Origin of the sequence: Massilia timonae, from assembly GCF_001866515.1 — a bacterium.
Classification (GTDB): Bacteria; Pseudomonadota; Gammaproteobacteria; order Burkholderiales; family Burkholderiaceae_D; genus Telluria; species Telluria timonae.
Map to the genome: position 1 here is coordinate 1139093 of NZ_JRYB01000001.1, position 57671 is coordinate 1196763.

41 protein-coding genes and 1 tRNA gene (2 of these 42 running past the window's edge) are annotated in these 57671 nt (G+C 66.5%); 9 read left to right on the forward strand and 33 right to left on the reverse strand.

What is annotated here, in order from left to right:
* The 9 genes from LO55_RS05020 to LO55_RS05060 form a co-directional block, all read right to left on the reverse strand.
* Positions 1-387, reverse strand: partial view of a DUF5694 domain-containing protein gene (locus LO55_RS05020; RefSeq protein ID WP_071360681.1) — the 5' portion only. 684 nt of this gene lie to the left of the window's left edge; 387 of the gene's 1071 nt are visible here — the first part of the coding sequence; the start codon lies at positions 385-387; its stop codon lies beyond the left edge, outside the window.
* An 84-nt stretch (positions 388-471) separates the two neighbouring features.
* Entirely contained in the window at positions 472-1557 is a 1086-nt protein-coding gene (locus LO55_RS05025) for an enoyl-CoA hydratase/isomerase family protein (RefSeq protein ID WP_071360682.1), read from the reverse strand.
* 123 nt (positions 1558-1680) lie between these two features.
* A complete protein-coding gene (hpf, locus tag LO55_RS05030; RefSeq protein WP_005663316.1) occupies positions 1681-2040 on the reverse strand; it encodes a ribosome hibernation-promoting factor, HPF/YfiA family in 360 nt (119 codons plus the stop codon).
* Positions 2041-2115: 75 nt separating this feature from the next.
* Positions 2116-3591 (reverse strand): RNA polymerase factor sigma-54, encoded by a 1476-nt coding sequence (locus LO55_RS05035; protein WP_071360683.1) that lies wholly within the window; start codon positions 3589-3591, stop codon positions 2116-2118.
* 11 nt (positions 3592-3602) lie between these two features.
* A complete protein-coding gene (gene lptB / locus LO55_RS05040; protein WP_040775454.1) occupies positions 3603-4355 on the reverse strand; it encodes an LPS export ABC transporter ATP-binding protein in 753 nt (250 codons plus the stop codon).
* A gap of 11 nt (positions 4356-4366) precedes the next feature.
* Positions 4367-4915: a lipopolysaccharide transport periplasmic protein LptA gene (lptA, locus tag LO55_RS05045; protein WP_071360684.1), complete on the reverse strand. Its 549-nt coding sequence runs from the start codon at positions 4913-4915 to the stop codon at positions 4367-4369.
* Positions 4916-4962: 47 nt separating this feature from the next.
* On the reverse strand, positions 4963-5568 hold the full coding sequence (gene lptC / locus LO55_RS05050; protein ID WP_071360685.1) for an LPS export ABC transporter periplasmic protein LptC: 606 nt from the start codon (positions 5566-5568) through the stop codon (positions 4963-4965).
* A gap of 10 nt (positions 5569-5578) precedes the next feature.
* The gene (locus tag LO55_RS05055; RefSeq protein ID WP_005663324.1) at positions 5579-6133 is read right to left on the reverse strand and encodes a KdsC family phosphatase; all 555 of its coding nucleotides are present in this window, start codon (positions 6131-6133) and stop codon (positions 5579-5581) included.
* On the reverse strand, positions 6133-7131 hold the full coding sequence (locus tag LO55_RS05060) for a KpsF/GutQ family sugar-phosphate isomerase (protein WP_177185503.1): 999 nt from the start codon (positions 7129-7131) through the stop codon (positions 6133-6135). Before LO55_RS05060 ends, LO55_RS05055 begins: the two co-directional genes overlap by 1 nt.
* Before the next feature lie 156 nt (positions 7132-7287).
* On the opposite strand from LO55_RS05060, the gene LO55_RS05065 reads away from it, so the two are divergent.
* Positions 7288-9267 carry a monovalent cation:proton antiporter family protein gene (locus LO55_RS05065; protein WP_071360687.1) on the forward strand — a complete coding sequence of 660 codons (1980 nt, stop codon included), beginning with the start codon at positions 7288-7290 and terminating at the stop codon, positions 9265-9267.
* A gap of 4 nt (positions 9268-9271) precedes the next feature.
* Here LO55_RS05065 and LO55_RS05070 read toward each other — a convergent pair whose 3' ends face one another.
* From LO55_RS05070 to LO55_RS05090, 5 genes are all read right to left on the reverse strand, one after another.
* Complete coding sequence (locus tag LO55_RS05070) at positions 9272-10402, reverse strand: GGDEF domain-containing protein (protein WP_071360688.1); 1131 nt, start codon at positions 10400-10402, stop codon at positions 9272-9274.
* 149 nt (positions 10403-10551) lie between these two features.
* The gene (locus tag LO55_RS05075) at positions 10552-11397 is read right to left on the reverse strand and encodes an MOSC domain-containing protein (protein WP_071360689.1); all 846 of its coding nucleotides are present in this window, start codon (positions 11395-11397) and stop codon (positions 10552-10554) included.
* Positions 11398-11493: 96 nt separating this feature from the next.
* Positions 11494-14601: a DEAD/DEAH box helicase gene (locus LO55_RS05080; RefSeq protein ID WP_071360690.1), complete on the reverse strand. Its 3108-nt coding sequence runs from the start codon at positions 14599-14601 to the stop codon at positions 11494-11496.
* A gap of 123 nt (positions 14602-14724) precedes the next feature.
* Positions 14725-15816 (reverse strand): redox-regulated ATPase YchF, encoded by a 1092-nt coding sequence (gene ychF / locus LO55_RS05085; RefSeq protein WP_005663337.1) that lies wholly within the window; start codon positions 15814-15816, stop codon positions 14725-14727.
* Positions 15817-15956: 140 nt separating this feature from the next.
* Positions 15957-17006, reverse strand: a complete 1050-nt coding sequence (locus tag LO55_RS05090) for a patatin-like phospholipase domain-containing protein (protein ID WP_083415176.1) — start codon at positions 17004-17006, stop codon at positions 15957-15959.
* Positions 17007-17137: 131 nt separating this feature from the next.
* Here LO55_RS05090 and LO55_RS05095 point away from each other — a divergent pair, with 131 nt between their 5' ends.
* The gene (locus LO55_RS05095) at positions 17138-19018 is read left to right on the forward strand and encodes a DUF3857 domain-containing transglutaminase family protein (RefSeq protein ID WP_083415178.1); all 1881 of its coding nucleotides are present in this window, start codon (positions 17138-17140) and stop codon (positions 19016-19018) included.
* A 42-nt stretch (positions 19019-19060) separates the two neighbouring features.
* Here the strand turns inward: LO55_RS05095 and pth are convergent, their stop codons facing one another.
* From pth to LO55_RS05130, 7 genes are all read right to left on the reverse strand, one after another.
* Complete coding sequence (gene pth / locus LO55_RS05100; RefSeq protein WP_071360692.1) at positions 19061-19645, reverse strand: aminoacyl-tRNA hydrolase; 585 nt, start codon at positions 19643-19645, stop codon at positions 19061-19063.
* Positions 19646-19811: 166 nt separating this feature from the next.
* Positions 19812-20399, reverse strand: coding sequence for a 50S ribosomal protein L25/general stress protein Ctc (locus LO55_RS05105; protein WP_071360693.1), 588 nt, complete (start codon positions 20397-20399; stop codon positions 19812-19814).
* 197 nt (positions 20400-20596) lie between these two features.
* Complete coding sequence (locus LO55_RS05110; RefSeq protein WP_005663342.1) at positions 20597-21547, reverse strand: ribose-phosphate pyrophosphokinase; 951 nt, start codon at positions 21545-21547, stop codon at positions 20597-20599.
* Positions 21548-21693: 146 nt separating this feature from the next.
* Positions 21694-21770 (reverse strand) — tRNA-Gln (locus LO55_RS05115).
* 65 nt (positions 21771-21835) lie between these two features.
* The gene (ispE, locus tag LO55_RS05120; protein ID WP_071360694.1) at positions 21836-22735 is read right to left on the reverse strand and encodes a 4-(cytidine 5'-diphospho)-2-C-methyl-D-erythritol kinase; all 900 of its coding nucleotides are present in this window, start codon (positions 22733-22735) and stop codon (positions 21836-21838) included.
* A gap of 3 nt (positions 22736-22738) precedes the next feature.
* On the reverse strand, positions 22739-23344 hold the full coding sequence (locus LO55_RS05125; RefSeq protein WP_071360695.1) for an outer membrane lipoprotein LolB: 606 nt from the start codon (positions 23342-23344) through the stop codon (positions 22739-22741).
* Between the two features lie 68 nt (positions 23345-23412).
* Positions 23413-25284, reverse strand: coding sequence for a tetratricopeptide repeat protein (locus tag LO55_RS05130; protein ID WP_083415575.1), 1872 nt, complete (start codon positions 25282-25284; stop codon positions 23413-23415).
* A gap of 108 nt (positions 25285-25392) precedes the next feature.
* Between LO55_RS05130 and mutM the strand changes: the two genes are divergently transcribed.
* From mutM to mutY, 3 genes are read left to right on the forward strand one after another with little or no spacing between them, the layout of a single operon-like run.
* On the forward strand, positions 25393-26226 hold the full coding sequence (mutM, locus tag LO55_RS05135) for a bifunctional DNA-formamidopyrimidine glycosylase/DNA-(apurinic or apyrimidinic site) lyase (protein WP_071360696.1): 834 nt from the start codon (positions 25393-25395) through the stop codon (positions 26224-26226).
* A 19-nt stretch (positions 26227-26245) separates the two neighbouring features.
* The gene (locus tag LO55_RS05140; RefSeq protein WP_071360697.1) at positions 26246-28144 is read left to right on the forward strand and encodes a dynamin family protein; all 1899 of its coding nucleotides are present in this window, start codon (positions 26246-26248) and stop codon (positions 28142-28144) included.
* 19 nt (positions 28145-28163) lie between these two features.
* Complete coding sequence (gene mutY / locus LO55_RS05145; protein ID WP_071360698.1) at positions 28164-29288, forward strand: A/G-specific adenine glycosylase; 1125 nt, start codon at positions 28164-28166, stop codon at positions 29286-29288.
* A 61-nt stretch (positions 29289-29349) separates the two neighbouring features.
* Here mutY and LO55_RS05150 read toward each other — a convergent pair whose 3' ends face one another.
* The 10 genes from LO55_RS05150 to LO55_RS05195 all read right to left on the reverse strand — a co-directional run bounded on the left by LO55_RS05150 (position 29350) and on the right by LO55_RS05195 (position 50647).
* A complete protein-coding gene (locus tag LO55_RS05150; RefSeq protein ID WP_071360699.1) occupies positions 29350-38670 on the reverse strand; it encodes a hemagglutinin repeat-containing protein in 9321 nt (3106 codons plus the stop codon).
* Between the two features lie 26 nt (positions 38671-38696).
* On the reverse strand, positions 38697-40421 hold the full coding sequence (locus LO55_RS05155; protein WP_083415179.1) for a ShlB/FhaC/HecB family hemolysin secretion/activation protein: 1725 nt from the start codon (positions 40419-40421) through the stop codon (positions 38697-38699).
* Positions 40422-40762: 341 nt separating this feature from the next.
* Positions 40763-41896 carry a deoxyguanosinetriphosphate triphosphohydrolase gene (locus tag LO55_RS05160; protein WP_071360700.1) on the reverse strand — a complete coding sequence of 378 codons (1134 nt, stop codon included), beginning with the start codon at positions 41894-41896 and terminating at the stop codon, positions 40763-40765.
* Between the two features lie 10 nt (positions 41897-41906).
* Positions 41907-43517, reverse strand: coding sequence for a bifunctional shikimate kinase/3-dehydroquinate synthase AroKB (gene aroKB / locus LO55_RS05165; RefSeq protein WP_071360701.1), 1611 nt, complete (start codon positions 43515-43517; stop codon positions 41907-41909).
* A 105-nt stretch (positions 43518-43622) separates the two neighbouring features.
* A complete protein-coding gene (locus LO55_RS05170) occupies positions 43623-45509 on the reverse strand; it encodes an Ig-like domain-containing protein (protein ID WP_071360702.1) in 1887 nt (628 codons plus the stop codon).
* A gap of 35 nt (positions 45510-45544) precedes the next feature.
* Complete coding sequence (locus tag LO55_RS05175) at positions 45545-47743, reverse strand: type IV pilus secretin PilQ (RefSeq protein ID WP_071360703.1); 2199 nt, start codon at positions 47741-47743, stop codon at positions 45545-45547.
* Positions 47744-47755: 12 nt separating this feature from the next.
* On the reverse strand, positions 47756-48304 hold the full coding sequence (locus LO55_RS05180; protein ID WP_071360704.1) for a pilus assembly protein PilP: 549 nt from the start codon (positions 48302-48304) through the stop codon (positions 47756-47758).
* Positions 48301-48996 carry a type IV pilus inner membrane component PilO gene (locus tag LO55_RS05185; RefSeq protein ID WP_005663365.1) on the reverse strand — a complete coding sequence of 232 codons (696 nt, stop codon included), beginning with the start codon at positions 48994-48996 and terminating at the stop codon, positions 48301-48303. Before LO55_RS05185 ends, LO55_RS05180 begins: the two co-directional genes overlap by 4 nt.
* Positions 48993-49625 (reverse strand): PilN domain-containing protein, encoded by a 633-nt coding sequence (locus LO55_RS05190; protein ID WP_071360705.1) that lies wholly within the window; start codon positions 49623-49625, stop codon positions 48993-48995. Before LO55_RS05190 ends, LO55_RS05185 begins: the two co-directional genes overlap by 4 nt.
* Positions 49625-50647, reverse strand: a complete 1023-nt coding sequence (locus LO55_RS05195) for a pilus assembly protein PilM (RefSeq protein ID WP_143054454.1) — start codon at positions 50645-50647, stop codon at positions 49625-49627. Before LO55_RS05195 ends, LO55_RS05190 begins: the two co-directional genes overlap by 1 nt.
* A 363-nt stretch (positions 50648-51010) precedes the next feature.
* On the opposite strand from LO55_RS05195, the gene LO55_RS05200 reads away from it, so the two are divergent.
* Positions 51011-53344: a penicillin-binding protein 1A gene (locus LO55_RS05200; RefSeq protein WP_071360706.1), complete on the forward strand. Its 2334-nt coding sequence runs from the start codon at positions 51011-51013 to the stop codon at positions 53342-53344.
* Positions 53345-53407: 63 nt separating this feature from the next.
* On the opposite strand, the gene cyaY is transcribed toward LO55_RS05200, so the two are convergent.
* The gene (gene cyaY / locus LO55_RS05205; protein ID WP_071360707.1) at positions 53408-53737 is read right to left on the reverse strand and encodes an iron donor protein CyaY; all 330 of its coding nucleotides are present in this window, start codon (positions 53735-53737) and stop codon (positions 53408-53410) included.
* Positions 53738-53778: 41 nt separating this feature from the next.
* Here cyaY and lptM point away from each other — a divergent pair, with 41 nt between their 5' ends.
* From lptM to LO55_RS05215, 3 genes are all read left to right on the forward strand, one after another.
* The gene (lptM, locus tag LO55_RS25685; RefSeq protein WP_143054455.1) at positions 53779-53970 is read left to right on the forward strand and encodes an LPS translocon maturation chaperone LptM; all 192 of its coding nucleotides are present in this window, start codon (positions 53779-53781) and stop codon (positions 53968-53970) included.
* Positions 53970-55253, forward strand: a complete 1284-nt coding sequence (gene lysA / locus LO55_RS05210; RefSeq protein ID WP_071360708.1) for a diaminopimelate decarboxylase — start codon at positions 53970-53972, stop codon at positions 55251-55253. Before lptM ends, lysA begins: the two co-directional genes overlap by 1 nt.
* Positions 55254-55595: 342 nt before the next feature.
* Positions 55596-57608: an acyltransferase family protein gene (locus LO55_RS05215; RefSeq protein ID WP_071360709.1), complete on the forward strand. Its 2013-nt coding sequence runs from the start codon at positions 55596-55598 to the stop codon at positions 57606-57608.
* A gap of 12 nt (positions 57609-57620) precedes the next feature.
* On the opposite strand, the gene msrQ is transcribed toward LO55_RS05215, so the two are convergent.
* Positions 57621-57671, reverse strand: the 3' portion of a protein-coding gene (msrQ, locus tag LO55_RS05220; protein ID WP_071360710.1) for a protein-methionine-sulfoxide reductase heme-binding subunit MsrQ. The gene runs 573 nt beyond the window's last position; 51 of the gene's 624 nt are visible here — the last part of the coding sequence; its start codon lies off the right edge, out of view — the gene reads right to left on this strand; its stop codon occupies positions 57621-57623.

Consider the following 57671-nt stretch of genomic DNA (forward strand, 5'->3'; position numbering starts at 1 on the left):
CAGCAGCCGTTCGGCCTCGGCGGTGGCCTGCGGCACGTCGAGCCCGGTCGCCGCCCTGGCCGGCGCGGTATCCCAGCAATAGCCGTCGACCGCCTCCTGGTAGCGCGCCGCGTAGCGGCGCATGAAATCGCACTGCGGCCCGGAGCGGTCCTCGACCGCGATCGCCTGCGGCTTCCAGGCGGCGAGCCGGTCGTTCAGCGGGGCCAGGCTCGACGTCTGGAAGGTCTTGGGCAGGTGCGCCAGGTGGGGCGAGCCGAGCACCATGATCTCGTTGACCGGCCCCGTCGCGGGGCCCTTGAGCCGGCTCGGATCGAAGGCCGGCTGGTAATCCTGCGCGGCGGCGGCGCAGGACAAGGTCATCGAGATCAGCAAGGCACGCAGGCGCATCGGGTTTCCTTTCAGGTCATGAAGACCCGATGTTCACACCTCACCGATATGGTGTCACGCAAAAATGGATATGCACGCAGCGGATTATGCGAGATGCCTGAGCGGATGCGCATGCTCCGGCCACACCGGGTCGAAGAAGCGCGCCACCATGTCGGGCGTCACCTGATCGAGCGAAGGCGGATTCCAGCGCGGCGCATTGTCCTTGTCGATGACGAGCGCGCGCACGCCTTCCAGCACTTCGCCATGCGCGAAGTTGTGACGCACCAGCGAACGTTCCATGCGCAGGCAGTCGGCCACGGACAGCTGCGCGCCGCGCGCCAGCAGTTCGTGGGTCACGCACATCAATAGGGGCGAGCGCTGGCGCATCGCCGCCAGGGCGCGCTGCGCGAACGGCGTCTCGTCGCCTTCGAGCGAAGCCATGATCGCGGCGACCGACGCGGCGCCGAAATGCGCATCGATCAGCTGGCGCTGGGCCTGCAGTTCGCCGTTGCCCGCCTGCGGCGCGAACGGCGCCGCGAAAGCGCGGATCGCCGCCGGCAGGTCAGCGCCGGGCGTGGACGCGATCAGGGCATGCAGGGCCGGCAGCTCGGCGCCCGGCACGAAGACATCGGCCAGGCCGATATGGAGCGCGTCGGCGGCGCCGATCGTCAGCCCGGTCAGGCCCAGGTAGTTGCCGAGCTGTCCCGGCGCATGCGACAGGAAGTGGCTGCCGCCGACGTCCGGAAACAGGCCGATGTTCACCTCGGGCATGGCCATCTTCGTGCGCTCGGTCACGATGCGCAGGCCGCAATCCGGGCCGCCCTGGGCGATGCCCATGCCGCCGCCCATCACGACGCCATCCATGATGGCGATGTAGGGCTTTGGGTAGAAATGGATCAGGTGGTTGAGCGCGTATTCTTCGGTGAAGAAATCCTCGAGCAGCGCGCTGCCGCCCATCGGCGTCGCATGGCCGACCTCATGGAAGAAGCGGATGTCGCCGCCCGCGCACAAGGCCTTCTCGCTGCTGCTGGTCAGTACGACCGCGTCGACCTGCCCGTCATGCCGCCAGGCGTGCAGCACAGTGGTGAGCGCGCGCACCATCTCGAGCGACAGCGAATTGAGCGCCTTCGGGCGGTCCAGGGTGATGATGCCGGTGCGGTTGGCGACGCGGGTCAGGACGTGGTCGGTCATGGCGTAATCCGTAATGGAGAGACATGCATTTTACCGAACACACGAAACGCGTCATATCGGGGAGCTGGATGCAAAAAGGGCGTCCCCTCAGACGCCCTTAGCTAGTGTGAGCCCTGCGCCTGATCAGGCGACAGCAGCGTCTTCGCCGCCGTTTTCCGGCAGGCGTTTGATCGAGGTACGGCTATGGTCCTTCAGCATTTGCTTGTGTTTCAGGATCTGTCTGTCCAGCTTATCCATCAGCGTGTCGATCGCGGCGTACAGGTCTTGCGCGACGCTTGCCACGTGCAGGGTCTTGCCCGACACCTGGACGTTGATCTCTGCTTTCTGCCTTTTTTCTTTTTCAGTGAGGTTGTCGACGGCCAGGAAGACGTGGGTGTCGATCACCTGGTCGAAATGGCGAATGATGCGCTCGAGCTTATTCTGAACGTATTCACGGATGGCGGGGGTTACTTCGAGATGATGGCCACTGATTGTGAGGTTCATACACACTCCTTTGAAAAGGTTGCACCGTGTGGACCACACCAACGCGACAAGGCACGACGGGTGTGGACGGCGCAGTTACAAGGACTTGCGGAGGCTTACAGGGGGTATCTTGAGGGCTTCACGGTATTTTGCAACCGTCCGGCGCGCGATGACCATGCCTTGTTCCCCGAGCATCTCCGCGATCTTGCTGTCGGACAATGGGTTCCTAGGGTCTTCTGCTCCTGTCAATTGTGCGATGAGCGCACGGATTGCCGTCGAGGATGCTTCGCCTCCCGCCTCGGTGGCAACGTGGCTGCCGAAGAAATACTTCAACTCAAACATGCCGTGCGGGGTCAGCATGTATTTCTGCGTTGTGACACGAGAAATTGTGCTCTCGTGTAGGCCTAGTGTATCAGCTATCTCACGTAAAACAAGGGGCCGCATGGCAACCGCGCCATGGGAGAAAAAGTTGCGCTGGCGCTCGACGATCGCCTCCGCCACGCGCAGGATGGTGTCGAATCGCTGGCGCATATTCTTGATGAGCCACTTCGCTTCCTGCAGCTGCGCGCCCATCTGCGCTTCGCTCTTGCCCTGCTTGAGGAGGCTCGCGTACAGGCTGTTCACGCGCAGGCGCGGCATCACGTCCGGGTTCAGGGTGACCGCCCAGCCGCTCTTGGAACGGCGCACGATCACGTCCGGCACCACGTAGTCCGACACGTTCGAAGCGAACGCCGCGCCCGGATGCGGATTGCATTGGCGCACCACGGCCTGCACCTCGCGCAAGTCTTCGTCGTCGCAGTCGAGCGCTTTTTTCAGCTTGCTGTACTCGCGCTGGGCGAACCAGCTCAGGTAACCCTCGACGATGGTCAGGGCCATGCGCCGCGTCACCAGCGGCACGCCCGGCATGCGCCGGATCTGCAGCGCCAGGCACTCGGCCGCGCTGCGCGCGCCGACGCCCACCGGGTCCATGCTCTGCACCAGCGCCAGCGCGCAGCGTAATTCGTCGATCTCGATCTCGAGTTCTTGGGGCAGCCTGGCGTGAATCTCGTCGAGCGGCTCTTCCAGGTAGCCGTTGTCGTCCAGCGCATCGATCACCAGCTCGGCCAGCGCACGGTCGCGCGCCGACAGGATGGCTTCGCGCACCTGTTCCATCAGGTGTTCGCGCAGCGTGATGGCGCAGGCTTCCAGTTGCGGGCGGCCGTCCTCGTCCTCGCCGCCGCCGGACGATGGCGCGCCGCCGTCGCTCCAGTCGGCATCGACGCGATCGTTGTCGGCGCCGCCCTCGAACCCCTCGCCCTCCTGCGCCGGCGCACCCTCGCCCTCGGCCTGCTGGCCGGGCGCCGGCGGCGCTTCGCCATTGGCGGGCGCATTGTTGATGGCGCCATCGGCCAGCAGGCGCACCGATCGGTCGAGCGGATCGTCGAGCCGCTCGAGCAAGGGGTTATCGCCCAGTATCTGCTCGATCTCCTGGTGCAGCTCTAGCGTCGACAGTTGCAGCAACCGGATCGACTGCTGCAGTTGCGGCGTAAGCGCGAGGTGCTGCGAAGTGCGAAGTTGCAGGGACTGTTTCATCTAGGCGTCGCTCACATGCGGAAGTGTTCACCCAGGTACACGCGGCGCACCGACTCGTCGGCGATGATGTCGTCAGGACGGCCGGAGGCAAGCACCGCGCCCTGGTTGATGATGTAGGCGCGGTCGCAGATGCCGAGCGTCTCGCGCACGTTGTGGTCGGTGATCAAAACACCGATCCGGCGCTCCTTCAGGAAGCGCACGATGCGCTGGATCTCGATCACGGCGATCGGGTCGACGCCGGCGAACGGTTCGTCGAGCAGCACGAAGCGCGGATTGGTCGCCAGCGCGCGCGCGATTTCCACGCGGCGACGCTCGCCGCCCGACAGCGACAGCGCCGGATTCTCGCGCAGCTTCTCGATCTGCAGGTCGGCCAGCAGGGTGTCGAGGCGCTCGTTGATCTGGTCTTTCGACAGCGGCTTGCCGTTGTCCTTCTGCAGCTCGAGCACGGCGCGGATGTTCTCTTCCACCGTCAGCTTGCGGAACACCGAAGCCTCTTGCGGCAGGTAGGACAGGCCCAGTACGGCGCGGCGGTGGATCGGCAGGCTGGTGATGTCGGTGCCGTTGATGTCGATCGAGCCGGCGTCCGACGGCACCAGGCCGACGATCATGTAGAACGACGTCGTCTTGCCGGCGCCGTTCGGGCCCAGCAAGCCGACCACTTCACCGCATTCGACCTGCAGCGACACGTCGCGCACCACCAGGCGCTTGCCATAGCTTTTCTGCAGGCCCTTGACGACCAGGGTGCTGCGATCGCCCAGCTCCATCGGAATCGCCGTCATTGGACGCCTCCGGCGGGTGCGCGCTTGGGCGCCAGGATCAGGGTGCCGCGCCCGCCGCCGGCGACGCTCTTGCCGCTTTCGTCGTTGCGCACCGTGGCCACTTCCTTGCGGTTGTCGTAGGAAATGAAGGGGCCGGTGATCTGGTTGGTCATGCGCGCGCCTTCCAGTTCGCGCACGACGGCGTTGGAATACAGGCGCACCAGTTCCGACCGCTCGTCGTACTCGATGCGCTCGGCCTGGCCGTCGACCCACAGGTCGGGACCGCCGTCACGCTTCTGGCGGAAAGTGGCGACCTTGCCGCCGGCAGCGGTGAGGGTCACGCTCATATAGCCTTCCGGGCTTTCCTTGACCAGGGCGCGGTCGGACTTGAGCACCAGGGTGCCGCGGGTCAGCACCACGTTGCCGGTCAGGATGCGGGTGCCGGTCACCTCGTCGATGTCGAGCGAATCGAAGTTGATGACCGCTTCCTTGAGCGAATCGGCGCGTTCGGCGGCCGCGGTCAGCGACAGCAGGGAAAGGAAGGCGGCGACAAGTAGTTTTTTCATGGTTGGTGGATACGGGTCTCTGGTTGGCACGCGGCGTTTCTGGAGGATCAGCGCTGGCGTGGCGGATAGACGATCTGGCCGCGGCTGGACAGGTGCAGCTGCATGGTCGCATTGTTGGCGACCATGCCGGTGCCCTTGACGCTGGACGCGCCGAGCTGCATGTCGATCGGCAGATCGGTCTTCAGTATTTCTTCGTCCGGCAGCACGGTGAGCGCCTGGGTGCGCACGTGCAGCGATTCACTCTGCGCGGTCTTGGGGCGCTGCAGGTCGACGTCGCCGATCAGCTCGACCCGGTGCTCCTGGTGATGGATCTGCGCGTTCTTCGCGACCACCGTCATCGGCGGGCGGCCCGGCTCGACGCCGCGCAGCACCGGCGCCTCGACGTGCGACACGTCGCCGCGCGGAATATGCTCCAGGCGCTTGCCCGACACCAGGTAGCTCGGCTGGCCGTTCTCGGTCATGCGCACGAAGGAGAAGTTCTCGACGATGTAGTCCGGTTCGTCCGGCGGTCCGCCCAGCTGGGCGTCGATGTCGGACCCCTGCATCAGTTGCAGCAGCCAGAAGCTGCCGAAGGCGAAGAAGGTGCCGATGACGATCATCGCCAGGAGATTCCAGCGGTGGGCGGTGCGCTTGTTGATGACGACGGTAGCCATTTTTAAAGCCTCAGGCGAAGTACGGCGCGAGCGCCTGGTCGTAGGTGCCCTGGGCGCGCATCACGAGGTCGCACACCTCGCGCACCGCGCCGCGCCCGCCGGCGTTTTTCGTGACGTAGTGCGCGCGGTGCTGCACCTCCGGGTGGCCGGACGGCACCGCGACGGCGAAGCCGACGCGCGCGAACAGCGGCAGGTCGATCACGTCGTCGCCGATGTAGCCGCACTGCTCCGCCGTGAAGCCGGTGGCTTCCAACAGCTTGGCGAAACCGATGCGCTTGTCGTGGATGCCCTGGTGGACGTGCGAGATGCCGAGATCGGCCGCGCGCTTGACGACGATCGGCGACAGGCGCGCGCTGATGATCGCGGTCTGGACGCCGGTCTTGTTCAGCAGCTGGATGCCCAGGCCGTCGAGCACGTTGAAGGTCTTGGTGACTTCGCCTTCCGGGCCGTAGGTCAGGCTGCCGTCGGTCAGCACGCCGTCGACGTCGAAGATCATGACCTTGACGCGCGCCGCGCGCTCCATATGGGCCAATGGGGTGATGGCCGGGATAAACGTGTCGCTCATCAGATCACCTTGGCGCGGGTCAGGTCGTGGATGTGCAGCGCGCCGACCAGGCGGTCGTCCTCGTCGACCACCAGCATCTGGTTGATGCGGAATTCCTCCATCACGGCGACGGCGTCGACCGCCAGTTGCTCGGGCCGCACGCGGCGCGGGTTGGCGTGCATCACGTCGCGGATCTGGACGTTCGAGAAGTCGTGCATGCGTTCGATCACGCGGCGCAAGTCGCCGTCGGTGAACACGCCGACCGGACGGCCTTCGGCGTCGACGATGGCGGTCATGCCGAGGCCCTTGCGGGTCACTTCGAGCAGCGCTTCGACCAGCGAGGTTTCGGGGCCCACGCTCGGCACCGCGTCGCCGCTGCGCATCACGTCGCGCACATGGGTCAGCAGGCGGCGGCCCAGCGCGCCGCCCGGATGCGACAGCGCGAAGTCTTGTTCACGAAAACCCCGCGCATCCAGCAGCGCCACGGCCAGCGCATCGCCCATGGCGAGGGTGACGGTGGTGCTGGTGGTCGGCGCCAGGTTGAGCGGGCAGGCTTCCTTGTCCACCGCGATGTTCAGGTGCACGTCGGCCAGCTTGGCCAGGCGCGAGGCTGGTTTACCGGTCATGGCGATCACGCGCGCGCCCAGGCGCTTCACGGCCGGCAGGATGTCGAGGATCTCGGACGATTCGCCCGAGTTGGAAATCGCGATCACCACGTCGTTCCTGGTGACCATGCCCAGGTCGCCGTGCGCGGCCTCGCCCGGGTGCATGAAGAAGGCCGGGGTGCCGGTGGACGCCAGGGTGGCGGCGATCTTGCGGCCGATGTGGCCCGACTTGCCCATCCCGGACACGACCACGCGGCTGTCGCAGCCCAGGATCAGCTGCGCGGCGTTCACGAAGCTGTCGTCGTCGCCCAGGCGCGCCTGCAGGGCGCGGATGGCGTCGGCTTCGATCGACAGCGTTTCGCGACCCAGTTCCAACACGCGCCGGGCCAGGGTCTCGTCAAAACTTTTCGGCATTATTTTTTCATCGGTTACACTCATTTTGGAAGTATAAACGAATTGGGAAAGCAAAAAACTTGCCAGTCGTAACAAACGATAACAAGCGCATGCCGCACCACACCTGGCTAGTGCCATAAGATCAACACTTTTGCTGTTTATCCCAGCATCGCATCAATGCATTCCGGTCTTGAACTCACCCTCCTCCTGCTGGGCTGCGCCGTCCTGGGCGTGGTGCTTTTTCGTAGCCTGCAACTGCCGCCGATGCTCGGCTACCTCGCCGTCGGCGTCCTGATCGGCCCCCACGCCCTGGCCCTGGCCGAGGACAGTCCCACCACCCATGCGCTGGGCGAGTTCGGGGTCGTGTTCCTGATGTTCTCGATCGGCCTGGAGTTCTCGCTTGGCCAACTGCGCTCGATGCGGCGCATCGTGTTCGGGCTGGGCCTGGCCCAGGTGGTGTCGACGATCGTGGCCGTCATGGGGATCGCCCTGCTGGCGGCCTGGCTCCTGCCCGGCATTGCGCTCGGCTGGCAGGCCGCCTTCGCGCTGGGCGGCGCGCTGGCGATGTCTTCGACCGCCATCGTCGTCAAGCTGCTCACCGAACGGCTGGAACTCGAGAGCGAGCATGGGCGGCGCAGCGTCGGCATCCTGCTGTTCCAGGACCTGGCGGTGGTGCCGTTGTTGATCATGATTCCGGCGCTGGCGCGCGATCCGGAAGACCTGGCGATCACGCTCGGGGTGGAAGCGGTCAAGGCGGCGCTGGTGCTGGCCCTGCTGCTGTTCTTCGGCCAGAAGCTGATGGGGCGCTGGTTCACGGTCGTCGCCAAGCGCCGCTCGCAAGAGCTGTTCATGCTCAACCTCCTGCTGGTGACCCTGGGCGCGGCCTGGATCACCGAGCAGGCCGGCCTGTCGCTGGCGCTGGGCGCTTTTGTCGCCGGCATGCTGATCTCGGAGACGCCCTATAAGCATCAGGTGGAAGAGGACATCAAGCCGTTCCGCGACGTGCTGCTCGGGCTGTTCTTCATCACGATCGGCATGCTGCTCGACCTGCGGATGGTGATCGAACACTGGTGGCTGGTGCTGCTCCTGCTGGCGCTGGTGGTGGTGCTCAAGTTCGGCCTGATCGCCCTGCTCGCGCGCGCCTTCGGGGCCTCGCCTGGCACGGCGATGCGCACCGGCCTGGCGCTGGCCCAGGCGGGGGAATTCAGCTTCGTGCTGCTCAATCACGCCTCCGGCTCGAAGCTGGTCGACCCGTTCGTGATGCAGCTGGTGCTGGCCTCGATGGTGCTGTCGATGCTGCTCGCGCCCTTCGTCATCGCGAGCATGGACCGGATCGTGATGAAGCTCGCCGCCAACGAATGGATGACGCAGTCGCTGCAGCTGACCCAGCTCGCCACGCGCACCATGAAGACCCAGAACCACGTGATCATTGCCGGCTTCGGGCGCAACGGCCAGAGCCTGGCCGCCTTGCTCAAGGAAGAGGCGCTGCCCTGGCATGCGCTCGACCTGGACCCGGAGCGGGTGCAGGACGCGCAGGCCGCCGGCGCCACCGTCTCGTACGGCGACGCGACGCGGCGCGAGAGCCTGATGGCGGCCGGCATCGGCCGCGCCAGCGCCCTGGTGATCACCTTCGCCGACACCCGCTTCGCCATGAAGGTGCTGCACCTGGTGCACGAGCTGGCGCCGGCGCTGCCGGTGATCGTGCGCAGCTACGACGACCGCGATACGGAGATGCTCAAGGCAGCCGGCGCCACCGAGGTGGTGCCGGAAGCGCTGGAGAGCAGCCTGATGCTGGCCTCGCATGCGCTGGTGACGCTGGGCGTGCCGCTGCGGCGCGTGGTGCACCGGGTGCAGGCCGCGCGCGACGACCGCTACGCAAGCCTGCGCGGCTACTTCCACGGCGCGAGCGACAGCGGCGCCGATCTCGAGCCGGGGCATGTGCGGCTGCATTCGGTGCGGCTGCATGCGCAGGCGGGCGCCGTGGGCAAGAGCTTGCTGGAGCTGCGCCTGGACGACGTGGCGGCCGAGGTGGCGGCGCTGCGGCGCGGCGGCGCGGATGTCGAGCCTCGGCCCGAGCTGGTGCTGGCCGCGGGCGACGTGGTGGTGTTGCGCGGGGATGGGGAGGCGATCAGCCGGGCCGAGGACCGGTTGTTATGACAACCTAAGCGAAGGTGACGACCTTGTTGCGGCCGCCGGCCTTGGCCTGGTACAGCGCCGCATCGGCCGATGCCACCAGCTCTTGCGCGACGCCTTCGATCGCGTTGTCGCGCGCAGGATCGGACAACTGCGCTGACAACGCGGCAACGCCGATCGACACCGTCACGTCGACCCGCTCGCCCGTGCTCAGGCTTACCGGGTCGGCGGCCACGCTGGCGCGGATGCGCTGCGCGACCATGCTCGCGCTTTCCAGGTCGGCGTCGATCAGCAGCACCACGAATTCTTCTCCGCCGAAGCGCCCGAGCGCGTCCGACATGCGCAGCTCGGCCTTGATGCGCCCGCACACCTCGCGCAACACATCGTCCCCGCCCTGGTGGCCGACGGTGTCGTTGACGCGCTTGAAATGGTCGATGTCGATGTACATGCAGGACAGGCGGTAGCCCTGGCGCCGGGCGCGCGCGATCTCTTCGAGCAGGCGGCGGTCCATGTAGCGGCGGTTGTAGACGCCGGTGAGCGAATCGGTGAGGCCGATGTATTTCAGCATCTCGTTGCTGATCACGTTTTCGAGGCAGATCGCGATGATCGACCCCATGTGCTCGACGAAATCGGTGCCCAGGTTCGGCGTGAAGCGGGTCGGGTCGGTGCTGCCCAAATTGAGGCTGCCGATCAGGCGCGTATTGCGCAGCAGCGGCACCAGGGCCACGCTCTGCAGCCCGGCGGGCGGATGCGGGAACATGGCGCAATGCTGGCCCGGCGCATAGGCGCCCAGGATCGGACGCGGACGGCGCTCGGGCGACATGTCGAAGCCGAGTTCGACCGCATGCTCGCAGAACATCAGGTTGGGGAACCCCTCGAAATCGACGCCCAGGCGGTGCATCACGGTATAGATGTCGGCATCCGGGTCGACCAGCGACAGGGTGACGGTGTCCAGTTCGGAGATCACCGGCAGCGTGCGAAAGATCGTGCCGACCAGCTCCGGAAAGCTGCCGGCGCCCACGATCTGCAGGTCGAAGGCCTGGTGGCGGCACATGATTTCGTGGTTGCGTTCGGCCTGCTCGAGCAGGTACGCCATGCGCGCGCGCAAGGTCTCGTTTTCCGCCATCAGTTCTCGCGTCGACGCGCTCGGCTCATGCATGGAGCATTCCTTTCAGCAATAACCGTAACATTACGCCATCCAATCTTGCTTGGATATGAAAAACCGCTTGTCAATATCGTGCAAGATGCGGGAATAGGCGATTTTGCGACACTGTTGCGGTGTCGCCGGCGTTCGACCTGTCCTGGTGCTTAGAAAGCAAGCTCGGCGTTTAGTTCCTGGCCCACGCGCAAGGTGCGGCCAATGCCGTCCTGGACGATGACGTTCATGCCCATCGTGACGGCGCCGTCCATACGGGCGTTGGCGCGGTAGGTTTGCAGGATGTCGAGGGGGTCGGGACCGGGGATGCCGGTGGCCTGGTCGACCGACGGGATCGGGCAGCGGGCGCAGGGCTTGACCGGACGCAGGTTGATCTCGCCATCGCTGAAGGTCTCCACGAAGTCTTCTTCGAAGGCGTCGATGCCTTCCACGACCACGTTGGGGCGGAAGCGGTTCATCGGCAGCGCAGTGCGGCCGGCTTTCGCCAGCCTGGCGTTCAGGTCGTCGAGCGAGGATTGGCCGATCAGCAGGATCGGGTAGCCGTCCGAAAAACGGGCGGCGGCGGGCAAGCCGCCAGTCCATGGGCTGATCTTCGGACGCACGACGTCGGGATGGAAGCGCACCAGCCGGCACGGGGCGCCGACGGCGTCGGCGAACCAGGCGGCGGCATCGTCGCCGCAGTCGGCGGCCAGGACGTGGTCGTCCCAGATCAGCACCTCGATCGCCGGCGCCGCAGGCGCGTGCGCCAGCGGCAGGCGGAGCGGCGACAGGCCGGGCGCCTCGACCACCAGCGCATCGCCCTCGACGCGCGGCGCGATGGTCGCCATGCGCGGGTATTCGCGCTGGGTCAGGAACAGGCCTTCGCGCGTGACCACCATCCATTCGCGGTCGTGCACGCCGCCCGCCGACAGGCCGTCGAGGGCGAGCGTCGCCTCGGGCACGGACAGGCCGGCGCAGGACTTGATCGGATAAAGGAGGAGTTCGGTGACGGTGGCCATGCTGTGATCGGGATGGTAAGAAGCCAACAGTATGGCAGCAATCGGCGCCGCTGGCACGATCCCGAAGCGCGGATTCGATGGAATCCGCCGCCTGCGCTAGCCTTCGACCGTCTCGCGGCTGCGCTCCACCAGATACGTCGCCAGCAGGCCGGATGGCAGCGCGGTGCGGCCGGCATCGAACACCTTGCGGTTGCCGATGACGATGAAGCTGTCCCGGGCGCGCGATACCGCGACGTTCAGCATGTTCGGCTTCTGGTCGAAGAAGGCGCCGCCATTGAAACTCTCGCCATAGGTCGGCGAGAACAGCACGATGGCGCGCTCGGCGCCCTGCAGCGCGTGCACGGTGCCGACCGTCAGGCGGCTGTCCTTGCGCAGCAGGTCCGGCATGTCGCGGCGCAGGCGCCGTTCGATGGCGCCCGCCTGGGCGGCGAACGGGGTCACGATGCCCACCAGCTGCCAGATCGGCGTCGGCTTGCCGGCGCCATCGAGGTAATGCCGTTCGATGTCGGCGCGGTGGGCCTTGAGCCAGTCGACGACCGCGGCCGCCTCCGCTTCGTTCTGGCGGCTGCCGCCGCGCCGCACGTCCTTGCCGCCGACGTGGATCAGCTCGAATGGCGGCAGGATCCGCGCTTCCGGCGGCAGCGATGCGCGTTTCGGTTCGAGGCGGCCGGCGTAGATCAGCCGGTTGCAGTAATCGATCAGCTCCGGCACAGAGCGGCGGTGTTCGGTCAGCATCAGGCCGCGCACGTCCTCGTACTGCTGGACCGTGCAGCTGCGGTTGGCGATGCGCATCAGGCTGCCGCTGGCCGGGGTATGACCGGCCTGCTCCAGGCGCTCGTAGGCGGGGTCGTGGAAGGCCGGCGCCAGGCCGAACTTGACGGCGTTGGCGCGGTCGGTCGCTTCGCCGCTGTTCCAGACCGGTTCGATCTGGAAGGTGTCGCCGACCACCAGCGCGCGCCGCGCCAGCGCGAACATCGGCGCGCCGATATCGGGCGAGACCTGCCCCGCCTCATCCACCACGAGCAGGTCGATCGTATTCCAGAACGGCATGTCCTCGCCTTCCCAGGCGGTGAAGAACGACGGCGCCATGTGGAAGTTCGACACCAGGCAGGGAGAGAGCTTGGCGAAGCGGCGGTACTTCGCTTCGAGCTTGCGGCGGCCCTTCGTATCCTTGATGCCGCTCCTGATCCGGTGCCGCACTTCCAAAATCCACTGGCCCGACCAGTACCAGTCGGCGACGGCGAACATGCGCGCGCGCAGCCCCTTGTCCAGGTGGTCGTTCAGGTTGGCCAGGCTGGCGTCGAGCAGCTCGGGATCGTCGCCGGCCACGTCGCGCCAGGCGGCGAAGGCGCTGGCGATGCGTGCGCGCTCCGTCTCGGCCCGCGCCATCTCCTGCTTGACGTCGTCTCCCTGACGCGCGAGCTCCCCTTTCAAGGCGAGCAGCTCGGCTACGGCATCGTTCTTGTGCTGCAGCGCTTCCTTCTTGAGCGTATGGAAATGCCCCGGCACGCCGTCGGCGCGGTGCTGGAGGTCGGCAGTCAGCGGATGCGCCATCAGCACCTGGCGGTCACGCGCCATGCGGCGCCGGCGCACGGCCGGCACGAAACTGAAGAGGTCGAGCCAGATCGAGGCGTCGGCCAGGTAGGCCGCCCATGCCTTCTCGGCCTGCATGATGTCGTCGCGGCGCGCCTCGTAGGCGCGCAAGGCGGCGTCGGCGGCCTGTTCGCTTTCGTCCAGGCGCGCGCGCAGTTGCGCCAGCTGTTCACGGCAACGCGTGAGTTCCTCGTTCAAGGTCGCCAGCAAGGCGCGGTACGAGGCAACGGCGCCGTCGTCGACGTCCTGGCCGAGCGCATGGAACAGGGTATGGCGCGCCGCCACCAGCGTGTCGAGGCGGGCGGCAAGCTCCTTCAGTTCGGCGTGCAGGTCGTGGACCACGGTGCCAACGCCATCGCCGCGCCGCCTGAAGTGCATCGCCGCGCAGTCGAGGTAATGGCGCTCCGCCGCCGCCAGCATTTCCGGCGTCTCGAACTCCTCGAAGGGGTGGCTCTTGCCGGTGCAGACCGGATGCTGGGTCTGGCGCGATTCGGACGCCAGGAACAGCCCGAAGCCGCGCCCGTAGGGATGCCAGCGCCGATGCCCGGTCTCGGCCGAGATTTTCGCGAAGCTGTCGAGCACGTTCTCGACCGCCTTCACATTGGTCGAGGCGACCACGATCAGCGGACAATCGCCGCCGGCCAGGGCCGCATCGACCCAGAGCTGGGCGACCACGCTTTGCAGCAAGGTGGTCTTGCCGGTGCCGGGCGGACCGTTCACCGCCAGGACCTGCCCCTCGCCCAGGCGCTGCAGCTCGACCATCGCCATGCGCTGGGACGGCGACAAGTGGTGAAGCGGATGCATGTGGCCGACCGTCTGGCCGTCATACGGCGCGGTCTGCTGCAGCGGTAACGGCGCGCGCGCCGGCCGGTCGGCAATGGTGCGCAAGGTGTCGAGCAGCGGCGTGGGCGGCCCCTCGGCGATGATGCGGTCATACAGCTTCAGGAGATGCCGCGCGACGATCGGCGGTTCGTAGGGCATGCCGTGCCAGCCCGACACCAGGCGGTGCTCGTCCAGCGCGAAATCCGGCAGCCGCTGGCCTGACTCGGCCGGCGCCATTGCAGAAAGCCCGGGCAGCCCGGCGCCCGTCACGGCTTCGAACAGGCGCGCCGCCACGTGGAAGGTATCGCCCATGCCGGTGGCTTGTTCCGGCAGCGCGCCGATGAATGCGTCGACGCTGGCCAGCGCGCCGACCGACGTGCGCTGCAGGGTCGGCTCCAGCAGCTCGCGCGGAATCCACGGCATGCGCTCGGGATCGGGCGACAACACGCCCTGACGGTCCAGCAGGCAGGGGATGCACAGCACCGAAGCGCCCTTGTGCAACTCGGCGCCGTCCTGCTTGGCGCCATGGCTCGCGTCCAGCGCCAGGCGGGCCGGGATCAGCACGAAGGGGATGCGGCCGGCACGTTCCAGTTTGCTGGCATTGAACTGTGCCTCGATCCAGCTCGCCAGGTCGGGCGCGGCTTGCGCGACCCGCCACGCGCCGTCGTTTTCCGCGAGCGCGATAGGTTTGCTGTCGGGCGCCACCTCGGGATGCAGCAGGCTGACTTCGGCCAGCGCGGCGCGCCAGTACGGCACCGGCAGCAAGCGGTTCTGGACTGTATCGTTCATGTTTTCCTGTAGCTCAACCGTATCCAGACGGCATGCCTTATTGTTTTTGTATAAGCCAAAAAGCAACAAGCCCTTCGGAAGGAAGGGCTTGCGTTGGGGTGGGCGCAGCGCGCCCCCGGTGGATCAGACGTTGAACAGGAAGTTCAGCACGTCGCCATCCTTGACGATGTATTCCTTGCCTTCGGCGCGCATCTTGCCCGCTTCCTTCGCGCCCGACTCGCCCTTGTAGGTCAGGAAGTCGTCATACGAAATGGTCTGCGCACGAATGAAGCCGCGCTCGAAGTCGGTGTGGATCACGCCCGCGGCCTGCGGCGCGGTGGCGCCGATCGGCACGGTCCAGGCGCGCACTTCCTTCACGCCGGCGGTGAAGTAGGTCTGCAGGCCCAGCAGCTTGAACGCGGCGCGGATCAGGCGATCCAGGCCCGGCTCGTCCATGCCCATATCGTTCAGGAAGTCGACCTTGTCGGCATCGTCCATCTCGGCGATTTCGGATTCGATCGCGGCGCAGATGGCGACGATCGGGGCGTTCTGCTTGTTGGCGAACTCGGTCAGCTGGTCCAGCAGCGGGTTGTTGGTGAAGCCGGTGTCCGACACGTTGGCCACGAACATCGCCGGCTTGGCGGTGATCAGGTGCAGCGGATAGATGATCGCCATCTCTTCCTTGTCCAGGCCCATGGTGCGCACCGGCTGGCCTTCGTTCAGGTGCGGCATCAGGCGCTCCAGCAGCGCGACCAGCTTGGCCGCGTCCTTGTCGCCCGAGCGCGCCTTCTTCTGCTCGCGGTGGATGGCTTTCTCGACGGTGCCCATGTCGGCCAGCGCCAGTTCGGTCTGGATGACTTCGATGTCGTCGATCGGGCTGACCTTGCCGGCCACGTGGATCACGTTCGGGTCTTCGAAGCAGCGCACCACGTTGACGATGGCGTCGGTTTCGCGGATGTGCGACAGGAACTGGTTGCCCAGGCCCTCGCCCTTCGACGCGCCGGCCACTAGGCCCGCGATGTCGACGAATTCGACGATGGCCTTGACCACGCGTTCCGGCTTCACGATCGCCGACAGTGCGTCGATGCGCGGATCCGGCACCTCGACCACGCCCACGTTCGGCTCGATGGTGCAGAACGGGTAGTTTTCAGCCGGGATGCCGGCCTTGGTCAGTGCGTTGAACAGGGTGGATTTGCCAACGTTGGGCAGGCCGACGATGCCGCATTTGAGGGTCATGGGAACTCTTTCTGATTCGGTAAACGCGAGCGATCGGTAAACCGCTCCAAACCGTGCATTGTAACCCGGACAGGCCAGGCTGCCGCAAAAAACGGCGCATTGCGTGCCCGCTGCAACGGTCGGGTTTCTACTGTGACAAGCTAGATCGGCTTGATGCGGCCCAGGTCCGGCCGCAGCGCGAATTCGGCCAGTTCGTCGCGCAGCCGCTCCCCTTCCCCGATCGCCCGCTTCCAGGTGCGCACGCGCTCATCGTGATTCAAACCGTAGAACTTGAAGTCGGCGCGGTCCGGCAACTTCCCGCGCGGCAGCGTGCGCAGGAATTCGTCGGACGGCGCCACCAGCAGCACGTTGTCGAGCCAGCCGCGATTGGCGCCGCGCGCCGCCCTCCTCCACGGAAATCCCTTATCCAGCCAGCCCGGCACGATGTGCTCGGTGAAATGCGGGTACAGCACCAGCTCGCCCTTCGCCCGCGAATACGGCAGCGCCAGGTGATAGTCGACGATGCCGCCGTCCCAGTAGCTGCCGGCGGGCGCCTCGGCGATGCCGGTCACCGCCTTCATCAGCAGGGGCAGCGTGCCCGAAGCCAGCAATCCGGGCGCCAGGTTGTCGCGCGTGAGCGTCGAGAAATGCGTGTTGAAACTGTCGAAGCGCTCGCGCAGCCATGGCGCCCCGCTGCGTCCATCGCCAATCACGACCCGCTCCATCAGGCGCGCCAGCCAGGCGCGCGAGCCGGCGTTGTGCAGCGCCGCCGACAGGAAGCCGCGCATCTCGGCATAGCGGTGCGCGGGCGACGCCAGCGAACGCAGTCCGCGCACGGTCAGGAGGTGCAGCCGGTAATGCTCGTGGTTGACGATGTCGTCTTCATGCCCGCGCACCAGTTCGTCCAGCAAGGCCTGCACGACCGCGTCGATGTCCTGCGGCGTAGGTTTCAAGCTCGTGTAGCGCTGGCCCGCATACAGCTCGCCCAGCAGGGCGAGGGCCTTGACCGGATCCTTCTGGCAGGCGGCGGCCATGCGCCAGGCGCCGATCGAGGCGCCGATCAGCGTGCGTTCGCGCGGGGCCGAGGGGAACCACTCGCCGAACATCCACTGGTCCAGCGACTGGAAGATCAATCCCTTGGGGCCGCCCGCCGCGGCGGGCACGATGGCCACGTCCCGGGCCCGCAAGCCGTGTTCCGCAATCTGGGCCATGGCCAGTGGCCCGGCATGAAAAGTGAGCGCCTTCATGCCGGAATTATCGCAGGAAGCATGCCCTTGCGCCCGATCAATCCTGCCACCGTACCGCTGCGTAACATGGGCCGGTCGCGTGTCCGGAGAGTGTCATGCATCTGCGCTTCGTCGTCATGCTGTGTCTGCTTCTGTGTCCATTGCTGTGCCTGCCTGCGTCGGCAAGCGCGCTCGAGGCCGACAGCGGCACCGACCGCTCGGTGGTGGTGGACCGCCACGTCCAGCATTTCGTGGTCGAGTCGGGCGGCGGCTACACGCTCACGGTCGAGCAGGCCAAGACCATCGTCAACCGCGCGGCGCTGCACGAACACGCCCAGTTCTACATCGGCTACAACCAGTCGCTCGACGAAGTCGTCTCCGTCGAGGCGCATACCGAGAAAGCCGACGGCCGGCGCCTGGCGGTGCAGCCGCACCAGATCCGCGACCAGCAAGAAGCCGCCTCGCTCGACGCCCCGATGTTCCAGGACACGCGGCTCAAGATCGTCGTCTTCCCCGACGTCGAAGCGGGCGACAGGGTCGCGGTGCGCTACGTCGTGCGGCGCCATACGCCGCTGTTTCCCGGCCACTTCGAAGACCTGACCTCGGCGCGCTTCCAGCGCCAGCGCGACTTCCGCCTGGTCTACGACATGCCGGCCTCGATGCCCCTGCACGCCGATGCGGTCGGCTTCGAGACGAGCGCCGCCACGAACATGCCTGCGCCCGCGCCCGGCAAGCGCCGCTACGCCTGGCGCTACGTCGACGGCGACAATGCGCGGCTGGAGGCCGATTCGGTCAGCTATCTCGACTACGGCAAGCGGCTCGCGGTCTCGACCTTCGCCGACTACGCCGCCTTTGCGCGCGCCTACCAGGAGCGCGCCGCCGGCAAGGCGCTGCCCGACGACACGGTGGCGGCGCTGGCGGCCAGCATCACGGGCGCCATCCTCGACCGCCGCGCCCGCGCGATCGCCCTCTCCGACTGGGTGCGCAAGAACGTGCGCTACGTCGGCGTCTATCTCGGCCCCGGCGGCGTGGTGCCGCATGCGGCGTCGAGCGTGCTGGCCAACCGCTATGGCGACTGCAAGGACCACGCGACCCTGCTCGAGGCGCTGCTGGCCAGCTCCGGCATCGACAGCACGGTGGCGCTGGTCAATAATGGCGACGCCTATCGCCTGCCCGGCGTGCCGACGCTCGGCGTGCTCAATCATGCGATCGTCTACATCCCTTCGCTGCAGCTGTATCTCGACCCGACCGCCGAATCGGTGGCAGGCGGCTTCCTGCCCGCCGCGCTGCTCGGCAAGCCGGCGGTGCTGGCGCGCTCGGGAGAGTTCGCGATGATCCCGTTCTTCCAGCAGGCGCGCAGCCGCACGTTTACCCAGTTCGACATCCAGCCCGACGGCGGCAGCCGCTTCAAGGTCACGCGCACCAGCAGCGGCGCCCAGGCCGAGCCCTACCGGCGCGTGGTGCGCGCCACGCCGGCGGCCGAGCGCGACCGCTTCGTCGAACGCATGCTGCAAGGGCTGGGGCAACAGGGCGGCGGCGTGCTGGAGCCGGGCGACACCGAAGGCGTGGCCGACGACTATACCCTGTCGTTCCGCGGCGCCAGCAGCGGCTTCACGCAACTGCCGGGGCCGGCAGGGCTGGCCACCACGTATAACTTCTGGGGAGGGTTGGGCGACGCCGTGTTCGCGTTCACGCAGGAACCCGAGCGGCGCCAGGAGTTCGTGTGTCCGGCGATCGATGCCGAGGATGAACTACGCTTCCACCTGCCGAAGCGCGCGCAGGTGCTGGCCCTGCCGCGCGCCGTCAAGGTGATCGATGCCAACTTCGCCTACCGCTCGCACTACCAGCGGCACGGCGCGCTGGTGACGGTCAAGCGCCAGCTCAAGTTCAGGCACACGGCGGCCACCTGCTCGCCCGACGACTACCGGCGCATGCGGCCGGCGCTCGAACGCATGCTGCGCGACCTGCGCTCGCAGGTCGTGGTGCGGGGCGGATGAGCCGGGGAAGCGAAGAGCGCTTTGTCAGGCCGTATGCAACTGTCAGGCCGTATGCAACTGCATCGTCGCCACGTCGAGCTTGCCTTCGCAGGCGAGCGGGATGATGCGCAGGCTCTTGTCGATCGATTCCTCGATCAGGCTTTGTTCTTCTTTGCGCGGGCGATGCAGCACGAAGTCGGCCACGCCCTGCTGCAGGTTGAGGCTGCGCGGGTGGCCGATGCCGAGGCGCAGGCGCCAGTATTCCTGGGTGCCGAGAGCCGCGGTGATGTCTTTCAGGCCGTTGTGGCCGCCCGAGGAGCCGCCTTTCTTGAGCTTGGCGACGCCGGGCATCAGGTCCAGTTCGTCGTGCACGACCAGGACTTCGTCCGGATTGATTTTATAGAAGCGCGCCAGCGCGCCGACCGACTGGCCCGAACGGTTCATGAAGGTCTGCGGCTCGAGCAGCCAGACGTCGTTGCCCGAGATCGAGGTCTTGGCCACCAGGGCGTTGAAGCGCGATTCGCGCTGCAGGCGGCAACCCGGCAGGCTGTTGGCCAGGTTGTCGACCAGCCAGAAGCCGGCATTGTGGCGGGTTTGTTCGTATTCCGGGCCAGGGTTGCCGAGGCCGACGATCAGACGGATGGACATGCGTGGTGTTCTTTGGAGAAAACGCGATTATCGCTCAAACGCGCCGTCCGGCGTACACAACGATGCTCGGTGTGGGCTGCGGCGATGGCGGAAAACAAAAACCCGCCGGGCAAGCCGCGGCGGGTTCTTTATCGATGCGCCGCCGAAGCGGCGCGATCAGCCGATATTACTCAGCAGCGGTTTCAGCAGTCGCTGCGCCGCGTGGGATCGAGGTGGTGACGATGGTCAGGTTCTGGCCATGGGTCAGCGCGGTCACGCCTTCTGGCAGGACCAGGTCGCCGGTGTGGATCGACTGGCCGGCTTCCAGCTTCGACAGGTCGACTTCGATGAACTCTGGCAGTTGGCCTGGCAGGCAGGACACTTCGACTTCGTTCAGCACGTGCGACACGATGGCGCCGCTCAGCTTGACTGCTGGCGAGACTTCGGCATTCACGAAGTGCAGGGTGACCTTGGTGTGGATCGGCTTCGAGGTGTCGACGCGCTGGAAGTCAGCGTGCAGGACCAGTTGCTTGTATGCGTGCATCTGGAAGTCACGCAGCAGCACTTGCTGGGTCTTGCCGTCGATTTCCAGGTCCAGCACGGAACCGTGGAATGCTTCTTTCTTGAGCGCGTGGTACAACGCGTTGCCGTCCAGGGCGATCAGCGCCGGGGCTTCGGTGCCACCGTAGATGATGCCTGGGGTCTGGCCAGCGTTGCGCAGGCGGCGGCTCGCTCCGGTCCCCTGCTGAGTGCGGTTGAATGCGACTACTTTCATGTGAAACTCCAAAAATAAATCGGGCCCGAATGTCGGGAAAAACGTTTCCCGGCCCGGTTGCCCAAGTGGCGACCATCCCCGCGACCAGGGACGGTCAAGAACGAGCGCCAATGCTGCGCGCTCAAGAAATCCTGGATGCTACAACGGCGCGCCGGCTGTTGAGCCAGGCGCGCCGCGCAATACGACGTCGAAACTGCTTAGTCGACGAACAGCGAAATGACCGAGTCGCCCTTGACGATCCGCTTGAAGGTCTCGGCCAGCAGCGGTGCGCAAGTCAGCTGGCGGATCTTGCCGCAAGCGGCGCCGGCTGGGCTCAGCGGGATGGTGTCGGTGACGACCAGTTCGTCCAGCGGCGAGCTCGCGATGCGATCGATCGCCGGGCCGGACAGGACCGGGTGCGTGCAATATGCAACGACTTTCTTGGCGCCGCGCTCCTTGAGCACTTCGGCGGCCTTGCACAGGGTGCCCGCGGTGTCGACCATGTCATCCATGATCACGCAGTTGCGGCCTTCGACTTCGCCGATGATGTTCATCACTTCCGACACGTTCGCCTTCGGGCGACGCTTGTCGATGATCGCCAGGTCGCAGCCCAGGCGCTTGGCCAGGGCGCGTGCGCGCACCACGCCGCCGACGTCGGGCGACACGACCAGCAGGTCGTCGTAGTTACGCTTCTGCAGGTCGCCCAGCAGGATCGGCGATGCGTAGATATTGTCGACCGGGATGTCGAAGAAACCCTGAATCTGGTCGGCGTGCAAGTCCATGATCAGGACGCGCTCGACGCCGGCTTCTTCCAGCATGTTCGCGACGACCTTGGCCGAGATCGCGACACGCGCCGAACGCGGACGGCGGTCCTGGCGGGCATAACCGAAGTAAGGAATGGCAGCGGTGATGCGGCCGGCCGAAGCGCGCTTGAGGGCGTCGACCATCAGCATGATTTCCATCAGGCTGTCGTTGGTCGGGGCGCAGGTCGATTGCAGGACGAAGACGTCCTTGCCGCGCACGTTCTCGTTGATCTCGACCATGACTTCGCCATCGGAGAACTTGGAGACGACTGCTTTACCAAGAGGAATGCCGAGGCTTTTTGCGACCCCCTCTGCTAGTGCCGGATTGGCATTGCCGGTAAAAACCATCAGGTTTTCGTAAGCCATGGGGAGTCCTAAAGGGTAAAAAGCGTTTGTACGGTAGAAAAACAATCAGCCGGATATACCGGCTGATTAGCATGCTGATGTGGCGCTCGGCACCGCATCGCGATTTTCTTGCTGGACGCACACGCATCGACAGAACAAGAAAACTTTGGCAGGGGAACAAGGATTCGAACCTTGGTATGCCGGAATCAAAATCCGGTGCCTTAACCAGCTTGGCGATTCCCCTACACGATCTTTACTACTTGCCGCCAGCATCTTAACTTGCTACTCAACGCTGCGACAGGCAGTATTTTATTCTATAACTCCCTGATTTTGCAAGAGCGATTTCATCAGCGGGTGTGTCTTCAGCGACTTCGCTTTCCATGCCGTCCACTTGCCCGGCACTTGCGCCAACACCTGGTCGGCAGCGTCTTCGCTGGAGAACGCGCAAAACACGCACGCCCCTGAGCCAGTCATCCTGGCATCGCCATGGCTGCTCAACCATTCAACCGCCTCTGCTACCGGCGGGAACAGGCGCATCGCCACGTCCTGCAAATCATTTTTCCCAAAACCAACCGTACTGCATGAATCGGTGTGGCTGGAAAAGTCCGCTATTCTGACGGGCTTTGAGTCTCTTGTCAAATCTGGCGCAGAAAAAATTGCGGGCGTCGGCACCGCGACACCCGGCTCGATCACCACATACCAGCAATCCGGCCCCGGCACCGCCTGCAAGGCCTCCCCCACGCCCTCCGCGAACGCGGTTTCGCCGAACAGGAAAAACGGGATGTCGGCGCCCAGCGGCAAGCCCAGCGCCATCAATTCTTCGCGGCCCAGCCCGGCGTCCCACAACGCATTGGCCGCCATCAAGGCGGTGGCCGCATCCGACGAGCCGCCGCCCAGCCCGCCGCCCATGGGCAAGACCTTGTCCACCCTGACGGAGATGCCTGGCGGCAGCCGGCCATGGCGGCGCGCAAACTCGGCCTGCAACAGGCGCAGCGCGCGCACGACCAGGTCCTGCTCTTCGGGCACGCCCGGCACGTCGTTGGTGCGGCGAATCTGCTCGTCGTCGCGCAAGTCGAAATGCAGCCGGTCGGCGCGGTCGATCAGTTGGAACACGCTTTGCAGCAGGTGGTAGCCGTCGGCGCGGCGGCCGGTGACGTGCAGGAACAGGTTGAGCTTGGCCGGCGCCGGGCAATCGTGCAGCGAACGCATGGATCAGGCCGAAGGCAGGATGACGATGCGGATCGCGAGGTCCGTGATGTCGCCCGAGGCGGCGCGCTCGGCCTGGATGAGACGCGGCGCCGGCTGGGCCGCGGCAGCGTCCTGCCATTCGACGAAGCGCAGGCGCCAGCCATCCCTGGTCGTCACGCTGTTATTGGCCGGCGAGGCGCGGAAGCGCTGCCCCTGCGCGTCCAGCGCATAGCCCTGCAGCCAGTCGCGCAGGCCGGATACCGGCAGCGGCCAGCCCAGCGTCTCCTGGGTCAGGCTGTCGATGTCGCCCGCCGTGCGCTCCTGGCCGCCCTGGACCAGGGTCGCGGCATTCGGCGTGACATTGATCGTGGCCACGGTCTGGCCCAGCGGAGAGATCAGGGCGACGTCGATCGCCTCGGGACGCTGCTCCCAGTTGAAATTACCGGTGATCGACTCTTGCTTGCCATCCTTCTGGTAATTGACCGACAGCTTGCCCGACAGGTCGATGGTGTCGCGGTAGTCGCCGACCGTGGCGGTGGACAGGTTGGCGGTGCCGGTGGCGCAGCCGGCAAGCGCGGCAGCGAATGAGCACGCGGCGGCGAGCAGGGTAAGACGTCGGGTCAGTGGCATAGGAACGATCGGGAAATGGACAAACGCAGCGGACCGCGCAATGCGGTCCGCCGCAAGACTGGATTATTTCACAAGGCGGGCCGCAACCGCGCCAGCGTGGTGCGCAGCGTATCGTTCTGCGGATCCTTGGCGCGCGCCTCGCGCCACAGCTTCTCGGCCGCCGACTTATCGCCCTTCTGCCACAGCACCTCGCCCAGGTGAACGGCGATCTCGGGGTCCTTGCGCAAATCGTAGGCGCGGCGCAGGAATTTCTCGGCTTCCGCCAGATTACCCATCCGATAATGAATCCAGCCCATGCTGTCCATGATGAAGGGGTCGTCCGGCGCCATGTCGAGCGCCTTGGCGATCAGGCCGTAGGCTTCCTGCAGGCGCACATTGCGCTCGGCCAGCGAATAGCCGAGGGCGTTGTACGCATGGTGATTGTCCGGCGCCTGCGCCATCACTTCACGCAATTGCGCTTCCATCACGTCGACCTTGCCCAGCTTTTCGGCCAGCAGCGCGAAGTCGTACAGCAGGTCGGGATTCTTCGGGAAGCGCTCCGTGGCCGCTTCCATCACCGCATAGGCTTCCTGCAGCTGGCCGGCTTCGCGCAGCAGTTGCGCCTCGGCCGCCATGAGCTGGGCCTGGCGCGCCGGATCGTCGGTCTTGATCTCGGCCAGCAGTCGCCGCGCGCTGTTCACGTCGCCGCCCTTACCGACCAGGTGGACCCGGCGCAGCTGGGTGTTGAAGCGGGTTTGCGGATCCGTGCCTTCCGGCACCTTGTCCAGCCATTGCAGGGCGCCGACCAGGTCATTGCGCTCTTCCGCCAGTTGCGACAGGATCAACAGCGCGCGCGAAGGATCGCGCTCATCGTCTGGATTGCGTCCCAGCACTTCCACGAAGCGGGTGAAATATTGTTCGGCGCCGAGGGCATCGTTCATCTGCGTGGCCAGGATGCCCAGCGCATACAGGTGGGCGGCGTTGTCGGGCTGGCCCTTGACCAGCAGCTCGAACTCGCGCCGCGCAGCCGGATAATCCTTGCGGTTGACCAGCACCCGCGCATAGGCGGCGCGCACGTCGTTCGCCTTCGGATAGCTCTTGAGGAAGTTCTGCATCAGGGCCACCACTTGCGCCTCGTCCTCGGTGGTCTGCGCCAGCATCAGGAGGGCGATCTCGGCGTCGGGCTTGGCCGCCAGGGCCGCCCGGGCCTCGCTGCGCGCCAGCGCCTTGTCGTCACGCACCAGCGCGATCTGGGCGCGCACGACGCGCGCCTCCATCGTGTTGTCATAGGGCGCGATCAGGCGCTCGAGCATGGCGATCGCCGCTTCCTTGTCCTTCGCACGGCCCAGCAATTGCTGGACCTGGAACAGCAGCACGCCGCGCCGGGCCGGGGTCGCCTCGCGCAGTCGCTGCTCGAAGATCGGTTCGAGTTCGGCGATCTTGTCGGACGTGACCGCCATGCCGACGAAATACTGGGTCGCTTCGTCGGATTCCGGATCGAGCTGGTACCACAGGCGCACCGCGGCCAGGGTGTCGTCGGCCTGCTTGGCGGCCACCGCCATCTCGGCCGCGCGGCGCGCCAGGCGCGGATCGCCGGTGCGCTGGGCCAGGTTGTAGACGGTCAGATAAGGCCCCTGCCAGTCGCCGTTGCGAAACGCGAATTCCGCCTTCATCAACTGCTCGAGCATGACGGGCGTGAGCTCGACCTTGGGCAGGCGCGCTTCTTCCTCGGCCTTTTTCTTGGCCGCCAGCTCTTCCTCGTCCAGCTCGGCTTCTTGCGGTGCGGATTGCTGCTGGACGGACCCGGCCTGCTCGCCGGCAGCGAGCGACTGCTGTTGCGGCGAGACAGCACAACCCGAGAGCAGGCCTGCAAGCAGCCCGGAGACGGTTACAATGGCGAAAGCGTTTTTCAAAGCAAGTCCAAAATCCGAGTTGATGTTTTGATTTGATTCTACGCTCATGCGCAGGCGCCTGCCGCGCATGAGCTGCGCCAGGATTCCTGGCGCCAGCCCGGCCCGCAGGCTGCCCAGCCGCGACGGCAACCCGACTTTACACGATTCGTCTCCCCCATGCCTGAACTGCCAGAAGTAGAAGTCACCCGGCGCGGTGTCGCGCCCCATATCGAAGGCCGCGTCGTCGAGCAGGTCATCTGCCGCCGCGACGGCCTGCGCTGGCCCTTCCCGCCCGGCCTGTCCGGGCTGCTGGCCGGCCGCCGCATCCTGGCCACCGGCCGGCGCGGCAAATACCTGTTGATTCATTTCGAGCACGGCACCCTGATCATCCACCTGGGCATGTCCGGCCACCTGCGCGTGCTGCCGCCGGGCATCGAACCGCGCAAGCACGACCATGTCGACCTCGTCGTCAATGGCCCGGAAGGGGTGCAGGTGCTGCGCCTGCACGATCCGCGCCGCTTCGGCGCCGTGCTGTGGCATGCCAACGAGGATGGCGACGTGGAAGAGCACATCCTGCTGCGCGGCCTGGGCGTGGAACCGCTCGGCGAGCATTTCGATGGCGCCCTGCTGCATCGGGAAACGCGGCGCCGCAGCGCGCCGATCAAGCAGGTGCTGCTGGCCGGCGACATCGTGGTGGGCGTCGGCAATATCTACGCTTGCGAAAGCCTGTTCCGGGCCGGCATCAGTCCCAAGACACCGGCTTCGCGCATCAGCCGCGCGCGCTACGACCGGCTGGCCGAGGCGATCCGCGACATCCTGGCCGCCGCCATCGTCCAGGGCGGCAGTACCCTGCGTGACTTTATTGCGGTAAATGGGCAGTCTGGATATTTCCAGCAGACATATTTCGTCTATGATCGTGCTGGTGTGCCCTGCCGCCAGTGCGAGGCGCCGGTCCGCCAGATCAAGCAGGGCCAGCGCTCGACATTCTATTGCGCGCAGTGCCAGCGCTAAGAATATAACGGGCTGAACGATGCAGGATCTACAACAGTATGGAGCGTGGCGGGCCAGCGTTGCCGCCAGCCTCGAGGGCTACGGCAAAGCCCTGCGCGAAGCCGGACTGATCGACGCCGCCGGCGAACAGGTGCTGGCGCGTGCTCTCGGACGCCTGCGCGACGACCGGCTGTCGGTCGCCTTCGTGGCCGAGTTCTCGCGCGGCAAAACCGAACTGATCAACGCCCTGTTCTTCGCCGATTACGGCCAGCGCATCCTGCCGTCCAGCGCCGGCCGCACCACCATGTGCCCGACCGAACTGCTGTGGGATGCCCAGCTGCCACCCTGCATCCGCCTGCTGCCGATCGAGACCCGCGCCGGCCAGTTGTCCCTGGGCGACTACCGCGACGATCCCGGCGCCTGGACCGTGCTGCCGCTCGACCTGGACGATCCGGGCGCGATGCACGAGACGCTGCGCCAGGTCAGCCAGACGCGCCACGTACCAGTGAAAGAGGCCGAGCGCTACGGCCTGTTCGACCCACAGGATCCCGACCTCGCCGCCGGCGTCGGTGCGGACGACAGCATCGAAATCCCGCGCTGGCGCCACGCCATCATCAACCTGCCGCATCCGCTGCTCAAGCAGGGCCTGGTGATCCTCGACACCCCGGGCCTGAACGCGATCGGCACCGAGCCGGAACTGACGCTGAACCTGATCCCGAACGCGCACGCGGTGCTGTTCGTGCTGGCCGCCGACACCGGCGTGACGCGCAGCGACATCGACGTCTGGCGCACCCATATCGGCGCCGGGCCGGGCCGGCTGGCGGTGCTGAACAAGATCGACGCCATGTGGGACGAGCTCACAAGCCCGAGCTCTGTCGACGCCGAGATCGCGCGCCAGCAGCACGACGTCGCGCGCCTGCTCGGGCTGGACGCCGGCCAGGTCTATCCGGTCTCGGCCCACAAGGCGCTGGTCGGACGCATCGGCGGCGACATGGACCTGTTCGAGCGCAGCCGCCTGGGGGAGCTCGAATCGGCGCTGTTCCACCACCTGATCCCGGCGCGGCGGTCGATCAATGCGCGCCAGCTGCGCGCCGACCTCGAACTGCTGGCCGCCGGCCAGCAGCTGCTGGTGGCGGCGCGCCTGCGCGAACTGGTCGAGCAGTTGCAGGAACTGCGCAGCCTGCGCGGCAAGAACCAGGGCATGATCGCCCACATGGTGCGCCGGGTCGAGGCCGAAAAGAAGGAGTTCGACGCCGGCCTGTTCAAGCTGCAGGGCACGCGCGCCGTGTTCACGCGCCTGTCGACCGAGCTGTACACCCTGGTCGGCATGGACGGCCTGCAGGACCGGACCGAAACGGTGCGCGCCGCGATGTCGGCGGCGCGCTTCGCCACCGGCATGCGCGCGCCGGTGCGCAACTACTTCGCCGGCGCGCGCGCCGGCCTGCTCGACGCCTGCGCCAAGGTCGACGAGATCAAGTCCATGATGGACGCGATGCACCGCCGCTTCGCGGCCGAACACGGCCTGTCGCTGGCGCTGCCGCAAGCGTTATCGTTGACGCGCCACGTCGACGAGATCGACGCCATCGAAACGCTGTTCGAGCGCCAGTTCGGCACCGCGACCCTGTTGATGACCAGCCGCGCGACGCTGCTCGAGCGCTTCTTCGATTCGATCGCCTCGCGCGTGCGGCGCGTCTACCGCGCCGCCAACGCCGACGTCGAAGCCTGGCTGAAGGTCGCCAACGCGCCGCTGGAAGCGCAGATCCGCCAGCACCGCGACAACCTGCGCCAGCGCCAGGCCACGGTCCAGCGCATCCACGACGCCAGCGACAGCCTGGAACAGAAGATCGGCGCCTTCGAGCTAGGCCAGGCCGAACTCGAATCCACACGCCAGCGCCTGGCCGCCATCGCGGCGGGCGTCACCACCACATTAGAGGCCTAGCGCCTTCACAAGACACCGCATGAAACGCCTCACCGAGTTCGACCAGCTGGCCGATCCGACCTTCTCGAAGGCCGTGATCGACTGGCAGCGCAGCCATGGCCGCCATACCCTGCCCTGGCAAAACACCCAGGATGCCTACCGCGTCTGGCTGTCCGAGATCATGCTGCAGCAGACCCAAGTGGCCGCGGTGCTGGGCTATTACGCGCGCTTCCTGGAACGCTTCCCGACCGTCCACGCGCTGGCCGAAGCCCCAGCGGAAGACGTGATGGCCCACTGGAGCGGCCTCGGTTACTACACCCGCGCGCGCAACCTGCACGCCTGTGCCAAGCGCGTGGTGCGGGACTACGACGGCGTGTTCCCGAGCGACCCGGCGCTGCTGGCCGACCTGCCCGGCATCGGCCGCTCGACGGCGGCGGCGATCGCGGCCTTTTCCAGCGGCGTACGCGCCGCCATCCTGGATGGCAACGTCAAGCGCGTGTTCGCGCGCGTGTTCGGGATCGACGCTTATCCGGGCCTCAAGCCAATCGAGGATGCGCTGTGGCGGCGCGCCGACGCCCTGCTGCCGGAGGTGGCCGGCAACCCGGGCGCCATCGAAGCCTACACCCAGGGGCTGATGGACCTGGGCGCCACCCTGTGCACCCGCTCGCGGCCCGACTGCGGCCGCTGCCCGCTGCAGGCGCGCTGCGTGGCCTTCGCCACCGGCCGCACCGCCGAACTGCCGGTGCGCAAACCGAAGAAGGCGACGCCGGAAAAGCGCACCGCGCTGCTGGTCGTGATCGATGGCGGCGAGGTGCTGCTGGAACAGCGTCCGCAAACCGGCATCTGGGGCGGCCTGCTGTCGCTGCCGGAGGTGGGCGGGCACGTGCCGATGGACGAGGACGAGCCGCCGGTCTGTACGGCCGACGTCGCGGCTGCGGCAAGCGCCTTCGGCACGCTCGACGAAGTGCGGCCACTGAGCCCGCTGGTGCACGTCTTCACCCACTACAAGCTGCACATCGCGCCGTTCGCGGTGACGCTGGCGGCGCGCGCCGCCCTGCCGCCAGGCCACGTCTGGTGGAAGCTGGATGCGGTCAAGGAGGCGCCGCTGCCGGCGCCGGTCAAGAAGCTGTTGCTGGACCTGGCGCAGCCCACCCTGTTCGGCTAGGCGCTTTCCACTTCTTTGCTGCCCGCACGATCCCGGCGCCCACGCGCCGGGATCGTCCGCATCAGCCCTTGCCCGGGAGCGGCGCTGCCGGGGCGACTTCGACGGCGCGACGCTTGGCGGAATTGCTTGACACCACGACGGGGCGCGCCACTGCCGCGGTCTTGGCCGGGGCGACGGACTGCGTCTCCTCGACCTTGACCTCGGCCTGCTGCGCCGGTTTCGCGGCGGCAGCGGCGGCGCCGGCCGCCGGTTCGGGCGCGGCCTCCTTCGGGGCGGTTTCCGCCGCGCCCGAGGCGTTCAGCCGCAGGCCGCTTTCGGTATCGGTCACGGTGGAACGCACCACGCCGCCCGCCGCCTTGATCTCCTGGCCGCCGTCCGCCTTCACCTCGGCATTGACGAGGGTGGCGCGGCCGCCGGACGACACCGATACCTTGCCGCCCGACTCGAAGGTCGCGCCACCGTGGGTGCTCGACGATCCGAGCTCCAGCCCGATGCCGGCGCTGGTGGACGACGAAGCGGCGGCCGGATCGCCTTTGCTGGTGGTCTCGCGTTGGCCCGACAGCGACACTCCGGTGTTGCTGCTGGTGCTGCGCGCCGTGGTCACGCTGACGTCGCCCTTGGCGGCCACGTTGACGTCGCCGTCGGCGGCCACCTGGGTTCCCTCGAAGCTGGCGTTGCGGCCGGCGTTGATGTCGATGCTGCCGGCCTTGATGGCGGCCCCCTTCTTCTCGCTGGCGCTGGACGAGCCCAGCTCGAAGCCGACGCTGCCGCTCCTGGTCTCCTCGGTCTCGGGACCGGCAGGCTCGGCGTCCGCCTTCGGTTCCGGCTTGGCCAGGCCCGCCGCCATCGCGGCGGCGCCTGCGCCGGCGGCGGGCGCCTTGCCGGGCGTGGTGGTCGTGTTCGAGCCTTCCATGCCCACCGAGGCGGCCACGCCGAAGGAACTCGAGGTGCTCTCGGCGGCCTTGAAGCTGACGTCGCCGCCGGCGTCGACGCTGGCCGCGCCGCCGGCCGCGATATCGGTCCCTTCGAAGGTCGTGCTGCCGCCCGACTTGATCTTCAGGTTGCCGCCCGATTCCAGCGCGCCGGTCACGGCCTCGGAACTGCGCTCCTTGGCGTAGCCGCCTTCGGCGCCGAAGGCGCCGCTGCGGCTCTTCTCGCTCGCGCCGGTGTCCTTGTCGCTGCTGCTACCGCCCGACAGCGACAGGCTGGCCGAGGCGTTTACCGAGTCGCTGCTGCTGGTGTTACGCGCCGCGGCGAAGTCGACGTTGCCGCCGGCCTCGATCGTGGTGTCGCCGCCGCCCTGCACCGTGGTCCCTTCGAACTTCATGTCCTTGCCGGAGGACAGGGTCAGGTTTCCGCCGCTGGCGATGGTGCCGGTCACCGCCTCGCTGCTGCGCGAAGACGTGTTCTCGAATCCGCCGCCCGCTTCGATGCCGGCTTCCTTGCCGCTGTTCGACTTCGACACCGCGATACTGACCTCGGCATTGGCCGACTTGCCGCTCTCGCTGCTCTCGTTGCGCGCCGCGTCGAAGGTCAGCTTGCCGCCGGCGGCGACCGTCGCATCGCCGGCTGCGCCGATATCGGTGCCCTCGAACCGGGCGTCGCCGCTGGTCTTGATGTTCAGCCCGGCGCCGGACTGTATGCTGCCGACCACCGCGGTCGACGACGATGCCGTGCCCGATCCGTTCTCGAAGCCGCCCGACACGCCGCCATCCACCAGGCCGTCCGAACCCAGGTTCAGGCCGACATTGGCGGCGGCGTTCACGTTCAGGTTCTTCTCGCTGCTGGTCTCGGTGTTCGTGGCCGCCTTGAAGTCGATCGAGCCGGCCTCGAGGTCGACGCCGCCGTCGCCGGCGATCCGGGTGCCTTCGAAGGTGGTCTTGCCGGTCGACTTGCTGGTGACCTTGCCGCCGGTCTTGATGGTCGACACCACCGCCTCGCTCGAGCTGCTGCTCGAGCTCGACGACTCGTGGGCATACTGGGCTTCGACGCCGACGCTGGCGTTGGCGCCGGCGCCGCTTTCGTTGCTGGTGCCCGAGTTGGCCAGCGGTCCGAGCAGGCCCGAGCCGGCCTGGGCCTCGGCGCTGGCGCTGGCCTTGGCTTCGGCGCCGGCCTTGGCGTACACGCCCAGGCGCATCGAATCGGACTGCGATTCGCTGCTCGAGAACGTGGTATTGCGCGCGGCGCGGCTCTCGATCGTGTCGGCCGACTGGCTGAAGTCGCCGCCCGCCTCGATCGCCGTGCCGACATCCAGGATCTTGCCGGTCGCGTTGCGCTCGATATTGCCCGAGCCGGAACGGATGGTCGACACCTTGGCCGTGGTCGATCCTTCCACCGAGGACTCAGTGGAGTGGCGCGCCTGGATGCCGGCGCCGAGCTTGGCTTCGGCCGAGGCGCCGGCTTCGGCGCCGGCCGAGGCGCCCGCATAGGCGCCGCCGGAATCGTTGCTGGCGTTGGCGCTGGCCGAGGCCGAGGCGCCCGCTTCGGCGCTGGCGCTGCCGCTGATGTACAGGCCGGCCGCGGTCTTGGTGGTCTTCGAGGTGCTGACGCTGACGTCTTCGGCGGCCAGGAAGCTCATGTCCTTGGCCTCGAGCTGCACGCCCTGTTCGCCGCCGATGTCCGAACCCTGCACCGTCAGCGCATTGCCGGCGTCGACCTTCAGCTTGCCGCCGGCATTGATGGTGGTGCCGGTGTTGGTGATGTCGAGGCTGCTGTTCTCGGTGGTGGTCGAGCGCACCAGGTCGATATTGGTGTCCGACGACGCCTCGGCCCCGGCACGCGCGCTGGCCTGGGCGTTGGCGCCGGCCGCGCTGCCGTAGCGGTCGCTGCTGGCGCCGGCGGAAGCCGACGCCGACGCTTCGGCGCCGGCCGACGCCTTGTTCTCCGACTCCACGAACAGGCCGATCGAGGTGGTGGTGGTCTTGCTGGTCGAGATGTCGACGTCCTGCGACGCCAGGATCTTGACGTCCTTCTGCGCCTTCAGGTCGACGTCGCCGCCGGCGTCGACGGTGGCGCCCTGCAGCACGATGTCCTTCTTCGAATCGACCTTCAGGTTGCCGCCGATATCGAGTTCCGAACCGACCGCGCGCGACTTGTAGTCGTAGGTATTGGTGGTGGTGGTCTCGGCCAGGGTCAGGCCGGCATTCGCCGATGCGCTGGCCGATGCGCCCGCGGACGCCCCGGCGCCCGCCCCCGCGCTGGCCTGCGCCGCGCCGTTCTTGTTGCTGGCCGACGCAGCCGAACCGGCATACGAGTCTGCGCCGGCGCCCGAATCGGCCTTGCCCTCGCCCGAGATCTTCAGGAACGAGGTGGTGCTGGTCGTGGTGGTGGTGCGGTCCACGTCCTGGCCCGCCAGCACCTGCACGTCGCCGGCCGCGATCGCGGCGTCGCCGCCGACCTTCATCTTCGAACCCTGCAGCGTCAGCGTGCCTTTCGAGGCGATGTCCGCGTTGCCGCCGACTTCCAGCGTCGAGCCGGCGTTGCGGCCCTTGAAGGAATCGGTGTCGGTGGTGGTCTTGCCGTACAGGCCGCCACCCACGCCCAGGCCGCTGCGGCTGGAGGACGTCGTCTGTTCGACCGTGTCCTGGCGCGACACGATGTTGACGTCGCCGCCCGCATCCATGCCGAGGTCGCCGCCGACCTTGACGTTCGAGCCGGCGATCGTGGTGTCGCCGCCGCTCTTGACCGTGAGGTTGCCGCCGGTTTCCAGCGTCGAACCGATATTGGTCGTGGTCGCGGTGCGCGACGATTCGCTCTTGCCCGACAGGCCCCACAGCCCCTGCGACGCCTTGTAGCTCGAGTCGACGCTCTTGTCCTGGATGGTGTCGACGGTGACCGCGCCGCCGGCGGCCAGGCTGGCGTCGCCGCCGGCCTTGACCTCGGCGCCCTTGACGGTGATGTCCTTGGCCGCATCCAGCGACAGGTTGCCGGTGCTCTGGATGCTGCCGGCGGCGCCGATGACCGTGCGCGCAAAGTCCTTGCCGCCGTTGGTCTCGGCCACGGTTTCGTTGATGATGCTGCCTTCGGTCGACTTGACCGAGACGTCGCCGCCCTTGATCGTGCCGCCGGTATTGCGCAGGTCGCCCTTGGTCTCGATCGCCAGCGTGTCGCCGGCGATGGTGCCGCCGGTATTGGTCAGCGTGCCGGCCTTGATGTTGGCATTGGTGGCCGAGATCACCGGCCCGCCGTTCTCGATCGCTTCGCGCGTGGACGAGGCCAGGTAGACCACCGGGGCCAGCACCTTCTGGCCGCCAACCACCTGCTCGACCATCCAGACGATGTCTTCGGTCAGTCCGGCCGTCTGTTCCTTGCTCAGCGGCTGGCCGAACACCAGGCCCAGAGCCTTCGACTGGTTGCCGGCCTGGTCCATCAGCGCCTGGATCTGGGCCGCTTCGCTTTCCATCCCCTTGATGATGTTGTTGCCGGTCTGGGCGATCAGCTGGTCGCGCACCAGCTTGGCCTCGTAATTGGAGTCGCCCAGGCGCTTGAGCTGCTTCTCCGGGTCCAGGCCCAGCAGCTTGGACAGGTAGTCCGAGCCGACCGAATTGCTGCCCACTTCATACAGCGGGTTGGTCTCGACCAGGAAATCCGAGGTCGGATTTTTGCTCGGGACGAAATAACCGTTGGGATTGGTCGGCAAGGTCAGGTTCAAACCCTCGAACACGATGCCGTTGGCGGCCGCCACGTTGACCGTCAGGCTGGCGCCGCCCGGCTTCGCCGTGGCGCCGCCCTTGAGGTCGAGCGAGCTGCCGTTTGCCGGCGTCAGCTTGCTGCCGGTGGTCGGAGTCGCTCCGACCGCCTCGGCCGCGTCACCGCTGGTGGCGCTGGTCGCCTCCTTGTAGGGCGAGCCGAGGTTCATCAGGCCGCCGCCGTCGAAGTTGAGATTGGTCGCATAGATACCCGCGCGCCATTTCTTGATCACGCGACGGCCAGTTTCCAGCTGGAAGGAACTGTCGGCGGCGCTGCCGCCGTCGGACGCATGGCCGCTGTAGCAGCCGCCGTCGTTGCAGTTGCCCAGTTCGGCGGCCGACGTCGGGAAGGTCCATTCATGGTCTTCCGAGCCGAAGGTGCTGTCGGTCTTGTAGTCGCGCCAGCGGCGCGCATAGCTGATCTCTTCCAGGTGCAGGTCTTCGTTGACGAAGGTGCCGCTGCCCGAAATATTGATGTTCGGCGCCGAGATCAGCGATGCCGTGTTGGCGCCTGAAGCGCCGTAGCGGATATTGATCGTGCGTCCGGCAATGATCTCGCCTTTCTGGGTCGGCATCGGGCCGTCCAGTCCCTGCACCACGCGGTAGTTCTGCGCATACACGCGGATACGGTCGCAGGCCGCACCGAAGATATTGCAGTTGTAATCGCCGCTGTCGTGTGGCGTCGTGACGCCGTCGTAGTCGATCCGCTCGGTCACGATGTTCGGCACGCCGCCGGTCGGCAGGTTCTTGAAGGCCACCGTGGTCGTGATGTCGGTGGTGTCGGTCGAGATGACGGTGTTGTAGTTGGTGAAGGTGCCTGCCGAAATGGCGATCCGGCTCGCGTCCATGGTGCCCGAACTGGTGTTCGTCACGCGCTGGTCGAACGCCGTGGCGGTCAGGACGCCGTCAGCGTACAACGCGCCGGCGTTGTCGATGCCGTCGACATTGGCAATGATGGTGGTATCGGACAACGATGAGATGCCGGCGGTATTGGTGTTCTTGACGCCGCCCGCGTCGATGTCGAGATTGCCGCCCGAATGCAGCGCGCCTTCATTGCGCAGGGCGTCGCGCACGGACAGCAGCGCATCGCCGCCCTCGATGCCGAAGATCAGCACCGCGCCGCTGCCTCGGTTGGTCAGCGAGTCGGCCTCGATGACCGCGTCGCCCATCGCCTGGATCCGGCCCTGGTTGGTGACGCTGCCGCCGTGCAGCGCCAGCTCGGCGCCGAACAGGGTGGCGCCGGTGGCATTGCGCACCTGTCCGGCCGCCTGGCCCTGCGCGCCGATTCCCAGTTCGCCGCCGGCCTGGATGCGGCCGTCGTTGACCACCGAGAAGCCGGCGTCGCCGCTCACGAAGACGTCGGCGCCGCCGATCACCTTGGCGCCGGCGCCGTCGTTGCTCAGGCCCTTGGCCGCTTCGATGTCGAGCACCTCGGCCGCGCTGACGGCGCCGCTGTTGGCGATGGCGCCGGTGGTGGCGCGCAGCAGGCCGGCGCCGGCCGAATCGATCGTGCCGCGACTCTTGATGGCGGCGCCCTCGAGCGCCAGCGTGCCCTCGGCGTCGCGCATCAGCACCAGGCCGCTGTTGTCGATCGTCTTGCCGGCAGTGACCTCCAGGCTGCCGTCGGACTGCAGCGTGCCGCGGTTGACGACGTCGATCGCGGTAACGCTGATTGCGCCGCCGGCGATGGCCTCGCCGCTGTTTACCAGGTCGATGGCCGCATCCATGGTCAGGTCGGTGGCGGCCAGGATCTTGCCAGTATTGCCCAGGCCGCCGTCCAGGGTGGCGAGCGAAGTGGCGGCGCCCGACTGCAGGGTGCCGCTGTTGCGCACCAGGCCGGCCCGCACCAGGATATCGCTGCGCTTGCCCAGGGCGAGCACGCTGTGGGCATTGACGAACTCACCGGCGACCTCGGCCTCGATCGTGCCGTCTGCCTGCAGCAGGCCATTGTTGTCGACATTCCCGGCGCTCAGGTCGAGCGCCCCGTCGAGCATGATCTTCGAGCTGACCCGGGCAAGGATGTCGCCCTTCGCCTGCAGCACGACGTCGTCGCCTGCCAGGATGCTGCCGCCATTGACGATGTCGGCAGCGGTCGCGACCAGCTCGGCCTTGTCCTGGGCCTGGATCGTGCCGACGGTCTCGATGCCGGCGCCGCTCACGAGCAGCTCGCTGCGGCTGTCGGTGGTCTGCAGGGTGCCGCTGTTGAGGATCGCGTCGGTGGCCACGATGTCGAGCAGGGAGCCGGCCTGCAGCCGGCCGCCGTTGTCGACGCTGGCGCTGCGCACGCTCGCCACGTCGTCGGCCAGGATCTGGCCGCGATTGGCGAGCGCCTTGCCGGCCTCGAGCTCGATCTTCGCGGCGGTCACCAGGCCGCTGTTGAACAGGTCATCGGTGCTCGCCGACAGCTCGGCGCGCGCGCCCGCGCGCACGGCGCCGCTGTTGACCAGTGCGGCGCTGCTCAGCGACAAGGTGCCGCCGGCGCCGAGCGCCTCGATCGTGCCTGCATTGTTCGCTTCGGCGTCGACGTCGGCTTCCAGGCTGGCGCCGGCCTGCATCGCGCCCTGGTTGTCGAGCGTGCCGGCGCGCAGCGCGAGCCTGGTCTGCGCCAGCAAGACGGCGGCCGAACCAAGGTTGGTGAAGCCGGTCGCGGCGTCGACCTCGACGCTTTCGCCCTGCAACTGGCGGCTGTTGGTCAGGCTGCCCGCATCGATATCGAGCAGGCCGGCAGCGACCGCCAGGCCGCTGTTGTCGAGCGTGTCGGCCGACAGGGCGAGCGCGCCGTCGGCGCCGGTGGTGAGCAATTCGCCGCTGTTGACGATGCCGTCCGCGGCGCTGGCCTTCAGCGCGCCGGCCGACTGGACGCGGCCGGCGTTGTCGATGCCGGCGCCGCTCAGCACCACGTCCTTGCCGGCTGCCGTCGTCAGGATCAGGGCGCCGGCGCGATTGACCTGGGCGCCCGAGGCCGCGAGTGCCACCCCGTTCGTGCCCTGCACGATGCCGGCGTTGTCGATGTCGGTGGCGGCCACCGCCACCGTGTCGCCCAGCAGCTTGCCGCTGGCGGCATTGCTCAGCGCCAGCGCGGCGTCCTGGCCGATCGCCAGGCCGTTCTTGGCCTGCATCAGGCCGGAATTCGACACGTTCATGCCGGCTGCGCCATCCACGCGCAGACCGGCCCCGGCCAGCAGCTTGCCGGCGTTGTCCATGCCGGTGGCGGCGACCAGCGTCGCATCGGCCGCTGCATTCGCCTCGGTGGCGGCATCGATGCTCAGGCCGGCGCCCGCACGCATGGCCAGCGTGTCGGTGCTGGTCAGTTTGGTCCCCGCCAGGCCGAGGTCGCCATCAGCCGCCAGCGCCTGGGCGCCGCCGCTGTGGAGTTTGGCGCCGCTCGCGAGCAGGTCGCCGCCGGCGGCGAATGCAAGGCGCCCATCGGCGCCCCACGACGTTCCGTCGAGGCTGGCGTCGCCCGTGAGCGCGACGTCGATGGCGGCCGCGCTGCGCGCGGCGCCGGCGCCGGAACGGTCGGCCAGCGATTCGGCGCGCAGGTTCAGGTCGGCGCCGGCCTTGATCGAGCCCTCGTCCAGGCGCACGCCGCCCTCGGCCGCGATCGTCACCGCCTTGGCGGCGGTCAGGGCGGCATCGGCGCCCGAGAGCTCGACCAGGGCCGCGCCGGTGGCGCCGGTCTGGCGCAGCGCGATATCGTTGGCAGCCGAGATACGGCCATGAATCTCGACCTTGCCGGCCGCATCCAGGTCGAAGTCGCCCGCGCCGGCCGCGGCCTCGCCCAGCATGCGCACGCCCACGCCGGCTTCGGTGGCGATCAGGCGGATACGACCCGCGTACATGCCGCCCAGCGCGCTGGAATCGATCGCGTAGGACGGCACGGCGCCCTCGGGGACGGCGCCGGCCGTGACGTTGCGTCCGGCGTACGACCACTCGTTCGCACCGGCGACGATCGACAGCTCGCCGCCGGCGGCGGTGTTGACCTGGCCGTCGATGCGCACCGTGCGCGTGACGATGTCCAGGATCTGCTGGGCGCTGGCGTTCAGGCCGGCGCCGTTGATGAGCACGTCACCCATGGTGACGCGGAATCCGCCCACCGAGCCGTCCGCGCCGAGGAAAGGTACGCCCGTGGTCAGCGTGGCCCGGTCGCTGTTGATGAAGCCGCACCCGTTACAGGTGATGCCGTACTGGTTGGCGACGATCACGTCCGCCTTGCCGCCCAACACTTCGGTGAAACCTGCGAGCGTGCTGCGCTGGTTCGACACCACTTCGTTCAGGATCACTTTCGCCTGCGCGCTGAGGTTCATGTTGCCGACCACCTGCCCGGCAAGCTGCGATTGCAGCACCGCCGCCGACGAGAAGCTGTTGTTGTTCAGCACCAGGCCCTTGCTGTCGACGTCGTAGCGGTTGAACTGGTTGTGCGACAGTCCCGCCGCGTTGGCGGTGGCGATGTTCACCACCGGGACTCCGTTCGCGGACACGTAGGCCGTGGTCGCGCCGGTGGTGGGGACGACGGTCGTCGCGGGTGTTCCCTGCGCCAGCGCGCCATTGGCCAGGACGGCCGTGGCCAGGACCGCTGCCGGGCGCAGCGAGCGCACGGCGCGCCCTGCCTTGCCGTTGCCGCGGGCGGTTTCGGGAGCGATGATGTAGGCGCCACGGGCGGCGCTCCAGACTTGACGGAATGAGCGGTTCATGAATGGTCAGAAGTGATCGTTACGGTTTAAATACCGAAATTCAGGCGGATCCAGGTGCGCGATCCCTCGCGCCGGAAGGTCGACGGCTCGCGCAGCGCGCGCGTGTTCGAAACATCGATCGACGCGCCTTTCCAGCTGAACGAGGCGCCGACCACCGCGCCGGCCAGGCTGCCTTCCGGCACGCCCTCGGCGCGGCTGCTGACGCGGCCATAGTCGAGTCCGGCATATAGGCGCACCGGCACATTAGCCATCGGCAACACTGGATGGGCGGCCAGTTCGTTGCGCAGGTACCAGCCGTCGTCGCCCGACAGCGTGTTGTTGACGAAGCCGCGCACGCTGTACAGTCCGCCGATCAGGATCTGCTCGGAGCCGAACAGCACGTCGCGCGCACGCTGTCCGGTCAGGCTGGTGGTCCAGGTGGCGCGCACGCCACCGAGCGCCAGCGGCCGCAGCCAGTTCAGGCCATACTTGAACTTGCCGAACTGGGCGCGCGGCGCTTCGTCGGGCAGGCCACCTGCATCGTCCAGGGCGCCCAGGCTGGACAGGCCCTGGGCCCAGCCGATGTCGATGCTCAGGGCGCCGCCGAGGAAGCCGGTGCTGGTATTCGAATCGATGTCGAGCACGGTCAGCTTGCGGCTCGACACGCCCAGAAAATTACCGGCCAGGTAGTTCTTCGTATCCTTGGCGGTCAAGGTGGCGGACAGCGACTGGCGCGTGGTCTGGTTGCGGAACACGAGGTAGTCGGCACGCAGCGAATCGCTGTCCGACATGCCCTGGAATGCCAGCGGAGTGTTGTTCGGGACCGCGACTTCGCTGGTGAAACGCGAGCGGCTGCCGGAATAGGTGACGGTGGCATAGCGCAGCGGCAGCATGAAGGTCAGGCTCTTGCTGACCGAGCCCTTGCGGCCCATGTCGTTCGGCTGCGAGCGGCGATAGGTAAACAGCAACAATTCGTTCAGGCCCAGCAGCCGGTCGGCGCTGACCGTCGCGCCCAGCTGGTTGCGGCCGGTATTGTCGGAACCGGTATTGTCGGCCGACAGGCTGGCGTGAAATGGCGTGGAGGGATTGTTGTTGATCACCACCTTGCTCGCGCCGGCTTCCTGCCCGGGCTGGATGTCCAGGGCCGCATTGTTCGACGACAGCTTGTTGACCTGTTCGATGCCCTGCTCGAAATCGCGCAGGTTGAGCAGGCCGCCGGCCGATGGGAAGACGTTCCACGGGTTGATGCTGTTGCGGCCGCCGTCGTTGACCACCACCGACTCGACCTTGCCTTCGAGCACCAGGATAGTCAGCCTGCCCTGTCCGAGCTCCTGGGCCGGCAGGTAGGCGCGGGTGGTGATGTAGCCGCGCAGCACGTAGTCCTTGGTGATTTCACCGAGGATCGTCTCGACTTCGGCAACGCCCAGACACTGGTTCGCGAAGCGGCCGGTCAGGCCATCGCGTACGTCATCGCTCAGGTTGGGCGCGCCCTCGATCGCGATGGTGGCGATCGGATGGCACTGGCGTCCGGCGGCGGAGCCGTCCACGGACGGCACCAGGGTGCGGGTATCGATGCCCTGGACCGGCCGCTCCGGCGGCAGTGCCCTTTCGATATCGCGGTTGATGCGTTCCTGATTCTGGCGCTGCAGGATGTCGGCCTGGCGCGCCGCCGCGTCTGCGGCGGACTGCGCGCGCGCGGCCTGCGGGTAGCCGATCGACATGGCGATCGCCAGCGCCAATGCGAGGCGCGTAGGTTCAAAAGTGCGGGCCATGGGCCTTTCCAGTAAAAGACGGTTCGACAGGGAATGCCGGATCTGTGCCGGCACGTCCTCTTACGCGACAATAGTTATTGAAAATATAACTTCATAGGCAGAATTTAGATGCCTATAGGAAATATGCTGGTCGCATAATATCGGGTAGGACTAGTCTTACACCAGAAAAATCTTTATGAAAGGAAAAGCCTGAGGCTGGAACGCAACAATTAGATACATTTGCTGGCGGCAAGGACAGAATGTCACGCCAAGAGGGGAGGTGATCCAGAGGTTATGGCGCACCGAGACACCGCTCGCGCGCCCGTGGGGACGCGGCGGCGCCCGGCCGGCAGCGCCAGCGCTTAGAAGTGGTCGAGCGAAAAAATGCGCCGATGCTCGCGGATCGCGTAGCGGTCGGTCATGCCGGCGATGTAGTCGGCGATCTTGCGCGCCTGCCTGATCGGGTCGCCCTCGACCTGGTAGTCGTTCGGCAGCAGCACCGGATCGTCCAGGAAGGCCTGGAACAGCTCGCGCACGATGCGGCTCGCCTTGACCCGCATGCGGTTGACCTGGAAGTGGCGGTACAGGTCGGCGTACAGGAAACGCTTGAGGGCCGTGGTCTCGGCGCGCATGGTGTCCGAGAAGCGGATCAGCGGCGGGCCGGCGCGCACGTCGTCGATGTTCCGCGGGTTCACGTCCAGGATGCGCTGTCGTGAAGTCTCCACGAGATCGGCCGTCATCGCCGTGATCATCAGGCGGATCGTCTCGTACAGCGCACGGCGTCCCGCCAGGCCAGGGTATTGCTGCTCGACCTGCCTGCGCAGGCGCGCGAACAGCTCCACCTCTTCCATCTGGACCATGGTGAGCAGCCCCGAACGCAGGCCGTCGTCGATGTCGTGGTTGTTGTACGCGATCTCGTCGGCCAGGTTGGTCAGCTGCGCTTCCAGGCTGGGCTGGCTGCGGTCGATGAAACGCTGGCCCAGCTCGCCCAGCTGGCGCGCATTGTTGAGCGAGCAGTGCTTGAGGATGCCCTCGCGCGTCTCGAACGTGAGGTTCAGGCCGTCGAAGGCGCCGTAGTGCTCTTCGAGGTGGTCGACCACGCGCAGGCTTTGCAGGTTGTGCTCGAAGCCGCCGAAATCCTTCATGCAGTCGTTGAGCACGTCCTGGCCCACGTGGCCGAAGGGCGTGTGGCCCAGGTCGTGCGCCAGCGCGGTGGCTTCGACCAGGTCTTCGTTCAGGCGCAGGCTGCGCGCCAGGGTGCGGCCGATCTGCGCCACTTCGATGCTGTGGGTCAGCCGGGTGCGGAACAGGTCGCCCTCGTGGTTGAGGAAGACCTGGGTCTTGTATTCCAGCCGGCGAAAGGCGGTCGAATGGATGATGCGGTCGCGGTCGCGCTGGTATTCGCTGCGCGAACCCGGGCCCGGCTCGGAGTGGCGCCGTCCGCGCGACTGCGACGAGTGCGCCGCGTAGGGGGCAAGGCCGGCGTCGAAGTCCATCATGCGCCTTTCAGCCGCTGCACGCCGCCAGGGTCGAGCGCAGGATGTCCAGCGGCGCCGTGGTGATCGACGGGCTGCCGAGCGGCTTGAGCAGGATGAACCGGATCTCCCCGCCCTCGTTCTTCTTGTCGACTTCCATCAGCTCGATCCAGCGCGCCTCGCCCAGATCCGGCGCCACGGCCGGCAGGCCGGCGGCGCGCACCAGGGCGCGCACGCGCTCCACGGCGGCGGGCTCGATCAGGCCCAGGCGCGCCGACATGTCGGCCGCCATCACCATGCCGCAGCCGACCGCCTCGCCGTGCAGCCATTCGCCGTAGCCCAGGCCGTTCTCGATCGCGTGGCCGAAGGTATGGCCGAAGTTCAGCACCGCGCGCAGGCCGCCTTCGCGTTCGTCCTTGCGCACCACCTCGGACTTGATCTCGCACGAGCGCGCGATCGCGTGGGCGATGGCTTGCGGCTCGCGGGCCATCAGTTTCTCGATATTGGCCTCGATCCAGTCGAAGAAGGTCGCGTCGAGGATGGCGCCGTGCTTGATCACTTCGGCCAGGCCGGCCGACAGCTCGCGCGGCGGCAGCGTGTCGAGCGTCGCGGTGTCGGCGATGACGGCGCGCGGCTGGTAGAAGGCGCCGATCATGTTCTTGCCCAGCGGGTGGTTGATGCCGGTCTTGCCGCCGACCGAGGAATCGACCTGGGACAGCAGGGTGGTCGGGATCTGCACGAAGGGCACGCCGCGCATATAGCTCGAGGCGGCGAAGCCCGTCAGGTCGCCGATCACGCCGCCGCCCAGCGCCACCAGCGTGGTCTTGCGGTCGCATTTGTTCTGCAGCAGCGCGTCGTAGACGAGGTTGAGCGACTGCCAGTTCTTGTGCTCTTCGCCGTCCGGCAGCACGATCTCGACCACGTCGCGGCCCGCGGCGCGCAGGTGGCCGGCCACCTTGTCCAGGTACAGCGGCGCGACGGTGGTGTTGGTGACGATGGCCACCTTGTTGCCGCCGATGTGGCGCGCGAGCAGCGCGGCGTCGTCCAGCAGGCCGGGGCCGATCGCGATCGGATAGCTGCGTTCGCCGAGGTCGACGTTGAGGGTGATGCGGTCCTGTTCGTTCATCGATGTCCTTGCAAGCCGGCGCGCGCGAGCCATTTCCTGCGCCGCCAGCTGGTCCAATATGGTTTGTACCATCGATTGTACGTTAGGACGGCCGGTGTCGATGACCAGGTCCGCAATCTCGCGGTACAGCGGATCGCGCTGGGCCCACAGCTCTTCGAGTTTCGCGCGCGGGTCGGCCGTCTGCAGCAGCGGACGGTTCTTGTCGTGGGCGGTGCGCTGCAGGATGCTGCCGATCGAGGCGCGCAGGTAGATCACGGTGCCGCGCTCGGCCAGCAGGGCGCGGCTGTGCGGATTGAGCACCGCGCCGCCGCCGGTGGCCAGCACCAGGCCCTGCTGGCCGGAGAGGTCGCGGATCACGTCCGCTTCGCGCCGCCGGAAGCAGGCCTCGCCCTCGATCTCGAAGATCCAGGGGATGGTGGCGCCGGTGCGCGCCTCGATCTCGTGGTCGGAATCGACGAAGCGGCGATTGAGCTTGCGTGCAAGCAATCGTCCGATCGTGGTCTTCCCTGCCCCCATCAGGCCAACAAGGAAGATATTGTCGTTCTTGGGATGTGGCACTACCAAACCCGCTCTAATGAAAAGACGGCCAGTATAGACTGGCCGCCTGTCAATCCGCGAATTTTATGGACAAGTGAAGTTCAGCGAGAACGGCAGCGAACTGACGTCGCCGCGCGGCGTGGTGACGCTCACATTGAAGGTCGCCCGGGCGCCCGCGGTGCAGGGCTTGGTCCCGGTGGCGCTCAGGGTGATCCGGTGCGACGAACCCTGCGCGCCGGTTCCGGCGGCGGCGAAGATGCTCGGCACGCGGGCCGGGCTGATGTCGACCAGGGTGGCGTTGACCAGGCCGGTGACCGCCACGGTCGACTCGGACGGCAACGGGTTGCCGTTCAGGTCGGTCAGCTGGACCACGAACACTTTCGGGTCGTTGGCGCTGGCGCTGCCCAGGTCGCCGGTCGACGGCGACGTGGCGCCGTTGACGTAGGCACGGGCCAGGGTTTCGTCGCTGAACGTGATCGTCGTCTTGACGAACTGGGTATTGCTGCCGTCGGTGGTGCTGGCGCAGATCGTGGCCACGCCCGGACGGGTGCTGTCCGGGGTCGCATTCGGGCCGGTATTGCATGGCGTGGCCGGGGTGTTCGGCAGCGCGACGCGGGGCTCTTGCGTGCGGAACGGGACCGAGCAGCCGCCGTTGACGGTGACGCAGCCGCCCGAGCTCGAGGTGCCGATGGCGCCGATATTGGTCTGGAACACGATCGGCGTGCCATCCGCCACCGGATTGCCGAACTGGTCGGCCAGCAGCACGTTGACGGTGGCGGCCGGGGTCGTGGTGCCGCTGTCGAACGACCAGCCGTCCACGTTGCCGCTGGTGGTCGAGATCGAGAACGCGCGCTGGGTCGGCAGGCCGGTGGTCACGACGATCGAATCCGAGGTGGTCGAGATGACGGGCGTGGTCCCCGGCAGCACGGCGTGCACGCGGAACGAGGTCGGCACGTTGCCCGAATTGACGGTGGTGATCACCTCGCCGTTCTGGTCGGTGCGGTCGGTCGTCTTGTTCAGGGTGACCAGGTTCTCGGGTTCGGCGATGAAATCGACCTGCTTGTTGGCCAGCGGACGATTGAACAGGTCGAACACGCGGAAGCGCAGGGTCGCGGTCTCGGTGCGGTTGATGCCGCCCTGGCCGCGGATCACGATCGACTTGTCGGTCGGCAGCGCCTCGACGAACTGCACCGACGCGGCGCCCGGCTGGGCGATCACGAGCGAACCCGTGGCCGGGGTCGCGACGCCGTCGGCGGTCACGGTGATGGTGTCGTTGTTGCCGCAACCCTGATCGCGGTAGACCGTCTCCGCGGTGCCGTTGCTGGTCGCGACGACGGCGGCCAGCGTGGCCTTGCCGGCGGCGACGCAGGCCGAGGTGAAGTTGACGTTGACCTGGCCGGTGTACCTGGCGCCGTTGGCCAGCAGGTCGACCGCGATCTTGCTCGAGTCGTAGGCATTGATGCTGCCTGGCTCCAGGCGCAGCGCGCTGAAGGTCAGCGCGGTGGCGTTGACCGCGTAGTTGGCGGTGTTGGTGACGGCGGTGCCGGCCACGGTGACGCTGGCCGTGACGGCGCCGGCGCCGCCGGCCGCCAGGCTGGCCACGCGCATGGTGATGCTGGCGGTGCCGCTGGCGTCGGTCAGGGCGGTGCCTGCGCCCGGCGCGAACACGGCCAGGTCGTCGGCGGTGGTGAAGGTGACCAGCGCATTCGGCACCGGCTGCTTGTTGGCGTCGAGCACCAGGGCGCGCACCGTCAGCGGGGTGGCGCCGGAGAGCGAGGTGCTGGCGCTGCCCGTGGCATTGACCAGGCTGACGCCGACGGTCGGCGCGGCCGGCGTGACCGGCGTGCTGCCGGTGCCGCTGCCGCCGCTGCCGCTAGGTGTGCCCGGGTTGCCGCCGCCGCCGCCGCAGGCGGACAGGGTCGCGGCCAGGAGCAGCGCCAGGCTGCCGTACTTGATGTGCTGGTTTTTCATATTATTATCGGTTGGGGGAAGAAATTAAGGTCGGTTCAGCGCGTGCCCGCCACGTTCTCGTTCACGATCTTCGGGGTGATGAAGACCAGCAGCTCGGTCTTGCTGTGCTCGACGCCGCTGGTCTTGAACAGGTAGCCCAGCAGCGGGACGTCGCCCAGCAGCGGCACCTTGGTCACGTTGTTGCGCTCGGTCTGCTGGTAGATCCCGCCCAGCACCACCGTGCCGCCGTTCTCGACCATCACCTTGGTCTTGACGTGCTGGGTGTTGATCGCGAAGCCGGCGCGCGTCTCTTCACCCTTCGAATCCTTGTTGACGTCCACTTCCAGCACCACGTTGCCGTCCGGCGTGATCTGCGGCGTCACTTCCAAGCGCAGGTTGGCCTTCTTGAACGAGATCGAGGTGGCGCCGCTGCTGGTCGCCTGCTCGTAGGGCAGCTCGACGCCCTGCTCGATCACGGCGACCTGCTTGTCCTCGGTGACCACGCGCGGGCTCGAGATGATCTTGCCCTTGCCGTCGGCTTCCAGCGCCGACAGTTCCAGGTTCAGGAAGCGGTTGGCGGCCGACGAGAACAGCGAGAACGCCAGCGTCGAGGCCGGGACGCCGCCAATGCCGGCCGCCGGCAGGTTGACCATGGTGGTGTTGTCGATGCTGGTGGTCGCCGGGGTCTGGCCCGTGACCTGCCCCACGCCGGCCAGGTTGCCGCCGATGGCGACGCGCTCGTTGCCGCTGATCTGCCAGCCGGAGTCGCCGCCGCGCTGGGTGCGCAGGTCGTTGAAGCCGAGCTTGGCGCCGAGGTTGCGCGAGAAGCCGTCGTTGGCCTCGACCAGGCGCGCCTCGATCAGCACCTGCTTGGAGGCGATGTCGGTCTTCTGGATCAGCTTGCGGATGTCCTCGATCCTGGCGGCGATGTCGGTCACGAACAGCTGGTTGGTGCGCGGATCGATGATCGCGCTGCCGCGCCGCGACAGCACGCGGTTGCGCCCGCCCGCATCGCTGCTCGCGGTGGCGCCGCCGGCGTCCAGGCCGAACACGTTGCGGAACGATTCCGCCTTCTGGTAATTGAGCTGGAAGATCTCGGAGCGCAGCGGCTCGAGTTCGGCGATCTGGGCGCGCTGCTCGAGCTCGAGCTTTTCCTTGGTCAGCAGTTCTTCCTTCGGCGCGATCCACACCACGTTGCCGTTCTTGCGCTGGTCCAGGCCCTTGGCGGTCAGGATCACGTCCAGCGCCTGGTCCCACGGCACGTCCTTCAGGCGCAGGGTCAGCGAACCGGTCACCGAGTCGCTGGCGATGATGTTCAGGCCCGAGATGTCGGCCACCGCCTGCAGCGCGGCGCGCACCTCGACGTCCTGGAAGTCGAACGACAGCTTCTCGCCGCGATAACCCTGCGGGTTGTCGCGCGAGCCCGGGCTGCTGCGATTCGGGTCGCTTTCCACCTTGCGCACCTCGACCACGAGCTGGGTGTCGCTCTGGAATACCGACTGTTCCCAGTCGCCTTGCGCCTCCACCGTCATGCGCACATTGTCGCCCTGGGCCAGGGTCGAGACGCGGGTGACCGGCGTGCCGAAATCGGTCACGTCCAGGCGCCGGCGCAGCGACTCCGGCAGGCGCGCATTGAGGAAGTCGACGGTCACGCCGCCGGCGGTCTGGCGCACGTCGACCGCCACCTGGTTGGCGGGCAGGTCGACCACGACCCGGCCGGCGCCATTGGCGCCGCGGCGAAAGTCGAGGTCGCGCAATTGAGGGCGCGTCGCGGGAAGCGACGCTCGCGCCGCCGCAGCGGCCGGCATGCCGCTGGCGTCGAGCGCGCGCGCCACGCCGCCCGAGCCTTCCACGGTCACGATCACCGACTTGCCGTCGATCGTGGTGGCGTAGTTCAGGGCGCGCGCCAGGTTCAGCACCAGGCGGGTGCGCTCGCCGGCCTGCACCACGTTCAGGCTGCGCACGTCGCCCAGGTTCAGCTCGTGCACCGTCTTGCCGGTGGCGTTGGCGGTGGCGCCGAAATCGAGCGCGATGCGGGACGGGTTGGTGATCGCGAAGCCGATCGGCGCACGCGCCGGGACCTCGCGCATGGTCACGTTGATGACCACGTTGCTGCCCTGCTGGTTGGCCGTGATCGACTCGATCGCATTGCCCTGGGCCAGGGCGGCGCCGGCGCACATCATGAGCATGAGTGCGGCCGCGGCGCGCGCCAGCCAGGCCGGCGGGGCGAAGCGAATCTTGACGTTGAAGGTCATCTACTGCTCTCCTTATTTGGCTGCGCGGCTCTGCAGCTCGATGTGGGCCATCCGCTCCACCCAGTCGCCAGTGGCGTCCTGTACCGATTCCCTGATCTCGACGGCGCCCTCGCTCACACGCGTGATGCGCCCGTAGTTCTGTCCAATCCGCTGGCCGCTGCGCACCCGGTACAGCGAACGCTCGACCTGCAGCAGCGCGTAGTTGACGCCGCCCTTCTGGATCGTGCCCACCATCCGCATCGTGTCGAGCGGGAAGGTCTCCAGCAATTCCTTCGGCCGCTCGAGATCGGGCTGGTTGGCATTGCCGCCGGCCTGCGCCATGCGCGCCATCTCGCCCAGCAGCTTGGTGGGATCGAAGGGGTCGAGCGCCGCGCGCGGATCGTAGCCATAGGGCTCGAAGGTCTTCGGCTCCGGCAGCGGCTTGACCTTCGGCACGGTCTGCTTTTCCACCCCCTTCATCCAGGCCCGGGTCTCGCCCACGCCGCCGTCGCCGCAGGCGGCCAGCAGGCTGCCCGCCATCAGCAGCGCGCCCATGCGCCCCATCGCTCGTGCGCGCATCATTTCTTGCCCCCGGTCTTGGCCTTGCCCTTGCCCTTCTTGCCCTTCTTCTTTTCGGCCGCGCGCGCGGCGCGCTGGGCCGCCAGCTCTTCCTGGTCGAGGTAGCGGAAGGTCTTGGCCACCGCCTGCAACCCCAGGCTGCCGTCCTTGCCGGCCAGCAGGGTCAGGTTGTTCAGCGTGACGATGCGCGGCAGGTTGGCCATGTCGGCGGCGAACGCGCCCATGTCGTGGTAGCGGCCGCTCACCTTGATATCGATCGGCAGCTCGGCGTAGTAGTCGCGCACCACTTCCTGGCCCGGCTTGAACAGCTCGAACTGCAGGCCGCGGCCCACGCCCGACTGGTTGATGTCGGACAGCAGCGAATACATTTCGGACTTGCTCGGCAACTGCTTCTCCAGGCGCACCACGTATTGGTCGACCTGCGCCTTCTGCGCCTTGAGCGCTTCCAGGTTGATCGCCTGCGCCATCTTGGTCTTGTACTCCTCGCGCAGCTTCTGCTCGTCGCGCGCGCCACGCTCCTGGGCCGCGAACTGGTCGCTCCAGTAGAAGTAGTAGCCCAGGCCGACGACCGCCGCCATCACGCCGGCGGCGCACAGCAGGCGCGGCGCCAGCGGCCACTGGCCGGGCGGACGGCCCTGCAGGTCCTGGAACTGCGCCGCCAGCCGGGCGCCGAGTTCTTTGATGTCGATGTTCATGACTTCTCCGCCGCGCGCTTGCCCCCGGCCGGCTTGTCGCCGTGCGCGGCCTCGTCGCCCTCGTCGCTCAGGCGCGCGCGCTTGATCGACACGCCGAGCGTGAACTCGACCACCTTGCGGCTGGCCTTGCCCTGGGCCAGGCTGACGGCGCGGACCTCGGTCAGGTCCGGGTCCTGCAGCCACGCCGATCCGCTCGACAGGTTGCGCAGCAGTTCGGCCACCCTTTCCTGCGACTGGGCGTTGCCGGTCAGGATCACGCGCTGGCCGCTCTGCTTGACCGATTTCAGGTGCACGCCTTCCGGCGTCTGGCGCACCAGCTCGTCGAGCAGGTGGACCGGCTGGTTGCGGTCGCCCTGCAGGTCCTCGACCGCCTGCTGGCGCGCCTGCAGCGCGGCGATTTCTTCCTTCAGGTTGGTGATCTCGCCGATCTTCTTGTCCAGCTCCGCGCTGGCTTTTTTCAAGACCTCGTTGCGCTGGTTCTGGACCGAGATCTGGCTGGCGTTATAGGCGCCGACCAGCATCACCACGATCGCGCCCAGCACGCCGCCCAGCGCCATCAGGGCGACGAAGGCGGCCTGCTTCTGCTTGCGCTTGGCTTCGCGGTGGGGCAGCAGGTTAATCCGGATCATCAGCCGAACCTCCGCAGCGCCAGGCCGCAGGCGACCAGGTAGGCCGGGGCGTCCTGGCGCAGCTGGTGTTCGCGCACGCCGGGGCCGAGCTGCATGCCCTCGAAGGGCGCCGCGAGCAGCGTCGGCAGGCGGGTGCGGCCGGCCACGACGTCGAGGATCCCGGGCAGCAGCGCGCAGCCGCCGGCCAGGTACAGCTGGTCGATCCGGGTATACGGGGTCGAGGTGTAGAAGAACTGGATGGCGCGCGTGATTTCCAGCGCCGCGCTTTCCAGGAACGGCGCCAGGATGTCGGCGCGGTAGTTCTCGGGCAGGTCGCCCGCCTTCTTGCGCGTCTCGGCTTCTTCGAACGCCATGCCGTAGCTGCGCACGATATCCTGGGTCAGCGCGTTGCCGCCGAACGGCTGCTCGCGCTCGTAGACCGCTTCGCCGTTCAGCAGCACCGACACGTGGGTGGCGTGGGCGCCGATCTGGAACAGGGCCACGATCTGGTCCTGCCGCGGCAGGGCGGCGTGTTCGAGCGCGCCGCGCGCGGCGTACGATTCGATGTCCATCACGGTGGCGGTGAGGCCGGCGGCTTCCGCGATCGCGACCCGGTCCTCGACCTTTTCGCGGCGCGCGGCGGCCAGCATCACTTCCATGTCGTCCAGCGAATTCGGGGCCGCGCCGATCACGTCGAAGTCGAGGCTGACCTCATCGAGCGCGAACGGGATATACTGACTGGCCTCGGACTCGACCTGCACTTCCAGCTGGTCTTCCGACAGACCGGCCGGCAGGATGATCTTCTTGGTGATCACGGCGGCGGGCGGCATGCCGAGCGCCACGTGGCGGGCGCGGGTGCCGCTCTTCTTCCAGACCCGGCGCACCGCGTCGGCGACCTGGTCCATGTTTTCGATATTGCCGTCCACCACGGCGCCGCGCGGCAGCGCCTCGGTGGCGTAGCGCTCCAGGCGCACGATGCCCTTGCCTGCATCGGCCAGCTCGACCAGGCGGACGCCGGACGTGCTGATATCGAGCCCGACCATCGGCGGACTCGATTGTCCAAACAAGGACCCCAGATTGATCACCAATACACTCCTGTGGCTGCAGAATGAGCTTGAAAGGCCCGGAATTGCATGTTGTCGTAAATAAAACAGCTATTTACTTCTTATAACTTTCTTATAAAAATCCGGTACTTACGTGCAGCACCGCATCGGATCGTAGCAACAAAGGATGACTACGGACAAGAAATTTCTGCACTGGAACACTCCTTTCCGGGGCGTGCGCGCCACACTCCGGCGTTTTCATTGCCAGGCCAATATTGCCCTTGAGTTCCGTTAAGCTCCGTCGAGTATCGGGCACCAAACCGCTGCCTTATAATGAGGCGGATCAACAAAGCGAAAGTCAGCATGAAAGAGAAACAAGCAGCCTCCTCTTCCTCCGCGAAGTTCAGCCCCAAACGCCTGGTCCTGATGGCGGTCGCCGGCCTGTTCGGCCTGGGCGCCATCGGCGTGCTGGTGGTCGTGTTCGCCCTTGCGATGGCCTACCCGAACCTGCCGGCGCTGGACACCATCACCGACTACCGGCCCAAGATGCCGCTGCGTATCTTTACAGCCGATAACGTCCTGATCGGCGAATTCGGCGAGGAGCGCCGCACCCTGGTCCACTTCAAGGACATCCCGGACGTCATGAAGAAGGCCGTGCTGTCGATCGAGGACGACCGCTTCTACGAGCACAGCGGCATCGACTACTGGGGCATCCTGCGCGCCGCTTTCCACAACGCCACCAGCGGCTCGCGCCAGGGCGCCTCGACCATCACCCAGCAGGTCGCGCGCAACTTCTTCCTGTCGTCCGAGCAAACCTTCAAGCGCAAGGCCTACGAGGCCCTGCTGGCCTGGAAGATCGAGAAGAACCTCTCCAAGGACCAGATCCTCGAGCTGTACATGAACCAGATCTACCTGGGCCAGCGCGCCTTCGGCTTCCAGTCAGCGGCCCAGATCTATTTCGGCAAGGACTTGCGCGACATCACCGTGGCCGAAGCGGCCATGCTGGCCGGCCTGCCGAAGGCGCCGTCGGCCTACAATCCGGTCGTCAACCCGACCCGCGCCAAGACCCGCCAGCAATACATCCTGCAGCGCATGCACTCGCTCGGCTACATCAGCGAGGCGCAATACAACCAGGCGAAACAAGAGCCGCTCAAGATCAAGTCGGACAGCACCGCCTTCGGCGTGCACGCCGAGTACGTGGCCGAGATGGCGCGCCAGCTGGTCTACGAACAGTTCAAGGAAGACACCTATACCCGTGGCCTGAACGTGTTCACCACCATCACCAAGGCCGACCAGGACGCCGCCTACCTGGCCCTGCGCCGCGGCGTGATGGACTACGAGCGCCGCCGCCCCTACCGCGGTCCGGAATCGTTCATCGAGATCCCGGGCGCCAAGCTTGACGCCGACGAAGCGATCGAGGCCGAGCTGGCCGAGCATCCGGACAGCGACAACATCATCGCCGCCGTCGTCTTGCAGGCCAGCGCCACCCAGGTCCAGGCGACCATCGCCTCGGGCGACACGATCACGATCTCGGGCCCGGGCCTGGCCTTCGCGCGCGCCTGGCTGTCCGACAAGGCGGCCCCGAACCGGCGCGTGCGCCGCGGCGCGGTGATCCGCGTGATGCAGGACGACGAGTCGAAGTGGCTGATCACCCAGATGCCCGAAGTCGAATCGGCGTTCGTGGCGGCCAATACCGAGGACGGTTCGATCCGCGCCCTGGTCGGCGGCTTCGACTTCAACCGCAACAAGTTCAACCACGTGACGCAGGCCTGGCGCCAGCCGGGTTCGTCGTTCAAGCCCTTCATCTATTCGGCCTCGCTCGAGCGCGGCCTGTCGCCGGCGACGATCGTCAACGACGCCCCGATCAGCTTCGACGCCGGCCAGACCGGCGGCCAGGCGTGGGAACCGAAGAACTACGACAACAAGTACGAAGGTCCGATGACCATGCGGCGTGGCCTGATGCAGTCGAAGAACATGGTCTCGATCCGCGTGCTGAACAAGATCGGCGCCCGCTACGGCCAGGAATTCGCGAGCCGCTTCGGCTTCGAGCCGGAACGCAATCCAGCCTACCTGACCCTGGCGCTGGGCGCCGGCGCGACCACGCCGCTGCAGATGGCCGGCGCCTATGCGGTGTTCGCCAACGGCGGCTACCGCATCAGCCCTTACCTGATCTCGAAGGTCACCGACAGCGACGGCAAGGTGCTGTCCGAAGCGCGTCCGGCGCGTTCGGGCATTGAAGCCAATCGCGTGATCGACGCCCGCAACGCCTTCCTGATGGACAGCATGCTCAAGGACGTGGTGCGCCACGGCACCGCGGCCAAGGCGATGGCGCTCAAGCGCACCGACCTGGCGGGCAAGACCGGCACCACCAACGACTCGATCGACGCCTGGTTCGCCGGCTACCAGCCGAAGGTGGTGGCCATCGCCTGGATGGGCTACGACAAGCCGCGCAACCTGGGCGCGCGCGAGACCGGCGGCGGCCTGGCGCTGCCGATCTGGATCGGCTACATGCAGAAGGCGCTCAAGGGTGAACCCAACGTCGAGCGCGAGGTGCCGGCCGGGCTGGTGCAGTACGGTTCGGATTACTACTATGCCGAGACGCCGCCGGGCAGCGGGGTCGAGACGCTGGACGTCGGCCCGCCGCCGGCGCCGGAACAGCAGAAGGAGCGTGATGCGGTGAGGAACGAGTTGTTCTGATCGGCACGGTGCAGAAATGACAAAGGCGGCCAATGGCCGCCTTTGTCGTCGATGGCCGGTACTTCAGACCAGCGACACCTGCGCCCCGCCCTGCTCGCTCGCATACCTGGACAGCGACGCGAAGAACTCGCTGTCGTCGCGGGTATTGCGCCATTCGTCGCCCACGCGCTTGTAGTGGTAGCCGCCCGAGCGCGCCGCCACCCACATCTCCTGCAACGGCGCCTGGCTGTTGACGATGATCTTGGAACCGTTGTCGATGAACTCGATCTCCAGCACGTTGCCGCTGCGCTTGCATTCGACGTCGATCACGTCCTCGTCGTTCAGGCGATCGAAGGCGTCCTCGATCTGCTTGAGGGTCAGGTCGGCAAGGTCCAAAAATTCGGTTTCGGTCATGCTACACTCCAAAATCTGCTAATCAAACCGTGATTCTAATCGTGAAGTCCTCTCTTGCGCTTCTCCCGGCCGCTGTTTTGCTTGCCGCCCTGTCGGGCTGCGGCCAGACCGGCGACCTGTACATGCCGACGCCGCCGGCAAGGCCGACGTCGGCGCCGCCCGCGGCACCGGTCGACCAACCACCGCAGCCCGTCCCTTCGAACAACGCCTCCACCCCTGCCCCGCACCGCTGATGTCCTATTTTTCGCACCAAGACGGCGTCCTGCACGCCGAAAACGTTTCGCTGTCCGCCATCGCGGAACAATTCGGCACGCCGACCTACGTTTACTCGAAAGCCGCCCTGCTCGAGAACTTCAGCGCCTACCACGACGCCTGCCAGGGCCGCGACGCCCTGGTCTGCTACGCGATGAAGGCCAATTCGAACCTGGCCGTGCTCGACCTGCTGGCGCGCCAGGGCGCGGGCTTCGACATCGTCTCGGGCGGCGAACTGCTGCGCGTGATCGCGGCCGGCGGCGACCCGGGCAAGACCATCTTCTCGGGCGTCGGCAAGACCGTCGAGGAGATGCAGCTTGCACTGGAAAAAGGCATCCTGTGCTTCAACGTCGAATCGATCCCCGAACTGCACCGCCTGAACGAGGTCGCCGGCAAGCTCGGCATGCGCGCCCCGGTCTCGCTGCGCGTGAACCCGAACGTCGACGCCAAGACCCACCCGTATATTGCGACCGGCCTGAAGGCCAACAAGTTCGGCGTGGCCTTCGACGATGCGCTCGACACCTACCGCACCGCCGCCAGCCTGCCGCACCTGGACGTGGTCGGCATCGACTGCCATATCGGCTCGCAACTGCTGGACGACGCCCCGCTGCTCGAAGCCCTCGATAAGCTGATCGAGCTGATCGACACCCTGCACGCCGAGGGCATCCACCTGCACCACCTGGACATCGGCGGCGGCATCGGCGTCGACTACGGCGTGGCCGGCGACAAGCCGCCGGTGCCGGTGGGCGACTATCTGGGCCGCCTGTTCAAGCGCATCGACGCCTGGCGCTTTGATCAACACGGCGGCCAGCCGATCAAGGTGATCTTCGAGCCGGGCCGCTCGATCGTGGCCAACGCCGGCGTGCTGCTGACCAGGACCGAATTCCTGAAACCCGGCGCCGAGAAGAACTTCTGCATCGTCGACGCCGCGATGAACGACCTGATGCGTCCGACCCTGTACCAGGCCTGGATGGGCGTGCAGCCGGTGACCCCGCGCGACGGCGAAAAACTGGTGTGGGACATCGTCGGCCCGGTGTGCGAGTCGGGCGACTGGCTGGCGCGCGAGCGCGAACTGGCGCTCGCGCCGGGCGACCTGCTGGCCATCATGACGGCCGGCGCCTATGGCATGACGATGGCGTCGAACTACAACACCCGCGGCCGCGCGGCCGAGGTGATCGTCGATGGCGACGCCACCCACCTGGTGCGCCGGCGCGAGACACCAGCCGAGGTGTTCGCGCTCGAAACGATGATCAATCAGGCATAGCGGCAACCCGTACAGGGATTCCTTCATCGCGCCACCGGGCTCCCGGTGGCGCCCCACGCCTCTCTGCCAGCCGCCATTCGGCAGCGCCGGACGACGGCGACATCGATCCAAACGCCCAGGCCAGCAACTCTACCAAGGGCGCCCTTCATTCCGCTTCATCGGACGTTTCATTGCTGTCGATAACGCGATGAAAACGTGAATTCGCTTCAATCCGATATCACCTTGTGACGTATTTAAGGCACAAATGGTATTTAAGCAATATGGCGGGAAGTTAAATATATTGCACTACTCATTAGCATGAGTATAATTCTTTTCTGCAATATATAACTTCTCGACATTTGTATGGTTCAATCAGTCACCAAAGTTCGCGCCGATATCCAGGCATTGCGAGGACTCGCCGTGCTTGCAGTGGTCTTCTACCACGCAAAAATAGGTGCAATCAATGGCGGGTATCTTGGCGTGGACATTTTTTTCGTCCTGTCGGGATTCTTGATCACGAGCCTGATCAAAAAGGCAGTCGAGGATGACAGCTTCAGCTACAAGTCGTTCCTGGCTCGACGCGCGAAACGGCTGCTGCCCGCAGCTTTTGTCACCTTCCTGTTCACATCGCTGGCAGCGCCATTTCTGCTTGGTGCTCAGGAACTCGCGGATTTCTGGCATCAGTTATTCGGAGCGCTGACCTTCTCGGCCAACTTTGTGCTGACCAGCCAATCAGGATATTTTTCCGGCGCGGCCGAGTTAAAACCGCTCCTGCATGCCTGGTCATTGGCAGTTGAAGAGCAGTATTACTTCATCCTTCCAGCGATCTTCCTGTTTTTCCCCAGAAAAGCCTGGCTCCCCGTCCTGACCCTGCTGACGCTCGCCAGCATGGTCCTGTGCTACGTCCATCGAGGCGAGGCGTCGACGTTTTTCCTGCTGCCGACCAGGGCATGGGAACTGCTCATCGGTTCGCTGGGTGTGTTTTTGATCGAGATTCGGTGGATCAGGATCCTTGCTGGAAAGCTGGCGATTCTTTCCGCACTCGGGCTCCTGGCCTGTCTCATCCTGACATTCTATTCGTTTCACCCTGGTCCGCAGGCATTATTGATCTGCCTGGGTACACTTGCCGTGATACTGGCGAATCATCCCTTGTTGCAACGTGGCGTGATCGTCGAAACACTGCATAAGGTTGGCGATATTTCTTATTCCCTTTATCTGGTTCACTGGCCGATTTTTGCCTTCTATAACAACATCGTACTTGGCAATGAAAACACGCTCACCCAGTACCTTATCCGCGCTGCGCTGATCGTATTATCGTTCTTGCTTGCGTGGATACTGCACCGTCATATCGAAGAGCCTTTCAGGCATGGGAATCTGCATGGTTACTATCGTCCCGCCATGGCAGCCACTTGCGTGACATTGATGGCCTTGGGCGTAGCGCAGGCTGTCATTACAAAAAAACCTGAAAAAGACTATGCCTTTGCCCGGCGCGCCAATACGGGATTCGCGCCAGCATGTGCAAGTGCAACGCATTTTCTTCCCAGCGAATCGTGCCAGAATTCAGAAACACCAACGGTACTTGTGTGGGGAGATTCGTTTGCCATGCATCTCGTTCCGGGCTTGTCACACGAATCCATCTTTCCGAAACACATCGTGCAGGCGACGATGGGTCGTTGCGGTCCTTTGATTGGGCTGGCATCGGTCGAGTTCAATAGCGAGCAATGGGCGAAAAAGTGCATCGAATTCAATGACACGGTTCTTTCTTATTTGAAGAAAAACCCGGAGCTTCGTACCGTAATTCTTTCCAGCCCGTTGACGCAATATACGAGAAACACGACCGTGATCGAGCGGGTTGCGTTGGGGGACGAACCAGCGCGAGTTACCGGCACGCTGCCAAGGGGCCATGCCGGCCTGGCGCGGACCGTCAGCGCAATCCGTGCATTGGGGCGTGATGTCATTCTGGTTGCACCACCTCCCTCGTCAGGTTTCGATATAGGCCGCTGCCTGGAACGGCGCGATCGAGGACAGTGGATTGGTGGCGTCGACGAACAATGCAGGATCAAGCGCGAACAGTATCTGCAACACGGGCATAACGTACTGGCATTGCTTCATCGGGCGGAAAAAGAAATGAACCTGCCAATCGTGCGATTCGATGCCATCTTGTGCGACGACCGGTTTTGCCGTACTCGTATCGACGGCGTCAGCCTGTACCGCGACGAAGGGCATCTATCCTATGAAGGATCCATCGCATTGTTTGGTCTCGCCGAAACACAACTGCAGCTCCGGCGCGCCATACAGCGGAGCGCAGAACTCTCCAGTCAGACTGCCGAACGCAGCAAAATGATCGACGCCTCATTGCCGCCGCGCAGCCTGTAGGACGCGCCGCAGTCAAACGCGCGCAGCTTGGGGCTTGCGCCTGAAATGCCAGAATGCCCGCGC

Bases quoted from the DNA above. Each gene is read 5' to 3' on its own strand.
- LO55_RS05060 (WP_177185503.1), bottom strand. From the start codon at position 7,131: ATGCCGAAAAGTTTTGACGAGACCCTGGCCCGGCGCGTGTTGGAACTG.
- lptC (WP_071360685.1), bottom strand. From the start codon at position 5,568: ATGGCTACCGTCGTCATCAACAAGCGCACCGCCCACCGCTGGAATCTC.
- LO55_RS05175 (WP_071360703.1), bottom strand. From the start codon at position 47,743: ATGACCTTCAACGTCAAGATTCGCTTCGCCCCGCCGGCCTGGCTGGCG.
- hpf (WP_005663316.1), bottom strand. From the start codon at position 2,040: ATGAACCTCACAATCAGTGGCCATCATCTCGAAGTAACCCCCGCCATC.
- lptA (WP_071360684.1), bottom strand. From the start codon at position 4,915: ATGAAAAAACTACTTGTCGCCGCCTTCCTTTCCCTGCTGTCGCTGACC.
- LO55_RS05200 (WP_071360706.1), top strand. From the start codon at position 51,011: ATGAAAGAGAAACAAGCAGCCTCCTCTTCCTCCGCGAAGTTCAGCCCC.
- LO55_RS05140 (WP_071360697.1), top strand. From the start codon at position 26,246: ATGCAGGATCTACAACAGTATGGAGCGTGGCGGGCCAGCGTTGCCGCC.
- LO55_RS05185 (WP_005663365.1), bottom strand. From the start codon at position 48,996: ATGAACATCGACATCAAAGAACTCGGCGCCCGGCTGGCGGCGCAGTTC.
- lysA (WP_071360708.1), top strand. From the start codon at position 53,970: ATGTCCTATTTTTCGCACCAAGACGGCGTCCTGCACGCCGAAAACGTT.
- LO55_RS05055 (WP_005663324.1), bottom strand. From the start codon at position 6,133: ATGAGCGACACGTTTATCCCGGCCATCACCCCATTGGCCCATATGGAG.
- mutY (WP_071360698.1), top strand. From the start codon at position 28,164: ATGAAACGCCTCACCGAGTTCGACCAGCTGGCCGATCCGACCTTCTCG.
- LO55_RS05110 (WP_005663342.1), bottom strand. From the start codon at position 21,547: ATGGCTTACGAAAACCTGATGGTTTTTACCGGCAATGCCAATCCGGCA.
- ispE (WP_071360694.1), bottom strand. From the start codon at position 22,735: ATGCGTTCGCTGCACGATTGCCCGGCGCCGGCCAAGCTCAACCTGTTC.
- LO55_RS05105 (WP_071360693.1), bottom strand. From the start codon at position 20,399: ATGAAAGTAGTCGCATTCAACCGCACTCAGCAGGGGACCGGAGCGAGC.
- LO55_RS05170 (WP_071360702.1), bottom strand. From the start codon at position 45,509: ATGAAAAACCAGCACATCAAGTACGGCAGCCTGGCGCTGCTCCTGGCC.
- LO55_RS05035 (WP_071360683.1), bottom strand. From the start codon at position 3,591: ATGAAACAGTCCCTGCAACTTCGCACTTCGCAGCACCTCGCGCTTACG.
- LO55_RS05065 (WP_071360687.1), top strand. From the start codon at position 7,288: ATGCATTCCGGTCTTGAACTCACCCTCCTCCTGCTGGGCTGCGCCGTC.
- LO55_RS05190 (WP_071360705.1), bottom strand. From the start codon at position 49,625: ATGATCCGGATTAACCTGCTGCCCCACCGCGAAGCCAAGCGCAAGCAG.
- LO55_RS05025 (WP_071360682.1), bottom strand. From the start codon at position 1,557: ATGACCGACCACGTCCTGACCCGCGTCGCCAACCGCACCGGCATCATC.
- LO55_RS05155 (WP_083415179.1), bottom strand. From the start codon at position 40,421: ATGGCCCGCACTTTTGAACCTACGCGCCTCGCATTGGCGCTGGCGATC.
- LO55_RS05180 (WP_071360704.1), bottom strand. From the start codon at position 48,304: ATGATGCGCGCACGAGCGATGGGGCGCATGGGCGCGCTGCTGATGGCG.
- LO55_RS05075 (WP_071360689.1), bottom strand. From the start codon at position 11,397: ATGGCCACCGTCACCGAACTCCTCCTTTATCCGATCAAGTCCTGCGCC.
- pth (WP_071360692.1), bottom strand. From the start codon at position 19,645: ATGTCCATCCGTCTGATCGTCGGCCTCGGCAACCCTGGCCCGGAATAC.
- LO55_RS05125 (WP_071360695.1), bottom strand. From the start codon at position 23,344: ATGCCACTGACCCGACGTCTTACCCTGCTCGCCGCCGCGTGCTCATTC.
- LO55_RS05080 (WP_071360690.1), bottom strand. From the start codon at position 14,601: ATGAACGATACAGTCCAGAACCGCTTGCTGCCGGTGCCGTACTGGCGC.
- LO55_RS05090 (WP_083415176.1), bottom strand. From the start codon at position 17,006: ATGGCCCAGATTGCGGAACACGGCTTGCGGGCCCGGGACGTGGCCATC.
- LO55_RS05195 (WP_143054454.1), bottom strand. From the start codon at position 50,647: ATGGTCGGGCTCGATATCAGCACGTCCGGCGTCCGCCTGGTCGAGCTG.
- LO55_RS05150 (WP_071360699.1), bottom strand. From the start codon at position 38,670: ATGAACCGCTCATTCCGTCAAGTCTGGAGCGCCGCCCGTGGCGCCTAC.
- LO55_RS05095 (WP_083415178.1), top strand. From the start codon at position 17,138: ATGCATCTGCGCTTCGTCGTCATGCTGTGTCTGCTTCTGTGTCCATTG.
- aroKB (WP_071360701.1), bottom strand. From the start codon at position 43,517: ATGGGGGCAGGGAAGACCACGATCGGACGATTGCTTGCACGCAAGCTC.
- cyaY (WP_071360707.1), bottom strand. From the start codon at position 53,737: ATGACCGAAACCGAATTTTTGGACCTTGCCGACCTGACCCTCAAGCAG.
- LO55_RS05130 (WP_083415575.1), bottom strand. From the start codon at position 25,284: ATGAGCGTAGAATCAAATCAAAACATCAACTCGGATTTTGGACTTGCT.
- mutM (WP_071360696.1), top strand. From the start codon at position 25,393: ATGCCTGAACTGCCAGAAGTAGAAGTCACCCGGCGCGGTGTCGCGCCC.
- LO55_RS05160 (WP_071360700.1), bottom strand. From the start codon at position 41,896: ATGGACTTCGACGCCGGCCTTGCCCCCTACGCGGCGCACTCGTCGCAG.
- LO55_RS05070 (WP_071360688.1), bottom strand. From the start codon at position 10,402: ATGCATGAGCCGAGCGCGTCGACGCGAGAACTGATGGCGGAAAACGAG.
- lptB (WP_040775454.1), bottom strand. From the start codon at position 4,355: ATGGAGCTGGGCGATCGCAGCACCCTGGTCGTCAAGGGCCTGCAGAAA.
- ychF (WP_005663337.1), bottom strand. From the start codon at position 15,816: ATGACCCTCAAATGCGGCATCGTCGGCCTGCCCAACGTTGGCAAATCC.
- LO55_RS05215 (WP_071360709.1), top strand. From the start codon at position 55,596: ATGGTTCAATCAGTCACCAAAGTTCGCGCCGATATCCAGGCATTGCGA.